This window comes from Allobosea sp. 05T439, assembly GCF_056396005.1.
Genome location: NZ_JBFTKP010000019.1, coordinates 57276 through 108957 on the forward strand (window position 1 = coordinate 57276; position 51682 = coordinate 108957).

Consider the following 51682-nt stretch of genomic DNA (forward strand, 5'->3'; position numbering starts at 1 on the left):
CGGCACCGGCCAGCGAAACCGCATTCGTCATCATCTGCCGTCGCGGATACAGCGACAGTGAACCGATCTCGTGCAGCGGTCCGACCAGGGTACTGCAGCCATAGAACAGCGAGAGCAGCGCCATGGTCTCGCCGACCCCTTCCCATTGCGTGCCCTCGAGCACGTAGTCGGCCCCGAGTGCGACGATGGCGACGCCGGCGAAGAGCACGACGACAATGGCAACCATGCCCATGGTGATCCGACGGGCCCAATGTTGCCGATCCGCTCCCTCGCGCTTGCGCAGATCATTCATCGCCAGCGGCGTGACCGCCGCGTTGAATAATTGCATCGGCATTTCCAGCAGGCGCATGGCAAGCGCGACATGCGCCGCCAGAAGGGCGTTGCCGGCGAAGGGCAACGCCAGCAGCGGCGCCACCATGAAACCGAAGGACAGCAGCGCCGAGGGCAGCAGATAGGTCGGCGCCGTGCGCCAGCGTATCGCCGACTCCATCAGTTCTCGGTGCGACCAGCAGCGCAGCCTCACGAAGCCGATCAGCGCCTTGTGACGGCGCCAGACCAGGTAGATCGCAGCCATTGCGTGGCCGAAGGCATCGGCGGCGAACAGCGCAAGCGCCGTCGGGCCGAGCGGCCAGATCAGCAGGATCATCATGGCCGGCTGGACGATCGCCTGCACGACATTGCTGTTGCCGATCGTCGTGAAATCACCCTCGGCGGTCGCCTCGGCGGTCATCAGCCTGATGGCCGCACGGCTGGCCAACGAAATCAGGAAGAGCGCACCAAAGCCGCGCAGGACCCAGCCCGCGGACGCCGCGAACAGAATTGCCGCAGTCATCCCGGCAAGGAAAACCATTCCCGCAGCGAAGGCCAGTCGAAACGCCCTGCCGAGACGCACCCTGTCATTGCTCTGAAAGAACACGGCCTCGAAGCGCAGCAGAACTGCGATCGCGACGAAATTGGCCAGCGCCGAAAAGATCGCGAAATCCGCGAAAACCTTGGGTGGGCACAGGGCCGCTGCGAAGAGCAGGCCCCATACCGAAAGAATCCGCGCCTGGACGAAGCGCAGCGCCAGCATCAAGCCGTTGCGGAGACCGGTGCGCCTGACGGGAGAGCCATCGGCCGCGATCGGCTCGGCCGGAACGGGCGCCGACGCGGCCGCTGCAAAGCCGCCCCTGTCCAGTGCGAGTTGCGCAGCCATATCCACGTCCCCGGTCGGGATGTCGGGCAGGTCGTCTTCGCTCGACCGGGGGCCGTGGCGCTCGCCTGCCGGAGTTCGCTCGCGATCAACCCCTTCGATCACGTCGCTTCACTCCGCAGGCTGCACGCTGCGCCGGTATGGTTAACGCACGGTAAATTTGCAGGCACTTTCGCTGGTCGCGCCGGGGAGGGTTCTCGCTACCATGCGAGCTGTGGCGGAAAAGTGGCAAAACCCGTCATTTATCAGCGTTCTAACTGAGCTCCATTGTCATCTGAGGACGTCCCGGTCAGTGTTTCCCTCGCAGCTTGAGAGGCTTGATCCCATGACGCGCGCCCCCATCCACCTCGATTTCCTGAATGCGCTGGACGTCGAGGCACTAGGGTTGACCGACCCGCAGATCATCTCCGCAGTGGAGGCTGGGCTTGCGGCGCAAGGACGCGGGGAAACCGTGATCGAACCGCGCATGCACCTGATTCCAGGCGGCAGCAGTGGTCATTTCAACGTGCTGAGGGGCGCGTTTCGAGCGCCGATCAACCTGGCGGGCGTCAAGGTGATCGGGGACTTCGTCGACAACTACAAGGAGGACTTGCCCTCGGAGCTTGGCCTGCTCCTGTTGATGGACCCGTCCAATGGCGTGCCCAGGGCCATCATCGACGGGAGCCATCTCACCGATATGCGCACCGGCGCAGTCACAGCCATCGGCGCGAAATACCTTGCGCGCAAGGCTGCCAAGGTGCTGGGGCATATCGGAGCACGCGGCACGGCCTACTGGAACGTACGCCTGCTCGACTCGCTGTTCGACTTCGACGAGATCCGGGTGCATTCCCGCCGACAGGAAAGCCGCGAGGCTTTCGGAGCACGGCTCACAGCTGATCTCGGCAAGCCCGTCATCGTGACCGAAGACTGGCGCTCCTGCGTCGACGGCGCCGATATCGTTGTCGAAGCCTCGCGCCTCGATGCTCCCGAGCCGCTGCTGAGGACGGACTGGATCAAGCCGGGCGCTTTCGTCGTGCCCTACGGCACGATGAGTGCCGTCGAGCTTTCGCTGACCGATATCATGAGCAAGCTCGTCGTCGACGATTGGGGCCAGTGCCGATCGGGCCAGTTCGGCGCGCTACGTGCCCATGTCGAGGCCGGCAAGCTTTCGGAGGCGACCCTTCATGCCGAGATGGGCGAAATCGTCGCCGGGCTGAAGCCCGGCCGCGAGAGTGACGACGAAACCATCCTGTTCTGGCATCGCGGGCTCTCGCTCTCCGACATCGCGCTTGGCCATTTCATGCTGGAGAAGGCCGGGCGCATGGGGATTGGCCAGAGGCTGCGTTACGCCTGATGAACCCTGCCACACCGCACCTTGTCGCCAATGCGCGGATGTATGCCGTCAACCCGGCGGTTCATGCTGCCTGGACCGATCTCTTCGCCTGGATCTCAAGCCGGTCGGGGGTGCCGCTGACTGTCGTCGACCATGCCGCACCGGCTCCATTGGAGGACCTCTGGCGACGCGGCGATCTCGGCCTCGCCTTCATCTGCGGCTACCCCTTCGCAAGCGGTCGCTTTCCCGTGCAGCCGATCGCGGCTCCGATCCCGGCCGCAGCGCTTGCGGGCGGGCGGCCCTTCTATGCAACTCATCTCGTCACCCGCGCCGAAAGCCCGATCGCCACGCTCGCCGGGAGCTTCGGTCAGCGCCTTGGCTGGACGGTCGAGCACTCCCAGTCCGGGTTCAACGCCTTGCGCAGCCACCTGCTCCCCCATTGGAAGGCCGGGCCGTTGTATCGGCAAAGCATCGGCCCGCTTCTGACGCCGCGCCGGGTGATTGCCGCGTTGCTCAACGACGAAATCGATATTGGTCCGCTCGACTCGTATTTTCACGACCTGTTACTCGCGCATGAGCCTGAAACCGCTGCACGGCTGCGGACCATCGAGACGACGCTCCCAAGGCCGATGCCGCTCCTGGTCGCCTCGGACACGCTGGACGCGGCCCCGCTTGCAAACCTTCGCGATGCGCTGCTCGACGCAGCAGCCCAGCCTCAGGCGCAGGCTTTGCTGGCTCGCCTTAAGCTCTCCGGTTTCGCAGCCATAGAACGCAGCAGCTATGACGTGCTGCTCGAGGATGCACGCAGCGCGGAAGCCGCCGGATATGGTCGGCCGGGCTAGGGTTCGGCCGGGCGCCCGGCACTGCGCGCCCGGATCGCCGCAAGCGTGATACGCCCGAGCGGCCGGCTGTCGCCATCGACGATGGTCGCCCCGTCTCGCCCCTCGGTCAGAAGCGCGGAGAGCACGTTGCGCAGATTGGCCGATGCCGGAAGCCGCAGGTCGGAAACCTCTGGCGCTCCCTCTTCGACCGCATCTGCGGCGCTGACCAGAGAGAGGCGCCGTAGCGCGGCGTCAGCACCGACGAAATCGGCGACGAATGCGTCAGCCGGAGCCGCCAGCAGGCGGTCGGGTGTGTCATACTGCACTAGGCCGCCATCCTTCATGATGGCGACGACATCGCCCATGCGGATCGCTTCGTCGATGTCATGGGTGACGAAGATCACCGTCTTCTTCAGCCGGCGCAGGATCGCAACGAACTCCTCCTGGAGGCGTCCCCGCACCACGGGATCGACCGCACCGAACGGCTCGTCCATCAGCATGACCGGCGGGTCGGCAGCCAAGGCGCGCGCAACCCCGACACGCTGGCGCTGTCCGCCGGAGAGATGGCGCGGGTAGCGCGCCAGGAACTGCTCGGGCTCCAGCCCGACGAGTGCCAGCATCTCCTCCGAGCGCGACCTGATCTTCTCCGCCGGCCAGCCCAGCAGTTTGGGCACGGTCGCGACATTCTCGGCGATGGTCATGTGCGGGAACAGGCCGACCTGCTGAATGACATAGCCGATGCGGCGGCGAAGCAGCACCGGATCGGCCTGGGTGACATCCTCACCCCCAACGATGATCCGGCCGGAACTCGGTTCGATCAGCCGGTTCACCATCCGCATTGTCGTGGTCTTGCCGCAGCCGGATGGGCCGATCAGCACGCAGGTCCGGCCTTCGGGCACAGAAAGATCGAGGCTGTCGACCGCGGGACGCGCGATGCCTGGGAAGAGCTTGCTGACATTCTCGAGACGGATCATCAGGCCCCCATTCGCGCGGAACGCGTCATGGCGCGCTCGACGCTCGCAAAACCGATCTCGACCAGCAGCGCGAGCAAGGCGACCGCGACCGCTCCGGCAATCAGCTGCGGAAAATTGAAATTCGCCATGCCGGCAGTGATCAGTTCGCCGAGACCGCCGCCGCCGATGAAGGCCGCGAGCGTCGCCGCCGAGACGACCTGCACGGCGGCCGTGCGGATGCCCGCAAATATCACCGGCAGCGCCAGCGGGATCTCGATCCGCGTCATAACCTGCGCATCCGAAAGTCCCTGCCCGCGCGCCGCCTCGACGATGTCGCGGTCGACTTCGCTCAGGCCCGTATAGGTGTTGAGCAGCAGGGCCGGCAGGCCGTACAGCGTCAGCGCCACCACAGACGGCAGGAAGCCGGTGCCGAGCAGGGGCAGCATGATGACGAGCAAGGCCAGGCTCGGCACGGTGCGCAGGATGTTGACGATCGCGATCGCCGAATTGGCGAAGCTGCGATGACGCGTCAGCGCAAGTCCGAGCGGCAGTGCGATCAGCACCACGGCGAGAAGCGCCACGCCCGAAAGCCAGAGATGATTCTCGACCGCTGTCCAGAAGATGCGGGGATTGGCGGAGATCCAGCCGAGCATCAGGCGCCCTCCGCCTGGGCCGCCCGCAGGCCGAGCTCGAGCCGACGCAAGATCTCGTCGCAGGCGATGGCAAGCAGCGAGGTCATGATCGCGCCGACCACGACCTTCTCGCCGAAATCCTGGGTGATGCCCTGGAAGATGATGTCGCCAAGGCCGCCGGCATTGATGAAGGCGGCCACGGTCGCGACCGAGACCATGGTGACGACCGTGATGCGGATGCCGGCGATGATCACCGGCAACGCCAGCGGGAGCTCGATGGCGAAAAGCCGACGCCAGCGGCCATAGCCCATGCCGTCGGCGGCATCCAGAATCTCGGGCGCGATCTCGCGCAGGCCGGTTGCCGTGTTCCGGATGATGATCAGCAGGGCATACATCACGAGCGCAACGATCGCCGGGCCAAAGCCCAGCCCGAGGATGGGAATCAACAGCGCAAAGATCGCCAGTGCCGGCACCGTGTAGAGGGCGCCCGAAATCAACAGCACGACGAGGTAGAACGTCGGCCGCCGCGCCGAGATGATCCCGAGCGGCAGGCCGATGACGAGCGAGATCGCGAGCCCGATGCCAACGAGCTGGATATGCTCCCAGAGCGCGATCAGCAGGCGGTCGTAATTCTCAATGATCCAGGTCATGCCGGCAGGTCCGAAAACGCTGCGGCAAGCTCTCCCGCCGCCAGGCGTTCGGCCAGCGCCTCGAACTCGCGCCCCATCGGCCGGTCATCGTCGAGCCGGGCGACATGGGCGCGGACGAAGCCAAGTGCGAGAGTGGTGCCGACGCCGAGCCTGATGCCCTCGCGCTGCTCGGCGGCCTCGGCGGCCACGACGAGTTCGATCGCAGCAAGCCGCGCCAGGTGCTCGGCGATCATCGCCGTCTTTGCGACGATGCGCGGCGTCATCGGCGCGTAATCCTCGACACCATCGGCAACCGGCATGGTCATCGGGCCGAGCGGCAGGGCGAGATGGCGGATCTCCGCTTCCAGGGCTGCGGTCGTCTTCTGCGTGGTCGCAAACCCCGCATGCGTGCCGCCATGGCGTGTCAGGAAGCGCGGCAACCCGCTGGACGCAGGCGACATCAGCTTGGTGATACGGAACGCCGAGATCGTCGCGGCGTGGGCGACTGCCAGTCCGAGCCCCTCGAGCGCGAGTGCAAGAGCCGTCGTGTCGAAATTGACGGTCGAACGCAGGACATCCTCGGTGATCAGCACCGCCGGGCTGTCGCCGGCCCCGTTGAGCTCGACTTCGACGAGCGCCCGCGCCGTATCGAGCGCGGCGGATGCGGCTCCGTTCACGGGCGCCAGGCAGCGAAAGGACAGCGGGTCCTGCACGCGCCTGGCAGCGCCTTCATCAAGGAGATCGCTGCCGGCCAGGAGTTCGCGCAACTTCGCCGCGCCAGTGACATGGCTCGGCACCGGCCGAAGCGCGACCAGATTGCTGCCGATGGGCGAGAGATTGGCGCGGTAAGCCTCCAGCGAGAGTGCGCCTGCTGCCGTCAGCGCCTGCAGCGCCATGGTCATGGCGCGAAGCGCGAGCGCAGCCAGGCCCGCGCTCTCGGCATTGGCATTGAGCAGCGCGAGCCCGTCCTTCGGCCCCAGGGCCGGAAGCGCTATGCCGGCCAGGCGCATGGCCTCGGGGCCGGGGCGAATCCGCCCGTCGAACTCGGCCTCGCCTTCCCCTGTCAGCGGCAGAAAGAGCTGGGCCAGCGAGCTGAGGTCGGCCTCACCCAGCGAGCCGATGCGCCGGACGACAGGATGAACCCCGGAATTCAGCATCGCAGCGAGCGTCCCGACAAGGCCCGGCGAGATGCCCGACGCGCCCTGCGCAAGACCGGCAAGCCGCGCCAGCAGCACGGCCCGCACCTCGCCCCGTGACAGGCAATGCCCGACCCCGACGGCCCGCGCCCGAACGGCCCGCTGCTGGAAGGCAGCAATCTGATCCGCCGCCAGCCGCGTATCGACCGCAGCCCCGAGGCCCGTCGTCAAGCCGTAGACGGCCTCGCCGCGTTCGAGGCTGCGCTCGACCACCGCGCGAGCCCCGCTCAGCCGCTCATGCAACGCGGGAGCCAGCATGATCTGCGCAGCATCATGCGCGACGGCATGGACCTGTTCGATCGAAAGCGGCCCGGCACCGATGACGACGGCGGGGGCCGCTTGCACCAGCTCCATCCGCAGACCGCCCGCCTTAGCGGACAAGACCCTTGGCTTTCAGGAAGGCGGCGGCGACGACGCGCGGCTCCTTCTTGTCGACCTCGACCTGTCGGTTCAGCTCCTGCATCGTCGCATTGTCGAGCGCCGCCCCGACCTTCTCGAGGATCTCGACGACCTTGGCATTGCCGGCAATCTCCGGACGCACGACCGGGGCGAGGAAATAGGGCGGGAACAGCGACTTGTCGTCGTCCAGGGCTACGAACTTCTCCGCCGCGATCTGCCAGTCGGTGGAGAAGCCGTTGGCGATGTCGACCTGCTTTTGGTTCAGCGCCTCGTAGCGCAGCCGGAGCGCAGCGAACTGCTTGAACTCGGCAAACTCGGCGCCATAAACCTCCTTGAGACCCGCGATGCCATCACGGCGGTCGACGAATTCGGTACCGGCACCGAGCCGGAGCTTGGACGAGACCTTGCCGAGATCTGTCAGGGTCTTGAGGTTGTATTCCTTCGCCGTCTCCGGCCGCACCACGATGGCATAGCCGTTATTGATGCCGGAAGGCTTCAGCCAGGTCAGGTTGAACTCCTTCTCGTAGAAGGCCTTGACCATGCCGCGCACCTTCTCCGGGTCGGTTTCGGTCACGCCCTGGGCCTTCATCACGGCGTTGAGGCCGGTCCCGGTATATTCCGGATAGAGATCGATCGCGCCGCTCTTCAGGGCCTCATGCGCCACCAGCGTGCCACCGAGATTGATCTTGCGCTCGACCTTGAAACCAGCGCCCTCGAGGGCCGCGGCATAGAGCTCGGCAACGATGAACTGCTCGGTGAAATTCTTGGAACCGATCTTGATCGTCTGGGCCGCTGCCGCCGACAGCCCGACCAGGATCATGGCGGCAACAGTACAGACCGTCTTCGCGAAGCGCATGCTGACAAGTTTCATGGCTGCCTCCTGTGATGGCTCAAGGGGTTAGCTAACGAGGGATCGAACAGCGATGCAAGTTTCGGGCTCGTGAAGGAGAAAAGCGCCTTCGCGATTCCAGTCTCGGAGAACGAACGCCCCGGGCAAGCGCTCAACTGAGGGGATTTCGTTCGCCCGCGCGGATGGCGGCGGGCAGGCGATTCTCGATGGGCGACAAAGGGCAGACCCAGGCCTCGGAATAGGCGCAGGACGGGTAATAGGCGAAATTGAAGTCGAGGATCGTACGCCCCTGCGAAGTCGCGCCGAGATCAGCGCTCTTGATCGTGTCGAGCAGGTAGCGGCCGCCGGCAAAGGTCTCCTCGCCATTGCTCGCATCGCCGAAGGGCAGGAAGGTCCCGCCGCCATAGCCCTCGATCCAGTAAAGCGTCAGCTCCCGAGCGAGCGCGCCCTCCAATCCGTCGGTCAGCGCGTAGGGCCGGAGCACCATGGCGCCGTCCTTTCCGGCTTCGACCCGAATGGTTTCACGCCCGATCGCGGGCCGGAGCCCGACCTCGAAGCGCAGCGCCGGATCGTAGGAGAAATAGCGGATGCCCCTGAAGCGCTGCCGCCGAGCGGCCGCAAGCGGCGACTGCCGATGCTCGCGAAACAACCGGTCGCGTACGCTTCGCCACTGCGTCCAGCCCGCTTCCGTCGGCATCGCCCGGACCGCTGCGTAGAGATCGGCCACCTGCCGACGCCAATCCTGGAGCGAGGCCATGTTCTCGAGTACCGCGCTCGCAGACAGGCGAGCCCCTGATCTGGTGGATTCCGCTCCGGCAATGATCTGGTTTTTCATGGAGTGCAGCCTTCGGTTCGACTGAACGGGATCGCTTAGGCACGAGAACCGCCGCCGCCGGTCAACGCGTCGGCGACGCAGGCGTTCCCACATCGCCCATTGTGCCGATCCTGCTGTCAGGCCGTGTCAGCGTTCCCGGCGGTGCCAGCAAAAATCGTCGCGTCGAGGCACAAAGCCAAGGCCAATGAAGAACGCCGCCGTCACGAGATCGCGACGACGGCGTTGAACTGGCGGATCGGAAGCCCGAGCTGTCAGGAAAATTGCGTCTTCAGGCCTTCGAAGAGCGCAACCTGCTCGGCAATCAGCGCACGCTTCTCGTCGCGCCGCACGAAGACCTTGAACATCGCTTCGCCGGCAGCATTGAAGAACTGGACCGAGCAGGAGCGGCGGCCATGGAACTGTCGATCGACCAGGTAGATCGCCGTGCAGTTGCCTGCCTTGATATGTCCGCCGATCGGGCTGTCGCCATGAATGTTGTAGTAGCCATGGCCGAAGGAGCCGACGGGCAGCGAGCCTTCACATTCCAGCACGATATCGGCGGTGTGGACGATGAAGAGCACCTCGCCCCAGGTMGAGAGCGCCTGCCACAGCGCCTCGAAGCGCTCGGCAGCGATGAAATGGCGCTGGTCGGCCGGCGCTGCCTCGAGCACCGCGAGCGTCGGCACGCCGACCTCGCGGGCGATGGCCTCGATCACGCCATCCGGCTTGGCTGCCAGCGCCTGCCTGACGCGCTCCATCGGGTCTGTCTGTGACGGGTCCTGGACCGCCGCTGCACTCGCCTGCGAGATCGACATGCCGTCCTCCCTCACTCTGCCGCCTGGCGGGGCAAATGCGGATTGGCCTCGCTGAGCACCGTCTCGAAACCTTCGAATTCGGGATGCCCGAGATACATCGGCGTAGCCCTGGGCTGGCCGGCATTGCGGTGTGATTCACGGAACTGGTCGGACTTCGTCCAGGCCGTGAAATCCTCCTTCGAGGCCCAGGTCGTGTGCGAGGAATAGAGGGTATGGTCCTCCTTCTCCGGCCCCTTGAGCAAATGGAAGGCGATGAAGCCGCTCATCTCGTCGAGGCGGGTCTTGCGCGAGGACCAGACAGTCTCAAAAGCGGCCTCCTCTCCCTTGACGACCTTGAAGCGATTCATGGCGATGAACATGGGTGTTTTCCTCAGTTGGCTGGCTGTTGGCTGGCTTGGTTGAACGGGAAGCGGGCAGTGCCTGGCGGCATTGCAGTCCTCATGTGCCGAAGCGCGTCGAGAAGCCGATCTTGCCGACGAAGCCCGGGCTGTTGTCACCGTCGCGGTAGCGGCGATAGCGAACGTCGCCGACATTCTCGAGCGAGAGATAGGCGCGGGCATCCGGCGTGATCTTGTAGTCGGCGTAGAGATCGACCAGCGCATAGGCCTTGCTCGCGAGCACCTGCGATCCAGGCGGCAGGCGCTTTTGATCGTCGACCAGCGTCAGCCGGGCGCCCACCGTCAGCTTCTCCTCAAAGAAGCGCAAACCGCCGTTGAGGACCAGCTTGTCAGGATAGATCGACTCCAGAGGCTGGTTCAGCGTCCTGTTGTCGCCGCGGATGGTCGAGCCGGCAAGGGTCATGAACCAGCGCTTCGCGTCGTAGCCGAGTTCGGCCTCGAAGCCGGTGATGCGCGCCTTGGCAACGTTCTGGTACGAGAAGAAGGCATCGTTGCAGGCGCCCGGGATCGGCGCGCCGCAGGGAGCACCGGGATCGACGAAGATACCGTCGATATAGTTCTTCACGTCGTTCCTGTAGACGGCGAGCTTGCCGCGGAAGCGGTCGCCCTCGCTCAGGATGTCGTCATATTTCAGATTGACGCCGGCCTCGAGCGTCTTGCCCACTTCCGGCTTCAGGTTCGGGTTCGGCCGGAAGATGAAGCTGGCAGGAGCCGGATGCGGCCCGTCTACCAGCGTCTCGGTCACCGACGGCGCCCGATAGCCCTCGGCATAGGTGCCATAGACCTGCAGCCCCTGCAGCGGGGTGACGCCGAGCGTCAGCTTGGGCGAGATGCGGTTGCCATCCGACGAGGTGCGACCGCCGCTGAGCTCATAGGCGTCGTAGCGCAGCGCGCCGATCAGGTCGAAGATCGAATACTTGACGTGGCTCTGCACGAAGCCGCCATAGACGCTGCGCTTGCCGGACGGCGTTGTCTCGTCGCCATTGCTGACCGGATCGCTGGTCCTGACGCGATCTTCGAACCAGTCCGCGCCGTAAGTCAGATTCAGCGCTGCCGCGCCCAGATCGAATTTCGAGGTGTTGTAGATGTCGAACCCCGTGGTCTGGACCTTGAAATAGCGCTTCGCGCCCAGGGCCGCGCCCGTACCCGAGATCTGGGTCTGGTCTGTGTCCGTCGAGGTCGAATACGCACCGATGTTCAGGTTCAGCCACGGGATGTCGGGCCGCGAGAAGCTGTAGCGCGCCGTGTAGTTCTGCGTCGTAACCTCGTTGTCGCGACGCGGGGCCGTGGGGGTGCCGACACCGTTGGAGAAATCGTAACGCTGGTACTGGCCACCGAGCTTGAGCTCCTGGCCTTCGCCGGGCGTGATCACGATCTTGCCGAGACCTGAAACCAGGTCCTGCCCGGTATCGGCGATCTTGGTGCCATTGCCGTCGCGATAGGGATTGAGTGAGCGGAACGAAAGCCCGACCAGGCCCGCGACGACGTCATTTGGCCGGAAGGCGCCGATGGCATTGCCGAAGACGCCGGTCTGGCGAGCGAACACACCGGTACCGCCGATCTCGGCCGCTGCGCGCTCGCCGGGCCTGAGGATGTCCTTGGGATCGACCGTCTCGAAGGACACGACGCCTCCGATCGCGCCTGAACCGTAGATGTTGGCAACCGGGCCGCGCGTCACGTCGATGACGCGTACGAAAGAGGGATCGAGGAAGAAGGCGCCATTGGCATTATGGCCCGATCGCTGGAAATTCTGGCGCGCGCCGTCGACCGTCACCGCGACGCGGCCGAAATCCTGCAGGCCACGAATATTGATCGCGGTCGCGGGGTCGTTCGGGTTTTCCTGTGTCGAGACGCTGGGCATCTGGTTGAGGAGGGTCCCGAGCCTTTGCGGCTGCTGCGAACGGATCTCGTTGCGCGTCATCACAGAGACCGAGGCCAGCGCGTCGATCGCGCGCTCTTCCTGCTTGCTCGCCGTCACGGTGATCTCGTCCAGCGCAATCGGCGTAGCAGCGGAGGCTGGCGCCGGCTGGGATTGAGCATGAGCGCCGAGCGACCATAGCGCGATGGCAGCCACGGAAACGGAAGCGCGCAACAGCGCGGCGTGAGAATTCATACGTCCAGCCCCGAACCTGACCTGAAGATTTTGCAGCGACTGGCTGGCTGGACGCGGGCTGCGTGTGGCTGGCTGGCGCGGGCGGTCGCACCGTCCCGGCGCGCCGCTCTTGACCCTTTGTAGTAAAGCTGAATATCACCGTCAACAACGCTTAAGATTTACCCTTCCTTAGAATAATTAAAAACTGACAACTGCTTTAGATCACCTTTAGACGACGAGATGTCGCGCACTCTTGGCTAGACGAGATCGATTCCGATCCCATCTTCCATTGACGCGCAACCCGTGAAGCGGAGAGACCATCATGCCAAGCCCCCTGGCGCCTTCAAGGCCGCTCGGCGCACGGCCCCATCGACGCGAACTGAGCGCCGCGATCGGACTGACGTTTCTGGCCGCCGCCGGCCTCTTTGCCCCGTCCACGCTCCCCAGCCCGGCCCAGGCACAAACTCCGGATCGCATCGTCGCTGTCGGCGGCGTGATCACCGAGGTGCTCTATGCACTCGGCCTGCAGGACCGGATCATCGGTGTCGACACCACCAGCCAGTTCCCCCCCGAGGCCCTGCGCGACAAGGCCAGCGTCGGCTATGTCCGTGCACTTTCGGCCGAAGGTGTGCTCTCCCTCAAGCCTTCGCTGGTTATTGCACTCGAGGGCGCCGGACCTCCCGGAGCGGTATCGCTGCTTAACGAGGCCGGGCTGCGCCTCGCCAGCATTCCGGAAGACAACTCGCCTGATGGCGTCGTCACCAAGATCCAGGCGATTGGCGCCGTCGCAGGTGCGGCCGAACCCGCGGCGCGCCTCGCGCAGCAGACGAAGCTGCGTTTCGACGAACTTCAGACGCTGCGCTCCAGCCTGCCGGCCAAGAAGCGCGTGCTCTTCGTCCTGTCGCTCCAGAACGGCCGCGTGCTGGTCGGCGGCCGCAACAGTTCGGCCGATGCGATCATCCAGATGGCCGGCGGCGTCAACGCCGCGACTGCGGTCGAGGGCTTCAAACCCCTGAACGACGAGGCCATCATCGCGGCCGCCCCCGACGTGATCCTGATGATGCGCAACAGCAGCAGCCATAATGCATCGCCGGAGGAAGTATTCGCTATGCCGACCTTCTCGCAGACCCCGGCCGCGGCGAAGATGGCGCTGGTCAGGATGGATGGCCTCTACCTGCTCGGCTTCGGGCCGCGCACACCGGCGGCAGCCCGCGACCTGATGGCAGCGCTCTACCCCGAGGCCGCGATCCCGCCGCTCAAGACCGCCGCTGCACCATGACGCTGGCCGTCCGTCCAGCCGACACGATGGCCACGGCCGCGCTCGCCAGCTTCGCAGCCGGACAACGGCGGCAGGCCGTTCTGGTCATCGTCGGCCTTGTTCTGCTCTGCGGCCTGTTGATGATCGTGGCCGTCGGGCAAGGTGCGTTCTCGATTCCGCCTGGCCGGGTCGCCGAGATCCTCTGGGCCAGGCTGACAGGCGAGACCGCCCTGCTGGAAGGGCGCGACGCGCTCGTCGTCCTCAATATCCGCCTCCCGCGCGTGCTGCTCGGCGCCCTCGTTGGCGCCGCACTCGCGATTTCCGGAGCCCTGATGCAAGGGCTCTTCCGCAATCCGCTCGCGGATCCCGGCCTCGTCGGCGTCTCCGCCGGCTCCGGCCTGGCAGCGGCTGCGACCATCGTGCTCGGTGACCGCCTTCTCGCCGGCCTGACGATGAAGCTGCCTTTTGCAGCCCTCCCGTTCGGCGCTTTCTGCGGCGGCCTGATTTCGACCCTGACCCTCTATCTCATTGCGACCCGCCAGGGTCGGACCTCGGTCGCGACCATGCTGCTCGCCGGTGTCGCGCTCGGCGCGCTTGCCGGCGCGCTGACCGGCGTCCTCGCCTTCATTTCCGACGACCGACAGCTGCGCGACCTGACCTTCTGGTCGCTCGGCAGCCTTGGCGGCGCGAGTTGGACCAAGCTCGTGGTCATCGCGCCCATCGTCCTGCCGCTGCTGCTGGCGGTGCCCCTCCTGGCCCGCGGGCTGAACGCTTTGATGCTCGGAGAGGCCGAAGCCTACCATCTCGGCATCCCGATCCAGCGCATCAAGGCGCTGGCGATCCTGCTCGTGGCCCTGGCCGTCGGCGCCAGCGTCGCCTCGGCCGGCGTGATCGGCTTCGTCGGCATCGTCGTGCCGCATCTGATCCGCCTCGCCATCGGCCCCGATCACCGGCTGTTGCTGCCGCTCTCGGCGCTCGGCGGAGCAACGCTTCTCGTCGCCGCAGATATCGTCGCGCGCCTGATCGTCGCCCCGGCCGAATTGCCGATCGGCATCGTCACTGCAGCACTCGGCGCGCCCTTCTTCCTGTGGCTCCTGCTGCGTCGCGCGGATGGTCTCGATGTCTGAGCCGATCAACAACGAGCCGATCCTCTCAGGCCGGTCCCTGAGCTTCATGGCCAGCGGGCGCGCGCTGGTCAGCGAGGCTTCGCTCGATCTCAAACCGGGCAAGACCACGATCCTGATCGGCCCCAACGGCGCCGGCAAATCGACCCTGCTCAAGCTGGTCACCGGCGAACTGAAGCCTGCCAATGGCGAGGTCCTGCTCGACGGCGAGCGCCTCTCCGCGATCCCGTCCTGGCGCCTGGCCTGCCAGCGGGCCGTGATGGCGCAGCACACGCGGCTCGCCTTTCCCTTCAGCGTCTATGAGGTCGCACGCCTCGGCGTGGACGGTGTCGGGCGCGCCTTGTCGCGTCAGCGCCGCGAAGCCCTCGTCGGCGAATGCCTGGCCTCGGCCGGCGTCGCCGAGCTCGCCGCGCGGCGTTATCAGACCTTGTCCGGTGGCGAGCAGCAGCGCGTGCAGTTCGCCCGCGTGCTCTGCCAACTCGAGGCCGGTCGCAGCGTCGCTGCGCGGCAGACCCTCTTCCTCGACGAGCCGATCGCCAGCCTCGACCTCTGCCATCAGCTCGCCCTGCTCGATATGGCACGCGCGATTGCGGCCCGCGGCGTGGCCGTGCTGATCGTGCTCCACGATATCAATCTCGCCGTGACCTATGCCGACCACCTCGTCGTGATGGACCGCGGCCGCATCGTCGCCCAGGGGGCGCCGGCAGCAACGCTGGATGACGCCTTGCTGCGCAATGTCTTCAAGGTCGACCTCAGCTTCAGCCGCGCGCCCGCCGCCGGCCTGCCCTTCCTCCTGCCCCAGCAGCACCGCCCCAACGCAGCCGCTTGATCCCCCGGAGCGGTTATTTTAAGCTTGAAATAATTGCTCCGAACCGGGGTCCGCGATCATGTCCGCTTCACCGCGCAGATTGTCCTACGGACGTTATCTTCAGGTCGACGATCTGCTGGCCTGCCAGACCCTGGAGAGCGTGAAGGCCGGCACGCCGGCCCATGACGAGATGCTCTTCATCATCGTCCATCAGGCCTATGAGCTCTGGTTCAAGCAAATCCTGCATGAGCTCGACCGCATCCAGCTCGACTTCTCGGCGAGCCCGGTCGCCGACGAGAATCTTGGCCGCATCGTCGCGGGCCTCGGCCGCATTCATGAGATCCTGAAGCTTCTGGTGGGCCAGCTCKACGTCCTGGAGACGATGACGCCCGCCGGCTTCCTCGAATTCCGCGACCTGTTGACCCCGGCCTCGGGTTTCCAGTCCGTGCAGTTCCGGCTGATCGAGAGCCGTCTCGGTCTCGCCGATACGCTCCGTCTCCGGATCGACGATCAGAGCATGCGCGAACGCCTCGCGCCCGAGGATCGTGCCAAACTCGACGCCGAGCATAGACCGTCCCTGCTATCTCAGCTTGACGCCTGGCTCGCGCGCACGCCCTTCGTCGCACTTGGCGACTACAGTTTCCGTGAAAGCTATCGTGCCGCCGTGACCGCGGCGCTACAGCGCGATGCGCGCAGCGTCGGCACCGATCCGTCCCTGCCGGAAGCGCAGCGCCAGGCCGATGCCGCCGCGATCGAAACGGCGCTCGCCCGCTTCCAGGCCCTGTTCGAGCCGGACGCCGCCGGCACAACCTGGCACATGTCGGCGCGCGCGATCGAAGCAGCCCTATTCATCGCGCTCTATCGCGACATGCCCGTGCTGCAGCTGCCCTTCCGGCTCCTGCAAAACCTGATGGACATCGACGAAAGCCTGACGCTCTGGCGCCTGCGCCATGCGCTCATGGTCGAGCGCATGATCGGCGTCCGGCCCGGCACCGGCGGCTCCTCGGGCTCGGGTTATTTGCGCGCCACGGCCGAGAAGCACCGCATCTTCATCGACCTCTTCCATCTCTCCAGTTATCTGCTCGCCGCCCGGGACCTGCCGGCCCTGCCCGAGGGGGTACGCCGGCGCATGGGCTTCAGCTACGGGGCGGCCTGATGCACGGCGACTGGACAGCTCATTTCAGCCGTTTCCGCAACGCGGCACCGGAGCGGATCAACCTCGCGGCGCATAGCCATCACGACTGGCCCGATGTCAGTTTCGCGGCGCAGGAACAGGCCTGGACCGACGCCGCCCGCCTCGCAGGCCATAAATGGAGCCTCGTCTTCGGCGAGCTGATTCCGGCGGTTCAGGCCGGCATCGCCCGCGAGCTCCGGCTTCCCGATCCGTCGAGCATCGCCTTTGCGCCGAACACCCACGAATTCCTGCGTCGCCTCCTCTCCTGCCTGCCAGCCGACCGCACCCCTCGCATACTGACGACGAGCGCCGAATTCCACACGGCTCGGCGGCAGCTCGCCCGACTGGCCGAAGAGCGACTGATCCAGCTCGACGAGATCGCCGCAGAGCCCTTCGCAACATTTCACGAGCGCCTCCGGACGGCGATCATCGCCGGTGGCCACGACCTGATCTATGTCAGCCAGGTCCTGTTCAATTCGGGAGCGACCTCAGGCGATCTCGCAGCGCTTGCCGGCGCAGTACCGTCCGAGGAAACCCTGGTCGCGATCGATGGCTATCACGGCTACCTCGCCCTGCCGACCGACCTTTCGGCGATTGCGGACCGCGTCTTCTACATCGCCGGAGGCTATAAATACGCGATGGCCGGCGAGGGCTGCTGCTTCATGCACTGCCCGCCAGGTTATGGCCCGCGCCCGCGCGACACCGGCTGGTTTGCAGCCTTCGGCGCGCTCGCGGCTCCCCCCGGCAGCAGTGTCGGCTACTCCGCCGACGGCGGTCGCTTCCTCGGCGCCACCTTCGATCCCAGCGGGCTCTATCGCATGCGAGCCGTGCTGGCATGGCTGCAGGCCAACAGTCTCGCTGCGCATCACGTCCACGAGCACGCCATCTCCCTGATGCGGCAGTTCCTCTCCGGCCTCGATACGCTGACAATTCCCGGGCTATCCCCGGCCCAACTGATCACGCCCGTTGGCAATCCTGCGGCACATGGCAATTTCCTCGCCTTCCGCACCGCGGGAGCCGGAGCGCTGGAGGCGACACTGGCGAAGCACGGCATCGCCACGGATCATCGCGGCGACGTGTTGCGGTTCGGCTTTGGACTGGCGCTGTCGGACGGAGATGTGGCCGAGGCTCTCGATCGGATGAAGGCCCTGAACGCCTGATCGAAATCATCGGAATGATCGATTTTACGCCGGATTCATCGTGAATCCAGGCTTCACCATATCGCTCAACCGCCGGTTCACGGTCGCAGCGCCACATCTCCCGCAGAACCCGAAGCGGGAGATGAACCGTGACCAGACGCCTCGCCCCCATCGACCTGCTGCTTGCAGGCGCGATGTCCCTGCTGGCCCTTGCCTTCGCCGGCCGCCCCGCGCTCGCTCGCGAACTCGTCCAGTTCCAGGACCAGCGCTACTACCCAGGCACGATCGTGATCCGCACCGGCCAGCGCAGCCTCTATTTCGTCACGGCGCCTGGTGAGGCGATCCGCTACCAGATCGCCGTCGGCAAAGCCGGCAAGCAATGGCGCGGCGTCAAATATGTCGAGGAACTCGCAGTCGAGCCAGCCTGGAGTCCTCCGGCCGAGGTCAAGCGCGCCCAGCCGAACCTGCCCAACGTCATCGCCGGCGGCTCGCCCCGCAACCCGATGGGGGCCCGTGTCATCGGCCTCGGGCCGGGTGGTGAATACGCCATCCACGGCACCAACGCGCCGGGCACGATCGGAACAGCGGCCTCCTTTGGCTGCTTCCGGATGCACAACCCCGACGTGATCGATCTCTATGCCCGCGTCCGCATGGGCACGCCCGTGGTGGTCCTGCCTTAGATCATCTCTAGTGATTGCATCGGCTGTCCGCGAAAGCCGCAATCCACTTTTCGGACTGAGGCTTCAGAGGGCAACCGGCGACAATAATGGCCTTCCGGAAAAGAAGGCCGCGAGGTTGCCGATGAGCAAATCCTGCTGGGCATGCTGCGCCGATTCCGCGTTGGCGCCGATATGGGGCGTCAGCACCGCATTCTCGCAGGCCCGCAACCGCTCGGAGACATGCGGCTCGTTCTCGTAGACATCGAGCGCCGCACCCGCGATCACGCCCGCCTCGAGCGCGTCGCATAGCGCAGACTCATCCACGGCGATGCCGCGCGAGATATTGACGAGATGCGCTTGCGGACCGAGCGCCTTCAGTACCTCCGCGTTGATCGCGTAGCGGTTCTCGGCACTGGCACGCACCGAAACGACCAGCAGGTCCGCCCAGTGAGCCAGCCCGAGCAGGCTGTCGTGATAGAGATAGGGCAGGTCTGCGCGCGGCGACCGATTATGGTAGCCGATCGTCATGTCGAAGGCCGCAGCGCGACTGGCAATGCGGGCACCAATGGCGCCAAGTCCGTAAATGCCCAGCTTGCGACCAGCCAGTCCAGGCACATGCGCCATCCGCGCGACCGCATTGCCTTGCCATCGTCCGGCGCGCAGGAACCGGTCTCCGCTATTGATCTGCCGCGCGCTGGCCAGGAGCAGGCCCATGGCAAATTCCGCGACGCTTGTCGCGTTGCTGTCGGCGGCATTGCTCAGCAGGATGCCGCGCTCCTTGGCGCGCACCCGGTCGACCCCCTCGAAACCCGTGCCGTAGCACGCGATCAACCGCAGCTTCGGCAGGGCATCGATCAACGCCGCATCCGTCTTGTGGCTGCCGATGGTCAGGAGAGCCTGAACCTCCTCGGCCCCTGCCGGCAACGCATCCGGAGCTGAGCGCGCCATCGGGCCAAGCAATGTGTAGCTTTCGTTCAGACGCGCGACGAGCCGATCAGGCAGGCGCGGCGCCATGAGGATGGTCGGCTTCATCAGGAATCAAGCTCCATGGCGGTGTTGCATCGCAACATCGAACGGCAGCTTGCTCAACCCGTTTCGGAGCGGGGACCGCCATCTCGCCGACGCAATGCAACCGCTCTGAACGCCTCGCCGAAAAAGGCCAACATCGCCTAGCGTAACCTCTCGCCTGCGACAAAGAAGCGCGTTAACGTTTGCTTGCACGACTTCAATCGCGCTCGGGCCTGAAGCACCGAGCCCAACAGGGGCTATCGATGGATCATCTCGCCGACGTCAAGAAATACGCCAGGAAGGCCGTCAACGAAGCTGCCTTTGCCGGTATGTCCAAATCTTACGCGCTCGTCATGGGCAAGCCCGACACCCGCTTCGTCGCCTGCACGGATCCGGCCGAACTGGAGCGCGTCCGCGAGAACTTCCTGAAGAAGAAACTCGGTCTCAAGAGCGCCGATCTCGATGCATCCATCAAGGCAACCTGCGAGCATATGAAGGACGACAAGACCAAGTCGCGCCTGACCTTCTACTACCTGCTGGCCGAGCACTACGGGAAGCTGGATCTCTTCGTGAAGAAGTAAGACGCGCCCTGCGCGCATGCCCGGGCTGGCCCCGGGCATCCTGGATCACAAATCTATTCCAGGACGAGATGGTCGGCTCCAGGCCGACCATATTGCCTATCCGCTTCTCGCCACGCTCAGCGATAGAGGTCCGCGCGCGTCAGCGGCAGACCCGATGGTCCCTTGCGCCGCTTCGAGACCAGCGTCTGGTTGATCAGCGCGCCACCGCGCTCGAAGGCGAGCGAACAGCCCGCGAGATAGAGCAGCCACATCCGCGTCCGCTCGGGACCGATCTCCGCCTCGGCCTCGGCCTTGCGTGCATTCAGCCGCTCGAACCATAGCCGCGTCGTGCGCTGGTAATGCTCGCGCCACCCCTCGACATCATGCACCTCGAAGCCATGGCGCTCGAGATTGGCGATCGACATGCCGAGATGGTCGAGTTCACCGCCCGGGAAGATATAGCGCACCAACGCCCGGTACTCGGCCGGCATCTTGTTGAAGGCGCGCTCGGTCTTCTTGGCTCGCCGCGAGATCGTATGGTGCAAATAGAGACCGCGCGGCTTGAGCAGCCGGTTCACCGCCTGGAAATAGGCCGGGTGATTGCGGATGCCGACATGCTCGAACATGCCGATCGAGGAGATCTTGTCGAAGACCCCCTCCATCTCCGTGAAATCCTTGAGATGCAGCGTGACCTTGTCCTGAAGACCGAGTCGCTCGACCTTCTCGCGAGCCAGCGCGAGCTGCTCCTCGGCAAGCGTCACGCCATGTGCCTCGACACCATAATGCTGCGCGGCATGGCAGATCAGCGCGCCCCAGCCGCAGCCGATATCGAGCAGCTTCTCGCCGGGCTGCAGGCGTAGCTTGCGGCAGATCATGTCGAGCTTGTCGCGCTGCGCCCGCTCGAGATCGGTATGATCCTCGGTAAAATAGGCGCAGGTGTAGACCATCTCCTCATCGAGGAAGAGCCGGTAGAACGCGTTCGAAACGTCGTAATGATAGGCGATATTGGCCTTGTTGGTGGCGGGAGCGCCATCGCGGGTGGCCTTGTCGCCCTGCAGGTGCTCGACGGCCTGCGGCGCAGCGCCGGGCGCGAGCAGGAAGCGCCTCACGACATCGAACACCGCCGATTTCGGGATACCGCGCGCCAGCCGCGCGACCTTTCCCTCCGGGCGCGCCGCCGCGAGATCGAAGATCGTTCCGTTCACGATCGCGATCCGGTCGGTGACATGCAGATGCAGCAGCGTGTCGAGCTTCGGCTTGCGGAGCAGCGCTGCAACGGCGCCGGAGTCGCGGATCGCGATCGCAAGGCCGTCCTCAGGCCACTCGGAGGGGATGCGGCTCCCGTCCCATAATGCGAAGCCGAGCTTCAATCCAAGTTTCTGGTGTGCCTCGGTCAGAAGTCGCCGCAAGGCGGCGAGGCGTTTGGTGTCGCGATCCATGCGTGGCCGATCCATCCCCGTCCCGACCTGTTTGACGGCAGGCGTGGGGCTTGGCAACCACCCGTCAGAAATCGCTCGCGATTCCCTTCACTTCCCAGTCGTCGTAGCGCACCGGATCGAGACCACCGCGGCCGTTGAGCTCCTTGTCACGCTTTGCCGCCGCCGCCTTGGCGTCGATCTCGGCGCGTCGCGCCTGTGCTTCGGCCAATGCGCGCTGCGCCGCCGGCGAAAGGCTCCTGGCCCGATCGGTCTCGCTCGTCAGGACTGCGGCTTGATCCTTGGCCGAGGCTTGATCCTTGGCCGAAGTTTGATCCTTGGCAATGTCGTTCGGCATTGGCACAGCGCTCTCTTGCGGGATCGGCATGGTCTTCACCACATAAGGCGCAAATCCGCATTCGGGGAGAGCGAATTCATCATCCCGGACTGCGACCGACAAAGGGGACCAAGATGAACTACGTCCGCACCGGCATCCTGATGGCCGGCCTCACCGCGCTCTTCGCCGTGGTCGGCTATCTGCTCGGCGGCGCGGGCGGCATGCTGATCGCGCTCGGGATCGCCGCCGCGACCAATCTCTACAGCTACTGGAATTCGGATCGGCTCGCGCTCGCCTCCCACAATGCCCATGAGGTCGACGAGCGCAGCGCGCCCGAACTCTATGGCATGGTGCGCGACCTTGCCGCGCGCGCCAACATGCCGATGCCGAGGGTCTACCTGATCGACGAGGAGCAGCCCAACGCCTTCGCCACCGGGCGGAACCCGCAGAACGCAGCCGTCGCCGCGACCACGGGCATCCTGCGCACGCTGAGCTACGATGAGCTCGCCGGCGTGATGGCACACGAGCTTGCCCACATCAAAAATCACGACACCCTGACGATGACCATCACCGCGACCATGGCGGGCGCAATCTCCTCGCTCACCACCTTTGGCATGTTCTTCGGCTCGCGCGAGAACCGGCCGGGATTGCTGGTGCAGATCCTGATTTCGGTGCTCGCGCCGATGGCCGCGATGGTGATCCAGATGGCGATCTCGCGTTCCCGCGAGTACGAGGCGGACCGGCTCGGCGGCGAAATCTGCGGCAATCCGGTCGCGCTCGCGGACGCGCTTGCCAAGATCGCCGGGGGCGTCGCGCATATTCCGAACGAGACGGCGGAGGCCAAGCCTGCTACGGCCCACATGTTCATCATCAATCCCCTGAGCGGACGCGGCATGGATTCTCTGTTTTCGACCCACCCCGACACCGGCAATCGAATCGCCGCCTTGATGGAACAGGCGCGCGCCATGGGTATCGGCCGGGGTCGCAATGCCGGCGGCTTCACCAGCCAGGCCGCACAGAGCCCGTGGAACGGCTCCCACAAGCCCGGCCCGTGGGGCTGAGATGACTGAACAGGACAATTCGCGCGGCAAACCGGCACCGGCTCCCGCCCGGCCAGCCGATGATGCCCCGGGTCTGCCGGCGCGCCGCCTTGCAGCGAACCTGATCGACGAGGTGCTCCGGGCCGGCACCGCGCTCGACGAAACCTATGAACGCATGAGCCCGGCCTTCGGGCTCGACGCCGCCGACGCAGCACTGGCGCGCGCCATCGCCATCACCGCCTTCCGCCGGCTCGGCACGATCCAGCACGCCATCAATGCGCGGCTCGAACGCGGCAGCCCGAAGAATTCGGGCCCGTTCGAGCCGATTCTGGTCGCCGGCGCGGCCCAGATCCTGTTCCTCGACGTGCCGGATCATGCCGCCGTCGATCTCGCGATCCGCCATCTCCACGAGGATGCGCGTTCGGCCCGCTATGTCGCGCTGGGCAATGCGTTGCTGCGCCGGCTTGCCCGCGAGCGCGACGCGATCCTGAACGGAAGCGCCGCCCCCTTTGCCGACACCCCGCCCTGGCTCGCCGAAAGCTGGCGCAGCGCCTATGGCGATGAAACGGCCGCCGCCATCGCAGCAAGCCACGCCGACGAGCCGCCGCTCGATCTGAGCGTGAAGGGTGACGCCGAAGGCTGGGCCGAGAAACTCGGCGGCATCGTGCTGCCGACCGGATCGGTGCGTCTGCGCGAACGCTCGCCGGTGCCGAGCCTGCCTGGCTTTGCGGAAGGCGAATGGTGGGTGCAGGACGCCGCCGCCGCACTGCCGGCGCTGCTGCTGGCGCCCAAGCCGGGCGAACGCATCGCCGATCTCTGCGCCGCGCCGGGCGGAAAGACGGCACAGCTCGCGGCAGCCGGCGCCGCCGTGACCGCAGTCGATCGTTCGGCGCCGCGCTTGCGCCGCCTGCGCGCCAATCTGGAACGGCTCGGGCTCACGGCCGAGATCCTGGCGACCGACGCCGCAAACTGGCAGGCCGAGCCGTTCGACGCGGTTCTGCTCGACGCCCCCTGCAGCGCCACGGGCACGATCCGCCGCCATCCCGATGTCGCCTGGACGAAGACACCCGAGGATCGCGACAAGCTCGCCGCACTCCAGGCCCGGCTGCTCGACGCGGCGGCGCGCCTGACGCGGCCCGGCGGCCGCCTGGTCTACTGCACCTGTTCGCTTGAACCGGAAGAGGGCGAGAACCAGATCGACGCCTTCCTCGCCGCGAACCCGGATTTTGCACGCGTGCCGATCAAGCCCGAGGATATCGGCGGCCTCCCTGAGGCGATCAACGCCGCCGGCGACCTTCGTACCTTGCCGCATCAGCTTCGCGGCGAAAGCCCGCGGCTCTCAGGATGGACAGGATTTTACGCAAGCCGTCTGATCAGGCTATGACGAAACCGGGATTCGCAGGGCGCGACCACGTCCTCCGGGACGATTCGCATCGGGACGGGGTGAGCGGGGGCATTGAACGGCTGGACTGAGCGTAGGGGGCTTGCCCAGGCGGCGATCGGTCGGGCTGCGCGGCGTACGCGTGGCCAGTTCGTCGGCGCCGCGCGGAAGCTCTGGCCTTTCGGCCATGTCCAGGCCACCCGTCTGCTCTTTGCTCCGCATGATTTGCGCACCGCCGATCCGACTACGGCCGGCGATATCTATTCCGGGTATTATGCTTTCGCCGGACGCACGCTGAGAACCCATGGCGAATCGCCCTTCGACTGCCAGCCGCCGAGCGAGGGCTGGTCCGAGGCCCTGTACGGCTTCTCCTGGCTTCGGCACATGCGCGCCGCCGATACCGCGATCGCCCGCGCCAATGCGCGCGCGCTGGTCGACGAGTTCATCGACAGGCGGCACGACCGCAGCGAGATCGCAAGGCAGCCGGCTGTCGCCGCGCGTCGACTGATCTCCTTCCTGTCGCATTCGCCGCTCCTTCTCGAGGGCGCAGATCACGCTTTCTACGAGCGCTTCATCCGCCATGTCGGGCGGCTGACGGAGCGGCTGACGCTGACGCTGTCCGGCGCGGTCGATGGCGCAGCGCGGCTGCAATGCCTGATCGCAGTGACCTTCGCCGCGATCAGCCTCGACGGCCAGGAGCGCCGGCTGAGGCGCGCCGAGGCCGCCCTGTCCGACGAGCTCGACGTCCAGATCCTGCCCGATGGCGGCCATCTCAGCCGCAATCCGCGGCTGATCATCGAGTTGCTGCTCGATCTCCTGCCCCTGCGCGAGACATTCGTCGCGCGCGGGCTCGAACCTCCGCGCAGTGTCCTCATGGCGATCGAGCGGATGATGCCGCATCTGCGGCTGTTCCGGCATGGCGACGGCTCGCTCGCCCTCTTCAACGGCATGGGCATTACCCCGCCCGATCTGATGGCTACGCTCGCGGCCTATGACGACGCCCGCGCGCGGCCGATCGAGCATGCCGCCTATTCCGGCTATGATCGGCTCGGCGCCGGCCGCAGCACCGTGGTGGTCGATGCCGGCGCGGCGCCGCGAGGGGCCAACTCGGTCGAGGCCCATGCAGGTTGCCTGTCCTTCGAGTTCTCAAGCGGCAGCCAGCGCATCATCGTCAATTGCGGCGCCAGCCGTTTCGGACCGCCCGAGCTCCGGCTGGCCGCGCGTAGCACCGCAGCCCATTCCACGGTGATCCTGGCGGAGCGCTCCAGCGCCTCCTTCGGCCTCGTACTCGGTGAACACCGCATCATCGCCGGCCCCTCCGACGTGCGCGTCGCGCGGCAGGACAGCGAGGCAGGCCATGAATGGGTCGCGAGCCATGATGGCTACCATCGCAATCTCGGCGCCCTGCACACCCGCCGCCTGCTGCTCAGCAATGACGGCACGACGCTGACAGGCGAAGACGAGATCGCCCTGCCCAAGGGAACCGAAACCCTGCCGGCCGTGGCACGCTTCCACCTGCACCCCGGTATCCGAACGAGCCTGATCCGCGAGGGCGAAGGCGCCCTGCTCGCGCTGCCATCCGGCGAAGTCTGGGAGTTCGAAGCCTCCGGCCTTGCCGTCACGATCGAGGAAAGCATCTTCCTCGCCGCAGCCGACGGCAAACGGAGAACCGAGCAGTTGACGATCAGCTTCGACGCTGCCGTGACGCCGCAAGTCACYTGGCGCTTGACCCGCGTCGGCACGGCACCGCGGGCAACGCGGTCGCATGAACGGGGCGGACCCGAGGCACAACTGCCGCTTTGACGGCGGGACGCCGCTCCGGACACCGCCCTTTGCATCCAGGGCCCGGCATGATACGGCCCCGCCAAGCCGCCTTCATTGCACTGCACACCGGATTGTCCCGATGCCGACTGAGCTTCGCCGCGTCGAACGCGCCCTTCTTTCCGTCTCCGACAAGACGGGGCTGATCGAATTCGCGCGCGCCCTTCACCGTCTTGGCATCGCGCTGGTTTCGACCGGCGGCACCGCCAAGGCGATCGCCGAGGCCGGCCTGCCCGTCACCGATGTCTCCGATCTCACCGGTTTCCCGGAAATGATGGACGGTCGCGTCAAGACGCTGCACCCCAAGGTGCATGGCGGCCTTCTCGCCATCCGCTCGCATCCCGAGCATCAGGCCTCGATGCTCGGCCACGGCATCGCGCCGATCGACCTGCTCGTCGTCAATCTCTATCCGTTCGAAGCAACCGTCGCCGCCGGCCGCGCCTATGACGACTGCATCGAGAACATCGATATCGGCGGCCCCGCGATGATCCGCGCCGCCGCCAAGAACCACAACGACGTTGCCGTCGTGGTGGACGCGTCGGACTATGCCGCCGTCCTTGGGGAACTCGAGAGCCAGAAGGGCGCGACCACGCTGACGCTGCGCCGCAAGCTCGCCCAGAAGGCCTATGCCCGCACCGCCGCCTATGACGCCGCGATCTCGAACTGGTTCGCCAACGAGCTGGCGGAGACATCCCCGGCCTACCGCGCCCTCGGTGGCGGCCTCGCCGAGACGCTGCGCTACGGCGAGAACCCGCATCAATGGGCCGCGTTCTACCGCACCCCCGAGCAGCGCCCCGGTGTCGCGACTGCCCGCCAGGTCCAGGGCAAGCAGCTCTCCTACAACAACATCAACGACACTGACGCCGCCTTCGAATGCGTCGCCGAGTTCGATCCTGCAGTCTCGGCCGCCTGCGTCATCGTCAAGCACGCCAATCCCTGCGGCGTCGCCAGCGGCAGCTCGCTGCTCGAGGCCTATGAGAAGGCGCTGGCCTGCGACCCGGTCTCGGCCTTCGGCGGCATCGTCGCGCTCAACCGCAGGCTTGATGCCGAGGCGGCACGGAAGATCGTCGAGGTCTTCACCGAAGTGATCATCGCGCCCGAGGCCGATGACGAGGCGATCGCGATGATCGCCGCCAAGAAGAACCTGCGGCTGCTGCTGACCGGCGGCCTGCCCGATCCGCGCGGCGGCGGGCTGTCGCTGCGCACCGTTTCCGGCGGCTTTCTCGCACAGGCTCGGGACAACGCCGTCGTCGACGACATGGAACTGCGGGTCGTGACCAAGCGCGCGCCGAGCGAGGCCGAGCTCGCCGATCTTCGCTTCGCCTTCCGCGTCGCCAAGCACGTCAAGTCGAACGCCATCGTCTACGTGAAGGGTCAGGCGACTGTCGGCATCGGCGCGGGCCAGATGAGCCGCGTCGATTCCTCGCGCATCGCGGCCTGGAAGGCGAGCGAGGCTGCGAAGGCTGCTGGCGTTGCCGAGAGCCTCGCCAAGGGCTCGGTCGTGGCCTCCGACGCCTTCTTCCCCTTCGCCGACGGCCTGCTTGCCGCGGCCGAGGCCGGTGCCACGGCGGTGATCCAGCCCGGCGGCTCGATGCGCGACGACGAAGTGATCAAGGCGGCCGACGAGGCCGGCCTCGCCATGGTCTTCACCGGCCATCGCCACTTCCGCCACTGAGGCGCGGACGCCGCAAGGGCCGCTCTCGACCACGGGCGCGGCCTGGTCCTATTCTGCCGGCGTCGCGAGCGAGGCCGGCATGACGCAGACCCATCAGCGGCGCACGCCCTTGCGGACGCGCGTTGCACACGAACACGCCAAGGTCAGCTTCGTCGAGCTGTTCTTCGATCTCGTCTTCGTCTTCGCGATCACGCAGATCTCGCACACATTGCTGGAGCATTTCACGCTGCTTGGGCTCGCCCAGGCCACGCTGCTGCTCGGCGCGGTCTGGTGGGCCTGGGTCTGCACGAGCTGGGTGACCAACTGGCTCGACCCCGACTCGACGCCGGTCCGTCTGATGCTGTTCGTGCTGATGTTCATCGGCCTGGCACTCACGACCTCGCTGCCGGGCGCATTCGAGGATCGCGGCCTGATCTTCGCCTGCGCCTATGTCGCGATGCAGCTTGGACGCAGCGTCTTCACGCTGATCAGCCTACGGGGCCGCAGCCCCGCCAACTACCGGAACTTCCAACGCATATGCCTCTGGTTCGCGCTGTCCGGCGTGTTCTGGATCATCGGCGGATTAGCCGATGGCGGTCTCCGCTTCGGGTTCTGGGCGCTCGCACTTGCGCTTGAATATGGCGCGCCCTGGATCGGCTTCAGGGTGCCTGGTCTCGGCCGCTCCAGCACCGCCGAATGGGATATCGAAGGCGCGCATCTTGCCGAACGATGCGCGCTCTTCATCATCATCGCGCTCGGTGAATCCGTACTGGTGACGGGCGCCACCGCATCGAAGCTGGCAGCAACGCTGCCCAATTCGCTTGCCTTCGCCAATGCCTTTCTCAGCTCCGTCGCGATGTGGTGGTTGTATTTTCATGTCGGCGCCGAGCGCGGCAGCCAGCGCATCTCCATGGCGGAAGATCCGGGCTCGCTGGCTCGCAGCGCCTACACCTTCATCCCTCTGCCTCTCGTCGCCGGAATCATCCTGGTCGCCGTCGGCGACGAGTTCGTGCTCGCGCACCCGACCGGCCACACCGAGCTCAAGGTGGCGATCGCCGTCATCGCGGGGCCGATCTTCTACGTGATCGGAAATCTGCTCTTCAAGAAGGCCACGGCAGGATGGTATCCGCTGTCCCACCTCGTCGGGCTTGGACTGCTGGTCCTCTGGGCTCCGACGGGCGCGATCCTGCCGCCGCTCGCGCTGAGCTTCGGTGCAACGCTCATCCTGGTCCTGGTCGCGGCCTGGGAAACGCTCTCGCTTCGGCCGAAGGAGGCCTGACGCATGCATACGATGAAGATGCTCTCGGCCGGCTTTGCGCTGCTCGGCCTGCTGCTGTTCCTGGCGCCGCGGTTGAACCGCAGCAGCGCGCACCCCATCGCCTATGCGGTCAAACTGTTCATTCCGCTCTGGCTCGCGGTTTCGCTGATCAATCTCGTCGTTGGCGTGACCCGCGCCGGCTACACGGTTCTCGAGGAGGCTCCGATCCTGCTCATCGTCTTCGGCATCCCGATGGCGATCGCGCTGCTGCTACGCTGGTTCTTTGGAAAGGCCTCGGCATGAGTCTCGAATCGGTTCGCTCGTTCTTCGCGGAGCACGCGCCGGACATCGCCATCATCGAGACTGCAGAGAGCAGTGCGACGGTCTCGCTAGCCGCGGCGGCTCATGGCGTCGAGCCGGCGCAGATCGCCAAGACGCTCTCGCTCCGGATCGGCGAGCGGGTCGTGCTGGTCGTCGCGCGCGGCGATGCGCGGCTGGACAACCGCAAGGCCAAGGCGGCCTTTGGCGGCAAGCCGCGCATGCTCGATGCCGGCGAGGTCACCGAGATCACCGGCCATCCGGTCGGAGGCGTCTGCCCCTTCGGGCTTGCCTCCCCGCTGCCGGTCTATTGCGACATCACGCTGAAGGCCTTCGACGAAGTCGTGCCGGCTGCCGGATCCACCCAGAGCGCACTCCGCATCAGCCCGCAACGCATGGTCGAGCTGACCAAGGCCGAATGGGTCGATGTCTGCCAGGAACCGGCCTGACGGGCCTCAGCCCTTGCCGCCGACGCGCTCGATCAAGGCCATTGCAGCAGCCGGGTTGCGGATCTTGTCGCCGCTGATGACATATAAAAAGACATCGCGGCCGCCCTGCACTCCTGCGGGCGTCGCGACTGTGTCGAGATCCTTCGGCACCTCGCCTTCCGCCCAGCGACGGGCACGCTCGGCCCAGGCGTCCAGGTCTGTGGCCGAATAGCCGTTTGGTTCGGCCTCCTGCGTGCCCATGATGCGGCTATAGACGAAAGGCGCCGTCGGATCGGCAATCTGCGTGTATTTGGAATCCGCTGCAGTGACGACCGCTACGCCGTATTCGCGCAGCAGCGCGACGAAGTCCGGCGAGCGAAAACTGTCATGGCGAACCTCGACGGCGTGGCGGAGCGCGCGGCCTTCGACGGATTTCGGCAGCAGTTTCAGGAAAGCCTCGAAATCCACCGGGTCGAAGGCCTTGGTCGCCATGAACTGCCAGTTGATCGGGCCGAGCTTCTCCCTGAGCTCCAGCACGCCGCCCGTGATGAATTTCTCGATCGAGGGGCCAGCTTCCGCAAGCACGCGGCGGTTGGTGATATAGCGTGAACCCTTCAACGAGAAGACGAAGCCGTCCGGCGTCTCCTCGCGCCATTTGGCGAAGCTTTCGGGCTTCTGCGAGCCGTAATAGGTTCCGTTGATCTCGATCGAAGTCAGCTTGCTGCTGGCATATTCGAGCTCACGCTTCTGGGAGAGACCGTCAGGGTAAAAGCTGCCGCGCCAAGGCTCGAAAACCCAGCCTCCGATGCCGATCCTGATGGCGCCCTTTGCTGCTGCGGACATGACGGCTCCTCGTTCAAGCTGGCTGGCGGCATTCTTGTCGCAAACGGGCATTGAGACCACCCGCTTTCGGAGAGCCGTCCCAACCCGTCTCGTCATATCGTGGCCAAACGGCTTGTCAGCGCCTGTCAGCAGGCGTTCGACGACCCGGCCTCAGCCGTCGCGCAACCGCTTGTGCAGACCAGCGGCGTCCAGGCCGCCCAGATCCAGCAACGGCAGGAGATCGTTCTCCGCCCTGAAATCCCGCGCGCAGACCGCATTGAACAGCGCGATGCCGGCCTGATGCAACGGCACTGCCACGCCCGTGACGGCACCGAGCAGTTCGAGCGGCACGAGCCCGAAGGGCACGTCCTCGGTGATGAAGCGGGTATCGAGCGTCTTCGGCCCCATCAGCTCCGGGCGCATGGCATAGACCGCGGCAGCCATCTCGCCGACAGGGCCAGGCGTGACGCCGAAGGACAGGGCATAGTGATCCTGCACACTGCGCACCGCGAGTCCGAAGGCCGCCGCAAGCGCGAGCCGCTCCGCGTCCATCGCATCGATGATGCGGCCGACGCCGCGCGTCGTGCTCCCGTAATTCGGCCAATCCTCGCCCTGTTCCGCGCGGGTCAGATTGCACAGCATGCTCGCCATATGGCCGGGCGGATTGAGGTTGCTCAGCATGATGGCGAGCAGGTCTTCACGGGGCTCGAACCGATCGCCGAACAATGCCTGGCAGATCGAGTGCCCCTCCGCTGCGAAGCGTCGCGGCACGGTCGCGACGTCGAGCCGGGCACGGATGCCGGAGATGTTGACGCTGCGCGGCCCCGTCTTGCGCGCGGTCAGCGCGGTCGTCGCCCAGGCGGCAATCGGCAGCGTGATCCCGCGCTTCGCCAACAGGTCATGCATATAGAGTGCGGCAAAGGAGCTATGCGCGCTGATGACCACGCTCTGGCCGTGATGCAGATGCTCCGAAAGCGTTTCCAGCACGGTTCGGAAGCCATTGGCCGGCACCGCCACGATGACGGTTTCGGCGCCCGCCACGGCGTCCGCACAGCTCTGCGCGACCGCGATGGGCAAGGATGCGACGATCTTCCCGGTTACCGTCAGTTCCGCGCGCCCGGCGAAATCCGCCAGCTCCGCTCCGCTCGGCGACCACAGCACCGGCTGATGCCCCTGTTGCGTCAGATAGGCGGCATAGCCTCGGCCGATACCGCCGGAGCCGATGATGGCGACACGCATGTTCGATGGACTCTTGCTGCGTGGACGGCTCAGTCGCGAACCGGTTCGCCGAGCGTATGCATCAGCCGGTTGGCCCAGCCGAAGATCGAGGCGGAAAGGATCAGGTCGAGGATTTCAAGCTTCGACAGTCCAAGATCGCGCAACGCGGCAATATCCGCCGGCGTCGCCTCGGACGGCGTCTTCGAGAGCCTGACCGCGAAATCGAAGATCGCCTGCTGGTGTTCCTCCAGCTCGGCATCGACGCCATCGGCGAAGATTGCTTCGATCACGTCTGTCCGCTTCGTCAACTGGTTGAAGCGCGAGGCATGCACTGCCGCGCAATAGACGCAGCGATTGACGATCGAGGCGCCGACTGCCCCAAGCTCCCGTTCGGCCGAGGACAGTCCGCCCTTGCCATACATGATCGCGTTGAAGAGCGGCGAGCGCACCTTCAGGGATTCGGGATCATGCGCGAGCGTGAGGACATAGGCCGAAACCTTCTTGTTCGACGGCGTGATCTGCAGCGCATCGAGCTGCTCCGGCGTCGCGTCCTCGAGCGCGACCGGCGTGACATAGGGCGACCAGCGCGGCACCTCGGCCGTGAACTCATGGACCGGAACGCTCACAGGACCTCCTCCAGCAGCCGCAGGCCGGCAATCACGCGGACCTGATAATTGACGAAGGCAGCAAGCTCGGCGAGCCGGACGATGTCGGGCTCCGCGATGCCTGCCGCCTTGAGCGCCTCGATATCCGCCCGCGTCGCGTCCTTGACCGTCTTCGTCAGGATGTCGACATGACGCGTGACCGCGATGAGCCGCGCATCCGCGCCGTGTTGCTCAAGGGCCGCGCCCGAAGCGATCGCCGCCAACGCGGAGGTCTCTCCGGCTTGGCCGAGCAGTTCCCGGTAGTGAGCGGCCAGCCCGGAATCCCCGTTCCATCGGGCCATCCTGACCGCCAGCGCCGCACGTTCGGCATGGCTCAGACCGCCCGGCTCGCGCGGCAGCAGGACCGCGTCATGGCTGGCCTGGCTCATCTCCATGATCCCGGAGCGCTCTGATACGGCGTCCGCAAGTTGGGAGCCCGCCTTCAGCCCCGCCAGGCTCTCGATCAGATTCGTCCCGCTCAATCCCATCTCCCCTCGCCGTGACGAGCGATGTTTAGGATCGGCGAAGGCGAAGGTCCACCCGTCGATCTATGCGGGTCCGGTTGCCGGCTATATGACAGATTCATGATCCGACGCGCGGCACGTCTCTGCCTTGCCTTTGCGGCTTTCGCCTGGCTTGCCGCCGGCCCGGCAGAAGCTCGCCGCGTCCAGATCATCACCTCGTTCCCGCCCGCCTTCTTCGAGCCCTTCCGGACGGCCTTTCGCAATCGGCACCCGGACATCGCGGTCGAGGTCGTGCAGCGCAAGACCACCGCAGCCGTTGCGGATATCCGGACGCAGCAGCGTCAGGAGGCCGATCTGTTCTGGGCCTCGGCGCCCGACGCCTTCGAGTTGCTGAAACGGAGCAGGCTGCTGGCACCGCTGCAGGCCCGGGCGACCGGCGCCCCCGAGACCATCGCGGGCTACCCCGTCAACGATCCGGATGGGCACTATCTCGGCTTTGCCGTCTCGGGCTACGGGCTGGTCTACAACCCGTCCTATCTTGCGGCGCGTGGGCTCCCGGTACCGCGCAACTGGGCCGACCTTGCCGCCCCCGCCTATGCCGGCCATATCGGCCTGACCTCGCCGGCCCGCTCCGGCACGACGCACCTGATGGTCGAAGCCCTGCTGCAATCGCTCGGCTGGGAACGTGGCTGGGCGCTCTGGTCCGAGATCGGGGGCAATCTCGCCACCATCACGGCGCGCAGTTTCGGGGTGACGGCCGGTGTGGCGCGCGGCCGCTTCGGCATCGGTATCTCGATCGATTTCCTGGCAGAAACCGCCGGCGCGGAGGGCGAGACCAGCCGCTTCCTGCTGCCGGAGGAGACGCTCTTCGCACCAGCCAGCATCGCACGACTGGCAACGTCACCCAATCCGAAGGAAGCCGAGCTCTTCATCGACTTCGTGCTCTCGCCCGAGGGCCAGAAACTGCTGCGCGAGCCGCGGATCGGCCGGCTTGCGGTCTCACCGGCTGCCTATGGTGCCGACGAGGCGCCGCCGCATCTTTCGGACCTGTCGGGGCTCTTCAACCGGACACGCTTCGATGCCGGGCTGTCGGCCGGCCGCTACGAATTGGTCAACATCATCTTCGACGAGTGGATCACCTTCCGCCGCGCGGAGCATGCCCGGCTCTGGCGCAGCCTCCAGGGGCTGGAGGCCGCGCTTCTCGCCTATCCCGACGGGAAGGCTGCCCGCCTCCTAACCGAAGCGCGCAGAGCGCTGGTGCGGCCGCCCATCTCCGCCTCGGAACTCGGCCAGCCCGAACGCTTTCGCGATCTTGTGCGTGTGCCTCGGGGCCTGGCCGTTCCCGAGGCGCAGGCGCGTATCGAAGCCGAGATCCGCAGCGCAATCGCAGCCCAGGCCGCGGACGCCGCCGTCAGGTTGCGACAGGCTGCCGAGCGGCTCGCCGCCGCAGGGTGGACCAACTCGGATGACGGGCTGGCCGGAGGGCTGCCATGAGGCGCCTCTGGCAAGGCCGGCGCTTCGGCATCGGCGAACGCCTGATCGCCGCCTTTCTCGGCGTCGGTCTGTTCGCCGTCGGCGCCGGCATCGTCGGCGTCATCTCCTATGAGCGCCTGAGCACGGAACTGGCAGCCATCGCCCGCGATCATCTGCCGGGCCTGGCCTCGTCGGCGAGGCTCGCCGAAGCCAGCGCGCGCGTCATCGCCAGCATGCCCGAGCTTGCCAATGCCGAGCGGCGCGACGCCTATGAACGCAGCCGACGACTTGTCGGAGAACGGCTGGACGAGCTCGATCGGGTCCTGGCCGAGCGGGCCGAGGGAGGGTTCGCTTCGCCCGCCCTCGCCGCGGTTGCGACGGAAATCCGCAGCAATCTCAAAGCCATCGATGCGGTCTCGGGGCGGCGCTTCCCGCTTGGCGAGCGCAATCGCGCCATCGGTGAGGAACTGCGCTGGCTCCAGGCCGATCTCCTCGACGAAATCGAGCCGCTCACCGACGATGCCCGCTTCAATATCGAGACGGCGCTCGGCCAGGCCGGAACCGATGCACCAAGCGCGGCCAAGCCGAATGCCATTCGCGAGGAGACCCGCAAGAGCGCGGCGTTGATGACGCTGAATGCCCAGGCGAACCTGATCGTCGGACTTTACGGGCGGCTCGGCGTGGTCCGCACCCGCGAGGATATGGAGCAGACGGGCCACGTCATCGGCGAGGCGGTCGACCAGCTCGAAATCGAGGCCAGGGCACTGAATGGCTGGCCCGATACCATTACCGTCAGGCAGATTGCCCAACGGCTGATCGGACTTGCCGATGCCGGCACCGGATTACCCGCCATCAAGCGTGCCGAGCTGGCGGCCCAGGCCGACGCGCAACGCCTGATCACGGAAAGCCGGCGGCTGGTCAGCGAGCTCGGCACCCTGGTCTCCCAGGAGGTCCAGAGAACGGAAGCAACCGCGAAGGCCGCTGCCGAGCGTTCGGCCACAGCGATCAGGCTCGGCCGCAACCTGCTCCTGGCGATCGCCGCCGCCTCGCTGATCGGAGCCCTTCTCATCGGCTGGTTCTATGTCCGCCGGCATCTCGTCGCGCGGCTGCGCGTGCTCACCGAAGCCGCGACCAGCATCGCCAGCGGGCAGTCCTCGGCTGTTCTGCCCCACGCCGGCAATGACGAGCTCGGCGACCTCGCCCGGGCGCTTGCGGTCTTCCGGCAGACCCGCGACGACCTGATCCAGGCGGCCAAGCTGGCCGCGCTCGGCCAGATGGCCGCCGGCCTCAGCCACGAACTCAACCAGCCGCTGGCGGCGATTCGCTCCCATGCCCATAACGGCGTGCTGCTGCTGGAGCGCGAGCGTCCAGACGAGGCCCGCCACGCCATCATGCGCATTCAGGCGCTGACGACGCGCGCCGCCGAGCTGATTGCTCACCTCAGGCGCTTCGCCCGCAAGCCGGGCGTGACGCTTTCTCCCGTCGAGGTCGGCGGTGTGGTCGAGACGGCGCTGTCGCTCTTCGGTCCGCGTCTCGATGCCGGGCAGGTGACGCTGAAGCAGGACATGCCAGGCGAAAGGCTCTATGTCCGCGCCGAGGAAATCCGGCTGGAACAGGTCCTGGTCAACCTCATCGCCAATGCCCTCGATGCCATCGCCGGCCGGCCGAACCCGACGCTCGCGATCGGCGCGGCCCAACGCGGCAAGGCCGTCGAGATCTGGGTCGAGGATAACGGGCCCGGCATCGACCGCGCGCATCTGGAGCGAATCTTCGACCCGTTCTTCACGACCAAGCCGGTCGGCTCGGGGCTCGGCCTCGGCCTCTCGCTCTCCTACAACATCATCAAGGACCTTGGCGGCACGCTCGCCGTCGCCAGCTCCGGTCCCGCCGGCACACGCTTTCTGATTATGCTCGAAGCCCTGCCGAATCGCGCAATGGCTGCCATGGAAATTGACGCATGAATGCGCCGAGGATTGTTCTCGTCGACGACGATGCCGAGGTTCTCGAGGCCTGCCGGCTGACCTTGGAGCTCGAAGGCTTCGAGGTCGCGGCAAAGCGCTCGGCCGACGCCGCCCTGCCCCTGCTGACGCGCGACAGCCCCGTCGTTCTGGTGAGCGATGTCCGGATGCCCGGCCGCGACGGCTTTGGCCTGCTGGCGGCGGTCAGGGCGATCGACCCGGAAATTCCGGTCGTGCTCGTCACCGGCCATGCCGACGTCCCCATGGCGGTGAAGGCGATCCGCGACGGCGCCTGGGATTTCGTCGAGAAGCCGGCCGATCCCGTGCTCCTCACCGAGACCGTCCGCCGGGCGAGCGATTACCGCCGGCTGATCATCGAGAACCGGCTGCTGCGTGCCGGAGCCACCCCCGACGACCCGTGGGTCGCGCGGCTTGTCGGCGCCTCGCCGGCGATCGTCCGTTTGCGGCAGCGGCTGACCCTCATGGCCGATGCCGATGCCGACGTGCTGCTCTTCGGCGAAACGGGGACCGGCAAGGAGGTCGCGGCCCGCGCGCTGCACGATCTCGGCAAGCGCCGCAGCGGCCGCTTCGTCGCGGTGAACTGCGGCGCCATCCCCGAAACCATGATCGAGAGCGAGCTTTTCGGCCATGAGGCCGGCGCCTTCACCGGCGCGCGCGAGCGGCGCATCGGCAAGATCGAGCATGCCAGCGGCGGCACGCTCTTTCTCGACGAGATCGAGTCGATGCCGATGGCCGCGCAGGTCCGGCTGCTGCGCGCGCTCCAGGAGCGACGCATCGAACGCCTCGGCTCCAACCGCGAGATCGCGGTCGATATCCGCATCGTCGCGGCAACCAAGGCGGACCTCGCTGCATTGGCCAAGGCCGGCGGATTTAGAGAGGACCTCGTCTATCGCCTCAATGTCGTGACGCTTCGCCTGCCGCCCCTGCGCGATCGGCGCGAGGACATTCCATTGCTGTTCCAGCACTTCCTCGGGCTCGCCGCCGCTCGCGTCGGCCGCTCCGCCCCGCTGCTCGGCCGCGATCTGCTGCAGCGCCTGTCACGGCAGGACTGGCCCGGCAATGTCCGCGAATTGCGCAACGCCGCCGAACGCAGCCTGCTGGGGATGGACGAGGATTTCGATGATCACGAGACCGTCGCCGGACCATCGAGCGCCGAACTGACGCTGGAAGAACAGATCGCGCTCGCCGAAGCCGAGGTGATCGGCGCGGCGTTGAAACGCCATGGCGGCCGGATCGGCGTCACGGCAGCCGCCCTCGGCATCACCCGCAAGACCCTTTACCTCAAGATGCGCCGCTACGGATTGAGTGGCGCGGCAGCGCTTCCCGACTGACGTCGCGATGTTACCGTCCTGACCCATCCCGCCGACGCGACGGTTACCGCAACGACCCGCAGAGACCGCGAACTGCGCGCGCAAACCGGGATTTCCTCAACATAATCAATACGACGCCCGGTTGGCATCGTCGTTGCTGACAGATGAGCATCGGCCTCGACGCCGGGTGAGCAAAAACTGTCTTGGAGGAAATCATGGTCAATCGCAGGGTCGCACTCGCGGCCGCCCTCGGCCTGTCGCTCAGCACGTCATTCGCAACCATCGCCCTCGCCCAGGCTCCGGCCGGCAAGGTCACCGTCGTCACCTCCTTCTCCAAGGACGTGACCGACCCGATCAAAAAGGCCTTCGAGAAGGCGGTTCCGGGCGTCACGCTCGAGGTTCAGAACCGCAACACCAATGCCGGTGTGAAATATGTCGAGGAGACAAAGGCCAACAACCAGGTCGATCTCTTCTGGGCATCGGCTCCTGACGCCTTCGAAGTGCTCAAGGGCAAGAAGCTGCTGACGCCCTACAAGCCCAAGGCGGCCGGCATCCCCGAGAAGATCGGCTCCTATCCGATCAATGATCCGCAGGGCTTCTATTTCGGCTTCGCGGCATCGGGCTACGGCATCATGTGGAATGATCGCTACGCCAAGGCCAACAAGCTGCCGGAGCCGAAGGACTGGCAGGATCTCGCCAAGCCGGCCTTCTACGACCATGTCTCGATCGCCTCGCCGGCCCGCTCCGGCACGACGCACCTGACCGTCGAGACCATCCTTCAGGGCGAAGGCTGGGAGAAGGGCTGGCGCACGCTCAAGGAGATGTCGGGCAATTTCCGCTCGATCACGGAACGTTCGTTCGGAGTGCCGGAGGCGGTGAACTCCGGGCAGGTCGGCGTCGGCATCGTCATCGACTTCTTCGCCTTCTCGGCGCAGGCGTCCGGCTTCCCGGTCAAGTTCGTCTACCCGACCGTGACCACCGTCGTGCCTGCCAATGTCGGCATCATCGCGAACCCACCGAACAAGGCGGCGGCCGAGGCCTTCGTCGAGTTCCTGCTCTCGCCGGCCGGCCAGGAGGTCCTGCTCGACCCCGGCATCCGCCGCCTGCCGGTCAATCCGGCCGTCTATGCCAAGGCCGGCGCCGACTATCCCAACCCCTTCACCGATCCGCGCTTCCAGAAGATGATCGGCTTCGACGTCGACAAATCCGAAGCCCGGACCGCTGTCGTCGACACTCTGTTCGACCAGCTGATCTCCTTCCAGCTCGATGCGCTGAAGGGCGTCACCAAGACGCTGCACGAGGTCGACGCCGCGCTGGCGAAGAAGCCCAACGCCCAGGCCAAGGCTGCAGCCGATGAGGCACGCAACCTGATCGCAGCCATGCCGGTCTCGGAAGCGCAGGCTGCAAGCGCGGAACTCCGCGGCGCCTTTACCGGCGGCAAGGAGAAGGGCGCCAGACAGGCGGAGCTCGAGAGCCAGTGGGCCAATGCCGCCCGCGAGAATTACGCCAAGGCCAAGACCAAGGCCGAGGAAGCCCTCAAGCTCGCGCGCTGAGCCGTCGCCGCTGCCGTCATCCCTGCCGTAGCGACGTGAAGAGCCGGGATCCATGCCGGCCTCCCATTGGGGGCTCGGGCATGGATCGCGGATCTCCGCGCGGCCGTCTGGCATGATGGCGCGGGCTTTATCGATCGAGCCTCTTTCGGGAACTCCCCATGACCGCCGTCCCCGCGCTCTCGCGCCCCAAACGCATGTCGGCGACGCCTGGCCAGATCGCGCTCGCGCTGGCCATTGCAGCCTTCCTGCTGTTCTTCCTCGTGCTGCCGGTGGCAACGGTGATCTATGTCGCCTTCACCGAGAAGGGTACGAACAGCTTCACGCTGATCAATTTCTACGACTTCTTCCGCACCKAGCTGTTCATCCGGTCGTTCTGGAACTCGGTCTATGTCTCGGCCATGTCGGTGGTCTGGGCGTCGGTCTTCGCACTGCCGCTGGCCTATCTGACGACGCGTTTCGTCTTCCGCGGCGCTGCGGTCGTCCAGACGCTGGGTTTCCTGCCCCTGATCATGCCGCCCTTCGTCGGCGCCGTGGCGATGCAGCTCTTCTTCGGCCGCAACGGCTCGATCAACCTGCTGCTGGATGATTGGTTCGGCTTCAAGATCGGCTTCATGGAAGGGCTGAACGGCGTCATTTTCGTCCAGTCGGTCCACTACTTCCCGTTCATCCTGATCAATCTCTCGGCGGCGTTGCGCAATATCGACCGGGCCATGGAAGAGGCCGCGCAGAATCTCGGCTCCTCCGGCTTCCGCCTCTTCCGCCGCATCGTCTTCCCGCTTGCCATGCCGGGCTATCTCGCCGGCGCCTCGCTGGTCTTCGTCAAGGTCTTCGACGATCTGGCGACCCCCCTCCTGCTCAACGTCAAGGACATGCTGGCGCCGCAGGCCTATCTGCGGGTGACCTCGATCGGGATTGCCGACCCGATGGGCTATGTCATCTCGGTCGTCCTGATCATCGCCTCGGTCGTCGCCATGTGGCTGTCGGCGCTGGCGCTGAAGGGCCGCGACTACGCCACGACCCAGCGCGGCGGCGGCGGCCTCGCCAAACGTGTGATGTCACCGACTGAGGCCATCTTCGGCTATGGCGTCGTCATCCTGATCCTGGCGCTGGTGCTCGCGCCGCATCTGGGACTGCTGCTGCTCTCCTTTGCGACGATCTGGTCCTATTCGCCGCTGCCGGACGCCTTCACCGTCGCTCATTACGCCCGCGTCTTCGGCGAGAGCTCCGTCTACATCAAGAACACGCTGATCTATGCCAGCATCGCAGGCGGGATCGACATCGTGCTCGGTGTGGCGATCGCCTATCTCGTGCTGCGGACGAAGCTGGTCGGCCGCGAATGGCTGGACTGGACGGCGTCGGCGGCACTGGCGATCCCGGGTGTGGTGCTCGGCATCGGCTACCTCCGGACCTTCTACGGCATCACCTTGCCGGACGGCACGCCGCTCGCCTCGCTCTGGATCACCATCGTGCTGGCGCTCGCGATCCGGCGCCTGCCCTATGCGCTGCGCGCCTGCCACGCGGCGCTGCAGCAGATCTCGGTCTCACTTGAGGAGGCGGCGGAGAATCTCGGCGCCACCAAATCCCGGACAGTGCGGCGCGTCGTCGTCCCGCTGATGGCAGGCGGCATTCTCGCCGGCTTCGTCACCAGCTTCTCGACCGCGGCGGTCGAGCTCTCGGCCACGCTGATGCTGGTGCAGTCCAACTCCGACGCGCCACTGGCCTATGGGCTCTATGTCTTTATGCAGTCCGCCGCCGGACGTGGGCCTGGTGCGGCGCTTGGCGTCGTCGCGGTCATCCTCGTCGCGGCCTGCACCTTCCTCTCCCATCTCATCATCGAACGCAGCCAGAAGGCCAAGGGAATGGGCCACTGATCATGAACGCCATCGCACCGCTCGCTACCAAAGCCGTCGCCGTCGATATCGAGGGCATCAATCTCTCCTACGGCACCAATCATGTGCTGAAGAACGTCAACCTCGCGATCCGGCCCGGTGAATTCTTCGCCTTTCTCGGGCCATCGGGCTGCGGCAAAACCACGCTGCTCCGCCTTATCGCCGGCTTCAACCAGGCCGATACCGGCCAGGTCCGGATCGGCGGCCAGGACATTTCCACCCTGCCGCCCTGGAAGCGCGATGTCGGCATGGTCTTCCAGTCCTATGCACTCTGGCCGCATATGACAGTCCGCAAGAACGTCGCCTTCGGTCTTGAGGAGCGCGGCGTCGCCCGCGCCGAGATCGAGCGGCGCGTCGGGGTCGCGCTCGACCTGGTCGGGCTCGGCCATCTCGGCGACAGGCGCCCATCCCAGCTCTCCGGCGGCCAGCAGCAGCGCGTCGCGGTCGCGCGCACCGTCGCGGTCGAACCGAAGGTCCTGCTGCTCGATGAGCCGCTCTCCAATCTCGACGCCAAGCTGCGCGTGCAGGTGCGGCGCGAGCTGCGCGACCTGCAGCAGCGCCTCGGCCTGACGACGATCTTCGTCACCCACGACCAGGAGGAGGCCAACACGATCTGCKACCGCATCGCGGTGATGAACGAGGGCATCGTCCAGCAGGTCGGCACCCCGATGGACCTTTACGAGCGCCCGGCCAATCTCTTCGTCGCGAATTTCCTTGGTACCGCCAATATCCTCGAGGGCAAGGTTGTCGGCAGCGGCACCGAACGCGCCTTCGAGGTCAAGGGCGGCGCGAAGCTCCCGATCCCGGGTGATGTAGCGGTCCCGACCGGCGCCAAGCTGGTCTTTCGTCCCCAGCATGCGACTCTCGGCGCCGCAGGCGCCACGCATGCTGGGCAAGTCGCGTTGCCGGGCAGGATCGCGCATCGCGAGTTCCTGGGATCGAGCATGCGCTACGGCGTCACGATCGGCGAAACCGAAGTCTCGGTCGACCTGCCCTTCCAGTCGGGCGGCGACCTGCATGAGGTCGCGGCACCCGTCAGCCTGTCGCTGTCGCCGAGAACCGCGCTCTGGCTGGAGCGCTAAAGCATCGGCCCGGAAAGTGAATTGAGGTTTTCGGGGAAAGCCGATGCAAGCACGGAAGCCTGGATCATCGGACCGGATACGGTATCCCGTCAGATGATCCAGCCCTGGCGAGAATCACGACCAATGCGCGGCGCCGGGCAAGGCCATGACGAATATCCAGTTGCCAGAACGGTGTCGCGCCGCTCAGAGTTGATGCATCCCGTGATGCCGTGACGGCTATTTGCTTGCGCGGCATCGCTCGCCGACCTTGCGCAAGAGATCTTCGCCATGAGCCCGCCTGCCGCCGCCCGCATCGACATCGAGCGCTTCTGGACGACAATAGAACGGTCGGGCGAGATCGGTCCGGGCCGGCCGGGCGGTCTCTCCAGGCTTGCCTTGTCGGATGCCGACAAGCAGGTCCGCGACGAGTTCGTCGGCTGGTGCCGGGAGGCCGGCCTCACCGTCCGCATCGACGGAATCGGCAATATCTTCGCCCGGCGTCAGGGCCGCGACGACACGCTGCCTCCCGTCGTGATGGGAAGCCATCTCGACACGCAGGTGAATGGCGGCCGCTTCGACGGCATCGCCGGCGTGCTCGGCGCGCTCGAAGTCTGCCGCACGCTCGATGCGCTCGGCCATCGCACGCGCCGCCCGCTGGAGATCGTGAACTGGACCAATGAGGAGGGCGGCCGCTTCTCCCCGCCCATGGTCGGCTCGGGCTGCTTCACCGGCACCTACACACTGGACTGGGCCCGCGGTCGCACCGACGATGACGGAATCAGTCTCGGCCAGGAGCTGCAGCGCATCGGTTATCTCGGCGAGATGGAGGCAAGCCCGCACGCCTTCGACGCCTATTTCGAGTTCCATATCGAACAGGGCCCGATTCTCGACCGCGAGGGCATGCAGGTCGGCGTCGTTACCGGCGGCTACCCGAGTTGCGGCATGCTCGTCGAATTCCGAGGCGAGACCGCCCATACCGGTCCCTGGCCGATGGAGCGGCGCAGGAACGCCCTGGTGGCCGGCGCGCGCCTTCTCACTGCGGTCGACGATATCGGCTGGGAGAACGCCGGCACGGGCGGCAAGGCGACAGGTTCGCGGCTCGTCGCCTGGCCGAACAAGCCCGGCATCCTGTCGGACTGGGCGCAGGCGGTTTGCGACGTCCGCCATCCCGACGCGGAGACGACCCTGGTCATGGCCGAGCGCGTGCGCCGCGCCATTGGCGAAGCCGCAGCACGCGGCGGCTGCACGGCCGAAATCCTCGACACCTGGAACTGGGGCGGACGGATTTTCTCGGGCGAACTGATCGAGGGCATCCGCTCTGTCTCGCTCGGGCTCGGCTACCGGACGCAGGATATCCTGAGCCAGGCCGGGCACGACGCCTATTTCGTCGCCCGCCATGCTCCGACGGCGATGATCTTCGCGCCGTGCAAAAACGGCATCACCCATAACAACCTGGAACTCTGCACGCGCGAGGATCTGGAGCCCGGACTGAATGTCCTGTTCCGCTCCGTGGTCGCGCGCGCCGATCGATAGGGGCTCTGTCGCCCCGCGCGATGCCGATGTCTAGGACGGGTGGCTGAAGCGAGCGACCCGCGCATCCTTCATCAGGTTGCAAAAGTCAGGTCCACTGACGCGCACCAGCGTCCTGTGGTCGCCCCCCTCGAAATAGACGTCCCTGGCGTCATGAAGGCTTTCATCGAGGATCACCGGTACGTCATAGGCTGATCCGATCGGCGGAACCGCGCCCAGGTCGCAATCGACGAACAGCGAACTCACCTCATCCTCCGAGGCGAGGCCGAGCCGCTGGTGTATCACATCCTGCAAAGTGGAGAGCTCGATCCGGTGCGTGCTGGGAACGACGGCCAGGACATAGCCGCTCTCATGGTGAACCACCACGGATTTGGCCAGCCTGCTGCCCGGGACATGCGCGGCTTGCGCCGACTGGCTGCTGGTCGCCGTACGGTGATGCGCGACGGTGTCATAGGCGATGCCTTCGCCGTCGATATAGGCCTGGAGTTTCTTTGCGATTGTCATCGGAGGCGCCCCTTTGTTGTCTGGCGACGCGTCAGGACGACATCCTCCTCTCCTCCTCCGCGAAGTCAACGGCGAATGGGCTGCCAGGGCCGGGGCACAGGCTCCGCCCGTGCGAGCCGGCGAGCCTTTGACACGCGGTTGTGGATCCGGGTTCCGGGCCTCGGCTAACCGATCGTCCCGGAACCGCTCGATTGTCTGCCCGCCAGCGGCCTCAGCTCAGGCTTGAGCGCTTCATGAAGGCGCCGCCCTTCATGATCAGCGGCATATGCCGGCCCTGGCGGGTCAGCAACGCCAGGTCCTTCAGCGGGTCGCCGTCGACGACGACCAGGTCGGCATGGGCGCCCGGCGCGACCGTACCGATCTTGCCTTCGAGCCCGAGCAGCTTCGCCGCGACATGGGTGGCCGCACCGATCACCTCATGCGCCGGCAGGGCGCGGCCGCGAATGACGAACTCCTCGGACTGATGACGATGCATCTCGCCGAGAAGATCGCTGCCATAGGCCATGGGCAGGCCCGCCTTCCTCATGATGGCGAGCGAATCCATGCCGGCGACACGGACATTCTCGACCTTGGCGATGGAATCCGGCGGGAAACCGAGCTTGCCGCCTTCGCTGGCGAGCTTGTCATAGGTCACCAGGGTCGGCACGGCGACGGCGCCCTTCGCGGCGGCGAGCTTGGCTGTATCCGCCTGGATCAGGTTGCAATGTTCGAGCGAGTGGACGCCAGCCTCGACGCAGCGGCGGATCGCCTCGTCCGTATAGACATGGGCCGAGACATAAGTGCCGGCCATCCGGGCTTCCTCGACGATCGCCTCGAGCTCGCTCACGGAATAGCCGAGGAAATGGATCGGATCGGTCGGAGAGGCACAGCCGCCATTGGCCATGATCTTGATGAAATCGGCTCCGCCCTTGAGCTCCTCGCGAGCCGCCCGGCGCACTTGGTCGATGCCGTCGCAAATGCGGCCGAGAGCGCCGAGCCGATGACGGGTCGTCACCGCCTCGCGATCGTCATAGCGGCCGCGGAAATCGGCATGGCCGCCGGTCTGGCTCAGCGCCTTGCCGGAAATGACGAGGCGCGGTGTGGGGAAATGCCCCTCCTCGGTCGCAACCTTCAGCCCGAAATCGGCGCCGCCGACATCACGCACCGTGGTGAAGCCGCGCAGCAGCATCTCGCGCATGATCACGAGGGAGCGCACCGTCACGAGGGAGTCCGGCAGCGCCGCATTGCGCCCGAGATCGGCGACGCCGGCGATGACATGCACATGCGCGTCGATCAGCCCGGGCATCAAGGTCCGGCCCGCCAGATCGATCACCTTCGCCTTGCCGGCGGACACGGTCTTGCCGACCTCGCGGATCGTCCCGCCCTCGACCAGGACTGAAACCGGTGCACCGCGCTCCGGCGCGGTGCCGTCGACGATGCGGGCATTGGTGAAGAGGGTGGAAGCCACGGCAATTCTCCAGTCGGATGGGAGCTGTCAGACAGCGCGCGCTGCTGCGCGGGCAGCCAGGAATGCGGGAACCAGCAGAGGCGCCAGCCGCTCAACCAGCGGCACATGCTCCTCGCGATAGAAGCCTTCCGGCGCGAGCAGGTTGATCGTGCCAACGACCTTGCCGTCATAGAGCGCCGGGACATTGATGACCGAGCCGAGGCCCATGCTCTCGATCAGCACGTGATCGAAGAAGGCCCAGCGGATTCCGGCCTTGTCGCGCCCGAGATAGGGCTTGCGCCCCTTCAGCACATGGTCGCCCCAGGGCGTCGGCCCCATCGTCTTGCGGCCCGAGACCGGATATTCGGCCGGGCGGTTCGAATAGATCCGCGCGACCTCCTCGCCATCGACGTAGAGCAGGGTGAAGAGCTCATGCCCGACGAGCTGCTTGGTCACAGCCTCGAAGGCCTTGAACAGCGTGTCCGGCTGGCCGGGCTCTGCAAGCAGGCGCGACAGGGCGGCAAGATCATCGGACATCGTGAACTCCGGGATTCAGGCTTTGAAAGGAACGGGTTTGGGTGCACGTGGAATGCGTTCGGGCAGGAGCCCCTGCGGCCGCAGGTGCAGGACGAGGATCAGCGCGAGCCCGACCAGGATCTCGCGCAGTGCCGCGACCTGGACAGGCTGCAGACCTGGCACCCATTCGGTGGCGAAGCGCGTCGCCTCGAGGAAGATCACGACGAGATAAGCGCCCACGACCGCGCCGCTCGGGCGACCGACACCGCCGGCAGTCACCGCCAGGAAGATGTAGATCGTGATCAGCGGCTGGAAATGGTCAGGCGACACATAGGACTGGAAATGCGCATAGAGCGCGCCGGCCAATGCCGCGATGGCAGCTGAGAGCGCGAAGGCCTGGAGCTTGAAACGCAGCACCGTCTTTCCGGCGAAGGCCGCAAGCTGCTGATCCTCGCGGATCGCCTTCATCGCCCGGCCATAGGGCGAGCCGTCGAGCCGACGCAGCAGCAGCCAGACGCCGGCCACGATCAGCGTGACCAGACCGAGATAGAACAGGTTGAAGCCCATGAGGCCGAGCTCGGCCTTCAGAGGCGCCTTGATCCCGGAAATGCCGTCGGATCCCTTGGTGAGCCAGCGCTCGTTCAATGCAACGAGCCGGATCACCTCGGCAAAGCCGAGCGAGACGATGGCGAGATAGTCGTCGCGCAGGCGCAAGGTCGCGAATGTGACGACAAGCCCGACCACCGCGCCGACCGCGAGCGCCGCGGTCCAGCCGAAGAGCACCGGCGCCCCTGCCCCAGTCGCCAGCGCAGAAGCATAGGCTCCGACCGCAAAGAACCCGGCAAGGCCGAGATTGACCAGTCCGACGCCGCCCCAGATCAGGTTCAGGCTGAGCGCGAGCAGCGCGTAGATACCACAGAGCGTCAGGGTGAAGATGACATAGGACAACATCAGACCGCCCTCTCGCCCAGGATGCCGCGTGGACGGAAGGTCAGCATGATCAGGATCGCGATGAAGCCGACGGCGGTGCGATAGGTTGCGGGCACCGCAATCAACGCCAGTTCTTCGGCGATGCCGAGCGCAAGCGCTCCAACCACGGCGCCAGGGATCGAGCCGAGCCCGCCGAGCACCGCGGCGGCGAAGACCGACAGCAACACGCGATAGCCGGTGAGCGGGTCGATCGAGGTATCGAGGCCGATCAGCACGCCGCCGACACCGGTGAGCCCAGCGCCCAGGAAGACGGTGACGATGGCGATCCGGGCAGGATCGATGCCCTTCAGCCGGGCGAGATCGGGATTGTCGGCGACTGCGCGCATGGCCTTGCCGAAGCGCGTATAGCGCAGGAAGGCAAACATCGCGGCCATGATCACGACCGCCAGCGCAAGGCTCTGCAGCTGCTGCGGGCCAATCCGCAGATCGCCGAAGCGCATGTCGCGCATCAGGGGCAGGTCATAGCCGCGCATGTCGTTGCCGAAGACGAACCGGACGATATTCTCAAGCACGAGATTGAGCGCGATCGAGGCGATGGCGACGATGAGCGCCCCGTTCCCGCGCAGGCGGCTGAGCGCACTCTCCTCCGCGACCACGCCGACGGCTCCGGCGATAGCAAACGCAATCACGAGAGCCGGAATAATCGGCAGCCCCAGCACCACATTCGCCCACCATGCGGCAAAGGCGCCAATGGTGGCATAGGATGCGATGGCGAAGTTGGGATAGCGCAGCACGGCGAAAATGGCCGAGAAGCCGACAGCCGGGACGGCAATCAACGCCCCAGTCATCAGCCCGTTGATGAGCGCCTGCAGGAAAAGGGTCACGCGCGCGGGTCTTTCGGGATCAGGCGATCTTGACCAGAACGATCTTCCCGCCCTGGACCTGCTCGTAGCGGAACTTCGAGTCGCTGATATCGCCGGTCTCGGTGAAGTCGCACGGGCCGCTGGCGCCGTCATAGTCGACAGGCTGCTTGGCTGCGATCGCCTTCAGGCCGTCAATCGCATTATCGATCTTGGCACCGCCCGGCGCCTGGCTCGCCTTGCGGATCGTGTCCTTGATCGCCGTACCGGACGCATCGCCGGCCAGCGCGATCGCCATCAGCACCAGGTTGATCTGGTCATAGATCTGCGTCGTGTAGGGATCGGGCGAAGCCACGCCGATGAGCTTGACCAGGCGCTCATAGGCCTTCGAGCCTTCCGCCGACGAGGGCGAGATCGTGTAGGTCTTGTCGACGACATCGGCCGGAACGCTGTCGACGAGCTTCTGGTTCACCGAATAGCCGAAGGCGACCTTGAGCCCGCCGAAGCCGGCCCGGAAGAGGTCTTTCAGCATCACGGCGGTGTCGGGCGTATAGCCGCCGAACACGACCGCGTTGGGCTTGAAGCGCAGCACCTCGTCGATCTCGGTGCGATAGGCAGGCTTCTTGTCGTCATAGATCAGGGACGCCGTCTCGCCGCCGCCCTTCTTCACGGCCTCGGTGATATTGTCGAACTGGCTCTTGGCGAAGGGCGTCTGCGGCGACAGGAAGAAGACGCGCTTGGCCTTCTCGGCGATGACGAACTCGCCGAACTTGCGGCCCTGCAGCGTCGTCGTCGGCTGCGTGCGGATCAGATAGCCCTGATGCGGCAACTGCGTGATCGAATCCGCGCCCGAGACGGTCGCCAGGAAGGTCTTCGATTCCCAGCAGAGCGGCGCGACCGCGGTCGTGACCGAGGAGGCCCAGGTGCCGAGAATGGCCGAGACCTTGTCGACGTCGATCAGCTTGCGCGCCGCGCGGACGCCGGCTTCCGGATTGGTCTGGTCGTCCTCCGAGATCAGCTCGATCTTGCGCCCGAGCACGCCACCTGCCGCATTCACCTCATCGATGACGGCCTTGACCGCCTTGACCATCACCGGGCCATAGGGACCACCCGAGCCGGTCAACGGCGTCAGGGTGCCGATCCTGATCGGCGCGCCCTGGGCGAGCGCGAGCTTCGGTAGCGCACTGACACCGGCAAGCGCGGCGGCACCCGTCAGAAGCGTCCGGCGGTTCGTCATGAAATCGGTCATGGTGATCCCCTTGTCCTTATGTTTCTTGAACTGTGTCGGCGTCGGCTTCAGCCGCCCAGGAAGAGGCGGCGGATATCGGGGTCGGAGGCGAGAGCAGGTCCCGCCCCCTCTCGGCTGTTGCGGCCAGAGACGAGCACATAGCCCCGCGTCGAGATTTCGAGCGCTTCGAGCGCGTGCTGCTCCACCATCAGGATCGGCAAGCCCCCCCTGTTCAGGGCGACGATCGCCTCGAACAGTTCATCAGCCGCCTTGGGCGAGAGCCCGGCTGTCGGCTCGTCGAGCAGCAGCAGGCTCGGCGCATTCATCAGCCCCATCGCCATCGCCAGGATCTGCCGCTGTCCGCCCGACAGCGTACGCGCCAGCGCGCGCCGCTTCTCCGCCAGCATCGGATAGCGCTGATACATCTCTTCGCTGCGCGTCCTGACTCCGCCGGAATCCTGGAAACCGCTGATCTCCAGGTTCTCGGCAACCGTCATCGCACCAAAGACATTGCGTTCCTGCGGTACGAAGCCGATGCCGGCCCGCGCCCGGCCAAGCGCATTCGCAGCCGTGATATCCGCGCCGTTCAGGCTGATCTGGCCCTTGCGCGCCGCAACCAGCCCCGCGACGGTCTTGAGCAAGGTCGATTTACCGGCCCCGTTCGGCCCGATGATCGAAACGATCTCGCCTGGTGCGACCCTGAGCGACGTGCCCTTGAGAATTTCTTCGGCCGCGCCATAGCCGGCGACAACACCTTCGACCGAGAGCAGGGCGGCGCCCGCAGCCGCGCTCAATGCCGCCTCCCGAGATAGGCTTCCTGCACCCGGATGTCGGCGGCGACCTCCTCGAACGAACCCTGGGTCAGGGTCCTGCCCTCGGCCATGACGACGACCGGTTGGCAGAGGCGCTTGATCAGCGCCATGTCATGCTCGATCAGGCAGATCGTCAGGCCTTCACGGTTGAGCCCGACGAGATGCTCGGCGATCTCGTCGGCCAGGCTCGGATTGACGCCCGCCATCGGCTCGTCGAGCAGCAGGATTTTCGGCTTGGCCATCAGGGCTCGCCCGATCTCGACCAGTTTTTTCTGACCGCCGGACAGCGCCGTGACCGGATTATCAAGCACGTGGTCGAGCTTCAGCCGGCGCGCAATCTCGAAGGCGCGCCCTGCCAGCTCGGCTTCGCGGCGGCGTGCGGCAGCAGAGCCGAACAACCCCGCGAGCAGATTCTCGCCGGGCTGATCCGCGCCATAGAGCATCAGATGTTGGAAGACGCTGAGCTTGGGGAAGCCCCGTGCCAGCTGAAAGGTCCGCACAAGCCCCGCCGCGACGAGTTCTTCCGGTGCCAGGCCCGTTGCATCCTTCGGCCCCAGCGCGACTGTACCGCCCTTGGGCCGGTACAGTCCGGATACAGCATTGAACAAGGTCGATTTGCCGGCACCGTTGGGGCCGATCAGGCCGGTAAAGCTTCCGGCCGGCACGGCGAGATCGACACCGCGCAGCACATGCACGCCGTAGAAGTCGAGCTTCAGGCCCGTGACCGTCAGCAGCGGCGTCATGAAGCCTGTGCCCCCGCAACCGACCGGCGTGAGGGCGATGTCTGTGTCGGAAAATGCTGGCGGACCTGAAGCTTCCAGAAATTCAGCATCTCGGCGTAATAGGCTGGGTCCTTCCGCAGCACGGTCTGGGCGATCATGCCGCGCACCAGGCACATCGTGGCGTTCATCACCACGCGGGTATGGTCCGCATCGACCTTGGTGCGGGCGGCGAGTGCGGTCCAGACCGCATCCAGACCAGCGTGGAATTCTCGCACCACGGGCACGAGATCAGCCCGGAACTCGTCATTATGCCGCGCCTCCGGCAGGAACTCCATGGTCACATAGAACAGCCGGTCCGACATCATCTGCCAGATGTAGTCGACGATCTCGTCGCTGGAGCCACCCCGCTCTGCGAAGGCCTCGGCGAAGCGATGCAGGTTGCGCGAGGAACGCCCGAGCAGATCGGCGACAGAAGCCGTGATGATCGCCTCGCGCCCGGCAAAGTGATGCGTCAGCGCGCCACGCGAGACGCCGGCGGCGCGGGCAATTTCGGGGGTGGTCGTGCGTGCGAGCCCGCGATCATGCATCAGATMGATCGTCGCATGCATCAGCCGCGCAGAGGTGTCCGCGCTGCGTTCCTTCTGCGATCGCCTCTTGCCGGTTCCGGTCAAGCTGCCCCTCCACTTTCAGCCGAGAGCAAGCCTGTGATCGCATTTACAAACAGTCAAGACTGTTTCTACGACGACGGTGCTGAGTTGCGTGCTGAACGGGTAAGCGGCAAGACACACTGAGGATCCGGCCAAAGCCAAGGCCGGTCAGCCCGCGGATTCTGCAGGGAGCCATGGCATGTCGTTCAGCTGGGACGAGGCCGTTGCCTACGCACTGACGCTTCCTGGCGCCGGGATTTCAACCAGCGACGGCCTGCTGGCGGTGAAGGTAAACGGCCGGGATCAATCGCGCCCGCGACTGGAACGCCAGCCGCCCGCGCTTGCGGGTGAAGCGGTAGCGGCCAGCCGCAGCGCTTTATCTGGTCCTGGCGCCAGGCCGGCGGGAGTCGGTCGGTCCATCCGCGGGACCATGCTGATCCGCGTGCCGAGCCTTGTGTTCCGTAACCATGCGGCGTAGGCCGCAGTACGGCTATTTCGGGTCGTCCGATCTTGTGAGCAGGTGAGGATTGGCTTTGTAGATTTCGGCGAGGCCTTTGAGCGTCTCGATGCCGAAGTCTGTGAACGCCATGACGCTGTCATCGCCTGGCC

At 66.0% G+C, this 51682-nt stretch carries 50 protein-coding genes (1 of these 50 running past the window's edge); 24 read left to right on the top strand and 26 right to left on the bottom strand.

Annotated features, from left to right (window positions below):
• Positions 1-1297: the 5' portion of a lipopolysaccharide biosynthesis protein gene (locus AC1DIO_RS21335; protein WP_441507434.1), read on the bottom strand. It extends 146 nt beyond the left edge of the window; the window shows 1297 of its 1443 coding nt (coding positions 1-1297); it begins with the start codon at positions 1295-1297; the stop codon falls past the left edge of the window.
• 220 nt (positions 1298-1517) lie between these two features.
• Between AC1DIO_RS21335 and AC1DIO_RS21340 the strand changes: the two genes are divergently transcribed.
• Positions 1518-2525 (top strand): ornithine cyclodeaminase family protein, encoded by a 1008-nt coding sequence (locus AC1DIO_RS21340; protein ID WP_441507435.1) that lies wholly within the window; start codon positions 1518-1520, stop codon positions 2523-2525.
• Complete coding sequence (locus AC1DIO_RS21345; protein ID WP_441507436.1) at positions 2525-3346, top strand: phosphate/phosphite/phosphonate ABC transporter substrate-binding protein; 822 nt, start codon at positions 2525-2527, stop codon at positions 3344-3346. The genes AC1DIO_RS21340 and AC1DIO_RS21345 overlap by 1 nt, the downstream gene beginning before the upstream one ends.
• Here the strand turns inward: AC1DIO_RS21345 and AC1DIO_RS21350 are convergent.
• From AC1DIO_RS21350 to AC1DIO_RS21390, 9 genes are all read right to left on the bottom strand, one after another.
• Entirely contained in the window at positions 3343-4299 is a 957-nt protein-coding gene (locus AC1DIO_RS21350) for an ABC transporter ATP-binding protein (protein ID WP_441492717.1), read from the bottom strand. The two genes, AC1DIO_RS21345 and AC1DIO_RS21350, sit on opposite strands and share 4 nt — an antisense overlap.
• The gene (locus tag AC1DIO_RS21355; RefSeq protein WP_441492716.1) at positions 4299-4931 is read right to left on the bottom strand and encodes an ABC transporter permease; all 633 of its coding nucleotides are present in this window, start codon (positions 4929-4931) and stop codon (positions 4299-4301) included. The genes AC1DIO_RS21350 and AC1DIO_RS21355 overlap by 1 nt, the downstream gene beginning before the upstream one ends.
• Complete coding sequence (locus AC1DIO_RS21360) at positions 4931-5560, bottom strand: ABC transporter permease (protein ID WP_441492715.1); 630 nt, start codon at positions 5558-5560, stop codon at positions 4931-4933. The genes AC1DIO_RS21355 and AC1DIO_RS21360 overlap by 1 nt, the downstream gene beginning before the upstream one ends.
• The gene (locus AC1DIO_RS21365) at positions 5557-7080 is read right to left on the bottom strand and encodes an HAL/PAL/TAL family ammonia-lyase (protein WP_441492714.1); all 1524 of its coding nucleotides are present in this window, start codon (positions 7078-7080) and stop codon (positions 5557-5559) included. The genes AC1DIO_RS21360 and AC1DIO_RS21365 overlap by 4 nt, the downstream gene beginning before the upstream one ends.
• Positions 7081-7105: 25 nt before the next feature.
• On the bottom strand, positions 7106-8005 hold the full coding sequence (locus AC1DIO_RS21370; protein WP_441507437.1) for a glycine betaine ABC transporter substrate-binding protein: 900 nt from the start codon (positions 8003-8005) through the stop codon (positions 7106-7108).
• Between the two features lie 130 nt (positions 8006-8135).
• On the bottom strand, positions 8136-8819 hold the full coding sequence (locus AC1DIO_RS21375) for a DUF1684 domain-containing protein (protein ID WP_441507438.1): 684 nt from the start codon (positions 8817-8819) through the stop codon (positions 8136-8138).
• Between the two features lie 251 nt (positions 8820-9070).
• Positions 9071-9613 carry a heme utilization cystosolic carrier protein HutX gene (gene hutX, locus AC1DIO_RS21380; protein WP_441507439.1) on the bottom strand — a complete coding sequence of 181 codons (543 nt, stop codon included), beginning with the start codon at positions 9611-9613 and terminating at the stop codon, positions 9071-9073.
• Positions 9614-9624: 11 nt separating this feature from the next.
• On the bottom strand, positions 9625-9972 hold the full coding sequence (gene hmuQ / locus AC1DIO_RS21385) for a heme-degrading protein HmuQ (protein ID WP_441492710.1): 348 nt from the start codon (positions 9970-9972) through the stop codon (positions 9625-9627).
• 79 nt (positions 9973-10051) lie between these two features.
• Entirely contained in the window at positions 10052-12124 is a 2073-nt protein-coding gene (locus tag AC1DIO_RS21390; RefSeq protein ID WP_476767822.1) for a TonB-dependent hemoglobin/transferrin/lactoferrin family receptor, read from the bottom strand.
• A 301-nt stretch (positions 12125-12425) separates the two neighbouring features.
• Between AC1DIO_RS21390 and AC1DIO_RS21395 the strand changes: the two genes are divergently transcribed.
• The 6 genes from AC1DIO_RS21395 to AC1DIO_RS21420 all read left to right on the top strand — a co-directional run bounded on the left by AC1DIO_RS21395 (position 12426) and on the right by AC1DIO_RS21420 (position 18286).
• Entirely contained in the window at positions 12426-13382 is a 957-nt protein-coding gene (locus tag AC1DIO_RS21395) for a heme/hemin ABC transporter substrate-binding protein (protein ID WP_441507441.1), read from the top strand.
• Between the two features lie 26 nt (positions 13383-13408).
• On the top strand, positions 13409-14488 hold the full coding sequence (locus AC1DIO_RS21400; RefSeq protein WP_441492769.1) for a FecCD family ABC transporter permease: 1080 nt from the start codon (positions 13409-13411) through the stop codon (positions 14486-14488).
• Positions 14481-15314, top strand: a complete 834-nt coding sequence (locus AC1DIO_RS21405; RefSeq protein ID WP_441492707.1) for a heme ABC transporter ATP-binding protein — start codon at positions 14481-14483, stop codon at positions 15312-15314. Before AC1DIO_RS21400 ends, AC1DIO_RS21405 begins: the two co-directional genes overlap by 8 nt.
• Positions 15315-15372: 58 nt before the next feature.
• Positions 15373-16449: a tryptophan 2,3-dioxygenase family protein gene (locus AC1DIO_RS21410; protein WP_476854041.1), complete on the top strand. Its 1077-nt coding sequence runs from the start codon at positions 15373-15375 to the stop codon at positions 16447-16449.
• On the top strand, positions 16449-17627 hold the full coding sequence (locus AC1DIO_RS21415; protein ID WP_441507442.1) for an aminotransferase class V-fold PLP-dependent enzyme: 1179 nt from the start codon (positions 16449-16451) through the stop codon (positions 17625-17627). The genes AC1DIO_RS21410 and AC1DIO_RS21415 overlap by 1 nt, the downstream gene beginning before the upstream one ends.
• Before the next feature lie 173 nt (positions 17628-17800).
• Positions 17801-18286: a L,D-transpeptidase gene (locus AC1DIO_RS21420; RefSeq protein WP_441492768.1), complete on the top strand. Its 486-nt coding sequence runs from the start codon at positions 17801-17803 to the stop codon at positions 18284-18286.
• Between the two features lie 63 nt (positions 18287-18349).
• Here AC1DIO_RS21420 and AC1DIO_RS21425 read toward each other — a convergent pair whose 3' ends face one another.
• Positions 18350-19297 carry a 2-hydroxyacid dehydrogenase gene (locus AC1DIO_RS21425; protein ID WP_441507443.1) on the bottom strand — a complete coding sequence of 316 codons (948 nt, stop codon included), beginning with the start codon at positions 19295-19297 and terminating at the stop codon, positions 18350-18352.
• 239 nt (positions 19298-19536) lie between these two features.
• On the opposite strand from AC1DIO_RS21425, the gene AC1DIO_RS21430 reads away from it, so the two are divergent.
• Positions 19537-19854, top strand: coding sequence for a DUF2853 family protein (locus AC1DIO_RS21430; protein WP_069878671.1), 318 nt, complete (start codon positions 19537-19539; stop codon positions 19852-19854).
• 116 nt (positions 19855-19970) lie between these two features.
• Here the strand turns inward: AC1DIO_RS21430 and AC1DIO_RS21435 are convergent, their stop codons facing one another.
• Both AC1DIO_RS21435 and AC1DIO_RS21440 read right to left on the bottom strand, forming a co-directional pair.
• Positions 19971-21272 carry a class I SAM-dependent methyltransferase gene (locus AC1DIO_RS21435; protein ID WP_441507444.1) on the bottom strand — a complete coding sequence of 434 codons (1302 nt, stop codon included), beginning with the start codon at positions 21270-21272 and terminating at the stop codon, positions 19971-19973.
• 64 nt (positions 21273-21336) lie between these two features.
• The gene (locus AC1DIO_RS21440) at positions 21337-21606 is read right to left on the bottom strand and encodes a DUF1674 domain-containing protein (RefSeq protein WP_441492702.1); all 270 of its coding nucleotides are present in this window, start codon (positions 21604-21606) and stop codon (positions 21337-21339) included.
• 113 nt (positions 21607-21719) lie between these two features.
• Between AC1DIO_RS21440 and htpX the strand changes: the two genes are divergently transcribed.
• The 7 genes from htpX (at position 21720) to AC1DIO_RS21475 (ending at position 29506) form a co-directional block, all read left to right on the top strand.
• Positions 21720-22646 (top strand): zinc metalloprotease HtpX, encoded by a 927-nt coding sequence (htpX, locus tag AC1DIO_RS21445; RefSeq protein ID WP_441492701.1) that lies wholly within the window; start codon positions 21720-21722, stop codon positions 22644-22646.
• Between the two features lies 1 nt (position 22647).
• The gene (locus tag AC1DIO_RS21450; RefSeq protein ID WP_441507446.1) at positions 22648-24009 is read left to right on the top strand and encodes an RsmB/NOP family class I SAM-dependent RNA methyltransferase; all 1362 of its coding nucleotides are present in this window, start codon (positions 22648-22650) and stop codon (positions 24007-24009) included.
• 72 nt (positions 24010-24081) lie between these two features.
• Positions 24082-25809: a heparinase II/III family protein gene (locus AC1DIO_RS21455; RefSeq protein WP_441507447.1), complete on the top strand. Its 1728-nt coding sequence runs from the start codon at positions 24082-24084 to the stop codon at positions 25807-25809.
• A 100-nt stretch (positions 25810-25909) separates the two neighbouring features.
• Entirely contained in the window at positions 25910-27502 is a 1593-nt protein-coding gene (gene purH / locus AC1DIO_RS21460) for a bifunctional phosphoribosylaminoimidazolecarboxamide formyltransferase/IMP cyclohydrolase (protein WP_441492698.1), read from the top strand.
• A gap of 79 nt (positions 27503-27581) precedes the next feature.
• Positions 27582-28760 carry a low temperature requirement protein A gene (locus AC1DIO_RS21465; protein WP_441507448.1) on the top strand — a complete coding sequence of 393 codons (1179 nt, stop codon included), beginning with the start codon at positions 27582-27584 and terminating at the stop codon, positions 28758-28760.
• A gap of 3 nt (positions 28761-28763) precedes the next feature.
• Complete coding sequence (locus tag AC1DIO_RS21470; protein ID WP_043242153.1) at positions 28764-29042, top strand: hypothetical protein; 279 nt, start codon at positions 28764-28766, stop codon at positions 29040-29042.
• Complete coding sequence (locus AC1DIO_RS21475; RefSeq protein WP_441507449.1) at positions 29039-29506, top strand: YbaK/EbsC family protein; 468 nt, start codon at positions 29039-29041, stop codon at positions 29504-29506. Before AC1DIO_RS21470 ends, AC1DIO_RS21475 begins: the two co-directional genes overlap by 4 nt.
• A gap of 6 nt (positions 29507-29512) precedes the next feature.
• On the opposite strand, the gene AC1DIO_RS21480 is transcribed toward AC1DIO_RS21475, so the two are convergent.
• The 4 genes from AC1DIO_RS21480 to AC1DIO_RS21495 form a co-directional block, all read right to left on the bottom strand.
• A complete protein-coding gene (locus tag AC1DIO_RS21480; RefSeq protein WP_441492694.1) occupies positions 29513-30328 on the bottom strand; it encodes a DUF72 domain-containing protein in 816 nt (271 codons plus the stop codon).
• A gap of 150 nt (positions 30329-30478) precedes the next feature.
• Positions 30479-31546, bottom strand: a complete 1068-nt coding sequence (locus AC1DIO_RS21485) for an NAD/NADP octopine/nopaline dehydrogenase family protein (RefSeq protein ID WP_476767815.1) — start codon at positions 31544-31546, stop codon at positions 30479-30481.
• 29 nt (positions 31547-31575) lie between these two features.
• The gene (locus AC1DIO_RS21490) at positions 31576-32151 is read right to left on the bottom strand and encodes a peroxidase-related enzyme (protein WP_441507451.1); all 576 of its coding nucleotides are present in this window, start codon (positions 32149-32151) and stop codon (positions 31576-31578) included.
• Positions 32148-32651 (bottom strand): CMD domain protein, encoded by a 504-nt coding sequence (locus tag AC1DIO_RS21495; RefSeq protein ID WP_441507452.1) that lies wholly within the window; start codon positions 32649-32651, stop codon positions 32148-32150. The genes AC1DIO_RS21490 and AC1DIO_RS21495 overlap by 4 nt, the downstream gene beginning before the upstream one ends.
• Before the next feature lie 102 nt (positions 32652-32753).
• On the opposite strand from AC1DIO_RS21495, the gene AC1DIO_RS21500 reads away from it, so the two are divergent.
• From AC1DIO_RS21500 to AC1DIO_RS21530, 7 genes are all read left to right on the top strand, one after another.
• Complete coding sequence (locus tag AC1DIO_RS21500) at positions 32754-34127, top strand: ABC transporter substrate-binding protein (RefSeq protein ID WP_441507453.1); 1374 nt, start codon at positions 32754-32756, stop codon at positions 34125-34127.
• Positions 34124-36067, top strand: a complete 1944-nt coding sequence (locus AC1DIO_RS21505; protein ID WP_441507454.1) for an ATP-binding protein — start codon at positions 34124-34126, stop codon at positions 36065-36067. The genes AC1DIO_RS21500 and AC1DIO_RS21505 overlap by 4 nt, the downstream gene beginning before the upstream one ends.
• The gene (locus tag AC1DIO_RS21510; RefSeq protein ID WP_476776556.1) at positions 36064-37416 is read left to right on the top strand and encodes a sigma-54-dependent transcriptional regulator; all 1353 of its coding nucleotides are present in this window, start codon (positions 36064-36066) and stop codon (positions 37414-37416) included. Before AC1DIO_RS21505 ends, AC1DIO_RS21510 begins: the two co-directional genes overlap by 4 nt.
• Positions 37417-37610: 194 nt before the next feature.
• Positions 37611-38948: an ABC transporter substrate-binding protein gene (locus AC1DIO_RS21515; RefSeq protein ID WP_441507456.1), complete on the top strand. Its 1338-nt coding sequence runs from the start codon at positions 37611-37613 to the stop codon at positions 38946-38948.
• Between the two features lie 158 nt (positions 38949-39106).
• Positions 39107-40819, top strand: coding sequence for an ABC transporter permease (locus AC1DIO_RS21520; protein WP_476854042.1), 1713 nt, complete (start codon positions 39107-39109; stop codon positions 40817-40819).
• Between the two features lie 2 nt (positions 40820-40821).
• Positions 40822-41919 (top strand): ABC transporter ATP-binding protein, encoded by a 1098-nt coding sequence (locus AC1DIO_RS21525; RefSeq protein ID WP_476854043.1) that lies wholly within the window; start codon positions 40822-40824, stop codon positions 41917-41919.
• A 267-nt stretch (positions 41920-42186) separates the two neighbouring features.
• Positions 42187-43431 carry a Zn-dependent hydrolase gene (locus AC1DIO_RS21530; protein ID WP_441507457.1) on the top strand — a complete coding sequence of 415 codons (1245 nt, stop codon included), beginning with the start codon at positions 42187-42189 and terminating at the stop codon, positions 43429-43431.
• A gap of 30 nt (positions 43432-43461) precedes the next feature.
• Here AC1DIO_RS21530 and AC1DIO_RS21535 read toward each other — a convergent pair whose 3' ends face one another.
• From AC1DIO_RS21535 to AC1DIO_RS21575, 9 genes are all read right to left on the bottom strand, one after another.
• Positions 43462-43932, bottom strand: a complete 471-nt coding sequence (locus tag AC1DIO_RS21535; RefSeq protein WP_441492682.1) for an aminoacyl-tRNA deacylase — start codon at positions 43930-43932, stop codon at positions 43462-43464.
• Positions 43933-44143: 211 nt separating this feature from the next.
• Entirely contained in the window at positions 44144-45379 is a 1236-nt protein-coding gene (locus AC1DIO_RS21540; RefSeq protein ID WP_441507458.1) for a metal-dependent hydrolase family protein, read from the bottom strand.
• Between the two features lie 27 nt (positions 45380-45406).
• Positions 45407-45895, bottom strand: coding sequence for a GAF domain-containing protein (locus tag AC1DIO_RS21545; protein ID WP_441507459.1), 489 nt, complete (start codon positions 45893-45895; stop codon positions 45407-45409).
• 15 nt (positions 45896-45910) lie between these two features.
• Complete coding sequence (locus tag AC1DIO_RS21550) at positions 45911-46825, bottom strand: branched-chain amino acid ABC transporter permease (protein WP_441507460.1); 915 nt, start codon at positions 46823-46825, stop codon at positions 45911-45913.
• Positions 46825-47688, bottom strand: coding sequence for a branched-chain amino acid ABC transporter permease (locus tag AC1DIO_RS21555; protein WP_441507461.1), 864 nt, complete (start codon positions 47686-47688; stop codon positions 46825-46827). The genes AC1DIO_RS21550 and AC1DIO_RS21555 overlap by 1 nt, the downstream gene beginning before the upstream one ends.
• Positions 47689-47707: 19 nt before the next feature.
• Positions 47708-48913: an ABC transporter substrate-binding protein gene (locus tag AC1DIO_RS21560; protein ID WP_476854044.1), complete on the bottom strand. Its 1206-nt coding sequence runs from the start codon at positions 48911-48913 to the stop codon at positions 47708-47710.
• Between the two features lie 47 nt (positions 48914-48960).
• Positions 48961-49686, bottom strand: a complete 726-nt coding sequence (locus AC1DIO_RS21565) for an ABC transporter ATP-binding protein (protein WP_441507463.1) — start codon at positions 49684-49686, stop codon at positions 48961-48963.
• Positions 49683-50447: an ABC transporter ATP-binding protein gene (locus AC1DIO_RS21570; RefSeq protein ID WP_441507464.1), complete on the bottom strand. Its 765-nt coding sequence runs from the start codon at positions 50445-50447 to the stop codon at positions 49683-49685. Before AC1DIO_RS21570 ends, AC1DIO_RS21565 begins: the two co-directional genes overlap by 4 nt.
• Complete coding sequence (locus AC1DIO_RS21575) at positions 50444-51034, bottom strand: TetR/AcrR family transcriptional regulator (RefSeq protein WP_476854045.1); 591 nt, start codon at positions 51032-51034, stop codon at positions 50444-50446. Before AC1DIO_RS21575 ends, AC1DIO_RS21570 begins: the two co-directional genes overlap by 4 nt.
• 238 nt (positions 51035-51272) lie before the next feature.
• Between AC1DIO_RS21575 and AC1DIO_RS21580 the strand changes: the two genes are divergently transcribed.
• Complete coding sequence (locus AC1DIO_RS21580) at positions 51273-51551, top strand: hypothetical protein (RefSeq protein ID WP_476854046.1); 279 nt, start codon at positions 51273-51275, stop codon at positions 51549-51551.
• The last annotated feature ends 131 nt before the right edge of the window (positions 51552-51682 follow it).

Excerpts from the sequence above, each read along its gene's own strand:
- AC1DIO_RS21340 (WP_441507435.1), top strand. The coding sequence starts at position 1,518 with ATGACGCGCGCCCCCATCCACCTCGATTTCCTGAATGCGCTGGACGTC.
- AC1DIO_RS21345 (WP_441507436.1), top strand. The coding sequence starts at position 2,525 with ATGAACCCTGCCACACCGCACCTTGTCGCCAATGCGCGGATGTATGCC.
- AC1DIO_RS21350 (WP_441492717.1), bottom strand. The coding sequence starts at position 4,299 with ATGATCCGTCTCGAGAATGTCAGCAAGCTCTTCCCAGGCATCGCGCGT.
- AC1DIO_RS21355 (WP_441492716.1), bottom strand. The coding sequence starts at position 4,931 with ATGCTCGGCTGGATCTCCGCCAATCCCCGCATCTTCTGGACAGCGGTC.
- AC1DIO_RS21360 (WP_441492715.1), bottom strand. The coding sequence starts at position 5,560 with ATGACCTGGATCATTGAGAATTACGACCGCCTGCTGATCGCGCTCTGG.
- AC1DIO_RS21370 (WP_441507437.1), bottom strand. The coding sequence starts at position 8,005 with ATGAAACTTGTCAGCATGCGCTTCGCGAAGACGGTCTGTACTGTTGCC.
- AC1DIO_RS21375 (WP_441507438.1), bottom strand. The coding sequence starts at position 8,819 with ATGAAAAACCAGATCATTGCCGGAGCGGAATCCACCAGATCAGGGGCT.
- hmuQ (WP_441492710.1), bottom strand. The coding sequence starts at position 9,972 with ATGTTCATCGCCATGAATCGCTTCAAGGTCGTCAAGGGAGAGGAGGCC.
- AC1DIO_RS21390 (WP_476767822.1), bottom strand. The coding sequence starts at position 12,124 with ATGAATTCTCACGCCGCGCTGTTGCGCGCTTCCGTTTCCGTGGCTGCC.
- AC1DIO_RS21395 (WP_441507441.1), top strand. The coding sequence starts at position 12,426 with ATGCCAAGCCCCCTGGCGCCTTCAAGGCCGCTCGGCGCACGGCCCCAT.
- AC1DIO_RS21400 (WP_441492769.1), top strand. The coding sequence starts at position 13,409 with ATGGCCACGGCCGCGCTCGCCAGCTTCGCAGCCGGACAACGGCGGCAG.
- AC1DIO_RS21405 (WP_441492707.1), top strand. The coding sequence starts at position 14,481 with ATGTCTGAGCCGATCAACAACGAGCCGATCCTCTCAGGCCGGTCCCTG.
- AC1DIO_RS21415 (WP_441507442.1), top strand. The coding sequence starts at position 16,449 with ATGCACGGCGACTGGACAGCTCATTTCAGCCGTTTCCGCAACGCGGCA.
- AC1DIO_RS21420 (WP_441492768.1), top strand. The coding sequence starts at position 17,801 with ATGTCCCTGCTGGCCCTTGCCTTCGCCGGCCGCCCCGCGCTCGCTCGC.
- AC1DIO_RS21425 (WP_441507443.1), bottom strand. The coding sequence starts at position 19,297 with ATGAAGCCGACCATCCTCATGGCGCCGCGCCTGCCTGATCGGCTCGTC.
- AC1DIO_RS21430 (WP_069878671.1), top strand. The coding sequence starts at position 19,537 with ATGGATCATCTCGCCGACGTCAAGAAATACGCCAGGAAGGCCGTCAAC.
- AC1DIO_RS21435 (WP_441507444.1), bottom strand. The coding sequence starts at position 21,272 with ATGGATCGCGACACCAAACGCCTCGCCGCCTTGCGGCGACTTCTGACC.
- AC1DIO_RS21440 (WP_441492702.1), bottom strand. The coding sequence starts at position 21,606 with ATGCCGAACGACATTGCCAAGGATCAAACTTCGGCCAAGGATCAAGCC.
- htpX (WP_441492701.1), top strand. The coding sequence starts at position 21,720 with ATGAACTACGTCCGCACCGGCATCCTGATGGCCGGCCTCACCGCGCTC.
- AC1DIO_RS21450 (WP_441507446.1), top strand. The coding sequence starts at position 22,648 with ATGACTGAACAGGACAATTCGCGCGGCAAACCGGCACCGGCTCCCGCC.
- purH (WP_441492698.1), top strand. The coding sequence starts at position 25,910 with ATGCCGACTGAGCTTCGCCGCGTCGAACGCGCCCTTCTTTCCGTCTCC.
- AC1DIO_RS21465 (WP_441507448.1), top strand. The coding sequence starts at position 27,582 with ATGACGCAGACCCATCAGCGGCGCACGCCCTTGCGGACGCGCGTTGCA.
- AC1DIO_RS21470 (WP_043242153.1), top strand. The coding sequence starts at position 28,764 with ATGCATACGATGAAGATGCTCTCGGCCGGCTTTGCGCTGCTCGGCCTG.
- AC1DIO_RS21475 (WP_441507449.1), top strand. The coding sequence starts at position 29,039 with ATGAGTCTCGAATCGGTTCGCTCGTTCTTCGCGGAGCACGCGCCGGAC.
- AC1DIO_RS21480 (WP_441492694.1), bottom strand. The coding sequence starts at position 30,328 with ATGTCCGCAGCAGCAAAGGGCGCCATCAGGATCGGCATCGGAGGCTGG.
- AC1DIO_RS21485 (WP_476767815.1), bottom strand. The coding sequence starts at position 31,546 with ATGCGTGTCGCCATCATCGGCTCCGGCGGTATCGGCCGAGGCTATGCC.
- AC1DIO_RS21500 (WP_441507453.1), top strand. The coding sequence starts at position 32,754 with ATGATCCGACGCGCGGCACGTCTCTGCCTTGCCTTTGCGGCTTTCGCC.
- AC1DIO_RS21505 (WP_441507454.1), top strand. The coding sequence starts at position 34,124 with ATGAGGCGCCTCTGGCAAGGCCGGCGCTTCGGCATCGGCGAACGCCTG.
- AC1DIO_RS21510 (WP_476776556.1), top strand. The coding sequence starts at position 36,064 with ATGAATGCGCCGAGGATTGTTCTCGTCGACGACGATGCCGAGGTTCTC.
- AC1DIO_RS21515 (WP_441507456.1), top strand. The coding sequence starts at position 37,611 with ATGGTCAATCGCAGGGTCGCACTCGCGGCCGCCCTCGGCCTGTCGCTC.
- AC1DIO_RS21530 (WP_441507457.1), top strand. The coding sequence starts at position 42,187 with ATGAGCCCGCCTGCCGCCGCCCGCATCGACATCGAGCGCTTCTGGACG.
- AC1DIO_RS21535 (WP_441492682.1), bottom strand. The coding sequence starts at position 43,932 with ATGACAATCGCAAAGAAACTCCAGGCCTATATCGACGGCGAAGGCATC.
- AC1DIO_RS21545 (WP_441507459.1), bottom strand. The coding sequence starts at position 45,895 with ATGTCCGATGATCTTGCCGCCCTGTCGCGCCTGCTTGCAGAGCCCGGC.
- AC1DIO_RS21550 (WP_441507460.1), bottom strand. The coding sequence starts at position 46,825 with ATGTTGTCCTATGTCATCTTCACCCTGACGCTCTGTGGTATCTACGCG.
- AC1DIO_RS21560 (WP_476854044.1), bottom strand. The coding sequence starts at position 48,913 with ATGACCGATTTCATGACGAACCGCCGGACGCTTCTGACGGGTGCCGCC.
- AC1DIO_RS21570 (WP_441507464.1), bottom strand. The coding sequence starts at position 50,447 with ATGACGCCGCTGCTGACGGTCACGGGCCTGAAGCTCGACTTCTACGGC.
- AC1DIO_RS21580 (WP_476854046.1), top strand. The coding sequence starts at position 51,273 with ATGTCGTTCAGCTGGGACGAGGCCGTTGCCTACGCACTGACGCTTCCT.